This window comes from Pedobacter nutrimenti, assembly GCF_003208655.1.
GTDB lineage: Bacteria > Bacteroidota > Bacteroidia > Sphingobacteriales > Sphingobacteriaceae > Pedobacter > Pedobacter nutrimenti.
In genome coordinates this window covers 57672-115342 of record NZ_QKLU01000011.1, presented here as the reverse complement: position 1 = coordinate 115342, position 57671 = coordinate 57672, and the positions used below count along the sequence as shown (strand labels likewise).

Below are 57671 nucleotides of genomic sequence, written 5' to 3'. Positions count from 1 at the left end.
TTTTTCTAGAGGTGCAAGATGTGTGGACAGCTGTTTGGCAGCATTGTCCAAAGTTAAAGGGCTAATCTCTTCAAATTTAAAATAGTCACCCCTTTTTATATAAATGCCATCCATATAAAAACTTCTGATGGCCTGATAAACATTTTTGGTCCCGGTATGGACGAAACGGGAATGGTCAGAAAGTTCTTTTCTGTCAATCTGGGCATACACCTGTATCACTTTTCCACTGCGGATTTGCAGGCTCCACGAAAATACAGGAAGGGCAACATCCAATGGCAGGATGTAATTTTTAAGGTAATTCAGGTATTTGGCAGCATCTGCAGCATTATAAATAGAATTTGGAGCCTTCAAATCGGGCAGGATCTTTCCCATATTATAAAACATCAGCAAACCTCTATCTACCGGAGGGACACCCGTACGTGCAAAATACTTGACCTGGTGCAGACGGATGGTTGCTTCCAGCTTTTTACCACTGTACTTTTTAAACGCCTTCAAAAAACTAAAATAACTTTCCTTCGTACCCAGGCTCCAGTCACAGTCCAGCTGTACATTTTCATAACTGATCTGGTTTGCAGCTGCAAGTTTACGAACCAGTTCATTCACCTTAAAAGCCAGGCTATCCGTCTTTGCAAGGGGTGTATGCTCAAAGGTCTTATTGGTCAGGTAAACCACCGGACAAACCTTTAAGGACTTCATATTTTCCTTTATGCCCACAATGGCATTAGGTACAGCCTGCTGACTTTGTTCATCCCAAACCACATCAAAAAACCGAAGGTATAAACGGTTTCCAGCTACCTTTTTTAGTAGTGTATCTTGCCCTTTATCCAAATGAAAAGTAGTTTTCCAATAATAGAATGCCGCAACGGCTGTACTGGTCCTTGGTCTGTTACATCCCAGGGCACAGCACAGAAGTAAACAGCCTAAACCGAAAATAAGTGCTTTAATTTTGGAATGCATAATAAATCATGAGCCTAATCCGACTTGTAAATTACCTTGTAAAGATATCAAGACGCTCCCTAAATCCAGAATAAAGTTGAACATTCCGGTTCAAAAAACAAAGACGCTTTCGGATTGATCCGAAAGCGTCTTTTTATAAGCTGGTTACAGCGATTACAATTTATCGCTGGCGTCTTTACAATTAAGGTCTTCAAATGCCTGTGTTAAACGTTTAACAAAAGCCTCTTCTCCTTTACGCAACCAAACGCGGGGATCATAATATTTTTTGTTTGGTTTGTCTTCTCCGTCTGGATTTCCAATCTGTCCCTGCAGATAAGCCTCGTTTGCTTTATAATAATCCAGAATACCTTCCCAGAATGCCCATTGCATATCTGTATCAATATTCATTTTTATGGCTCCATAAGAAATCGCTTCCCTGATCTCTTCCTGAGAAGAACCCGAACCACCATGGAATACAAAGTTAATTGGTTTTTCAGCGCTTAAATTATATTTCTCCCTGATGAAATCCTGTGAATTTTTAAGAATAACAGGCTGTAGCTTTACATTACCTGGTTTATATACCCCGTGAACATTACCAAAGGCGGCAGCAACGGTAAATTTATCGCTTACTTTACTCAACTCTTCGTAAGCGTATGCCACTTCTGAAGGTTGGGTATACAATTTAGAACTGTCTACATCACTGTTGTCCACACCATCTTCCTCGCCCCCGGTTACCCCCAGTTCAATTTCAATGGTCATTCCCATTTTTGCCATACGGGCCAGGTATTTTGCTGAAATTTCCATGTTTTCTTCAATAGGTTCTTCTGAAAGGTCCAGCATATGTGAAGAAAACAGGGGTTTACCATGTTCAGCAAAAAATTGTTCACCGTGATCGAGTAATCCGTCAATCCAAGGGAGCAGTTTTTTTGCAGCATGATCGGTATGCAGCACTACGGCTACTCCATAATGTTCTGCAAGTAAATGAACATGTTTAGCTGCTGAGACAGCGCCCAGTACACATGCTTTAAGGTTATCATTGTTCAATGTTTTACCCGCATAGAACTGGGCGCCTCCATTGGACAATTGAATCATAACAGGTGAATTTACAGCCTTTGCTGTTTCCATTACTGCGTTAATGGTATTGGTACCCGTAACATTTACCGCAGGTAATGCAAACTGATGTTTTTTAGCCTGCTCAAACAACTCCTGAACGGCATCTCCGTAAATTACTCCTTTGTAGCCTTTTAAACTCATTTTTCTAATTTTTGTATATGCCGAAGTTATGAAAAATATAACTTAAGGCAAATCCGGCCCCGTTATAATTTTAATTAAAAAAGAGTTTAAATAGATAATTGTATAAATTTCAAACAGGGTTTAAACTATCGCAAACTGTTAAGATTTTTTTTTGTTTCTTTGTAGTCGCATTTTTCAACTAATAACATGGCTTGGTTTAAGAGAGAAAAAAAGGGTATCAGTACACTCACAGAAGAAAAAAAGGAAGCGCCTGACGGTTTATGGAACAAGTGTCCTAATTGTAAGAAAGCATTGCATAGCGCAGACCTTATCGAAAATAAATATGTTTGTCATTATTGTGACTATCACTTAAGAATAGGTTCAAAGGAGTATTTCCAGGTTTTATTTGACAACAATCAGTTTAAAGAGCTGTTTGAAGGCTTAAGATCAGGAGATCCATTAAACTTCACCGACAGCAAACCTTATACGGAAAGGTTAATCGACAGCATTCATAAAACCGGATTAAATGATGCCATCAGGGCTGCACATGGAAAGATTGAAGGAGAAGATCTGGTTGTGGCTTGCATGGACTTTAATTTTATCGGTGGGTCCATGGGTTCTGTAGTCGGCGAAAAGATAGCCCGCTCCATAGATTACAGCATCAAACATAAAATTCCTTTCCTGATGATTTCCAAATCGGGCGGGGCAAGGATGATGGAAGCAGCCTTTTCTTTAATGCAAATGGCTAAAACTTCTGCCAAACTCGCTTTACTGAGCCAGGCCAAAATCCCATATATTTCTTTATTGACCGATCCGACTACCGGTGGCGTTACCGCTTCTTATGCCATGCTGGGTGATATTAATATTGCAGAACCCGGTGCTTTGATCGGATTTGCAGGACCAAGGGTCATAAAGGAAACCATTAAAAAAGACTTACCAAAAGGCTTTCAGACCTCAGAATTTGTACTGGAACATGGCTTTTTAGACTTCATTGTAGACAGAAGAGCCATGAAAGCCAGATTGGCAACTTTTCTGAAAATGATGAAAAACTAATACAGTTTATAAAAAAGGCCCGTTTGATACGGGCCTTTTTTGTTTATTTTATGTATTTTCTTCCTTGTTTACGTTATATCTTTTTCAAGCTGGTATACACATCTGGACCGTTTCTATCGTCTTGATGTTCAACTAGCATTGTACATGGTAAACCTTTGCCTTTACACTTTTTACTAATTTTTCAAAGTCAGGGGTATTCGGATCCAAATCTGTTTTACTGCTCATCAGGCGTAAAGGATAACTTACACCCGCTTCCCTGTAAGAAGGTTGCCTATAGTCATAATCCAGTAACACCATGCCCAGCCTTTGGTAAAACATCACCCTTCTGCGGGCATCTTCATTATCCGGGGGTTCTACTTCCAGGAGCAAATCTGCCTCTGCCGCATTCAGATAATGTTTGATGACCCTGCTGCCATAATTTTTGCCCCTTTCTGTTACAGAAACTGCAAAATGCTCTATAAATGCCCAGTTCCCCATCTTCCACCAGATGATAAAACCAATGGTCTGCCCTTCATCCCTGATGCAGTCCAGGAACATGTCAGGTTCTTTTTCAAGCAAGTAAAGCAGCTGCTGCCATTCCCTACGTTCTTTTACAGGAAAAGCTTGCTGATAAAGCTCCCGGACAAAAAACAATTCCGGGTCCAGCGGATCATAGATTCTGTGATATTCCATTTTGTTTTTTAATAAAAAAGCCCCGAATCCTATCCGGGGCTTCAGTTTTTTATGCACCTTAAAAGTTTAAGCGCTTACATTTTGTTCCACAATATGCTTCACTTTATCTACAACAAAATCCAGCTCCTGTTTGGTGTTCAGTTTACTGAAAGAGAAACGCACTGAAGGCCTGTTGGGGTCGGCAGCTATTCCGGTAAGCACATGTGAACCAATATTTGAACCTGAAGAACATGCACTGCCGCCAGAAGCCGAGATGCCGTTAATATCAAGGTTAAACAACAGCATGTCTCCCATTTCCATTTCAGGAAAAGAGACATTCAATACCGTATAAAGGCTCTTATCTGCATCGGTTTCACCATTGAAAGCAATTCCCGGAACTTCTGCACTCAGCTTTTCTTTCAGATAGGTCTTTAACCCCTGTATGTAATTCTGGTGCTCTTCCATTTCTGCATAAGCCATTTCCAGTGCTTTCGCCAAACCCACAATGCCATATACATTTTCAGTACCACCACGCATATTACGTTCCTGGGCACCACCAAAAATCATCGGACTGATTTTGATGTCATGATTGACATACAAAAAGCCCACCCCTTTGGGGCCATGCAATTTATGTGCTGCACAAACCACAAAATGAGCTTTGATTTTGCGGACATCATGTACATAGTGTCCCATCGTTTGTACGGTATCACAATGATAAATCGCATTATAGCTTTCGCAAAGGTTACCTACCCGTTCAATATCTGTTAAAGTACCCAGTTCGTTATTGGCATGCATCAACGAAACAAAGGAACGTTCATTATCTTTTAGCAATTGCTCCAGGTGATCGTAATCGATATTTCCCTTTGCATCAATGTTCACAAAACTCAGTTTATCGATCACACCCGTTTTCAACAACATATCCAGGGTGTGTTCAACGGCATGATGTTCAATTTTAGAGGTAATGGCATGCTTAAGCCCGAAAGCCTGGATGCCACAACGTATGGCTGTATTATCGGCCTCTGTTCCACCTGAAGTAAAAAAGATCTCAGCAGGTACAGCATTCAGTAAACCGGCTACGGTTTTACGGGCTTTCTCAATCAATGTTCTCACTTCACGGCCCTGTGCATGGATAGAGGAAGGATTTCCATAATAATTATCCATTACATTTACCATTTCCGCCATCACCTGTTTATCCAGGGGTGTGGTTGCGGCATTGTCTAAATAGATTCTGTCCATCTTTTTAGTTCAGTTTTAATATTTCTTTGATATCAGAGATAATTTTTGAAGCCAGGTTTTCTGCAACAGTTTCATTCTGGGCCTCGCTGTAAATCCTGATGATCGGCTCTGTATTAGACCTTCTTAAATGTACCCATTCATGGTCAAATTCAATTTTCAGCCCATCTATTGTACTATGGGGTTGCCCTTTATACTTTTCCTGAACCTTAACCAGCAAGGCATCAATATCCATCTCCGGAGTTAAGGTAATCTTATTTTTTGAAATGTGGTAATTCGGATAACTGCTCCTGAGCAGGGAAACAGATTTTCCAAATTTAGCCAGATGGGTCAAAAACAAAGCAATACCAACAAGGGCATCTCTTCCGTAATGAGATTCCTGATAAATGATCCCTCCGTTACCTTCACCCCCTATAATTGCCCCCGTTTCTTTCATTTTGTTCACCACGTTCACCTCTCCCACCGCTGCTGCGTTATAAGTACCACCGGCTTTTTCGGTGACGTCCCTCAAAGCCCTGGTAGAAGACAGATTGGAAACCGTATTTCCAGGTGTATTTTTAAGAATATAATCCGCTACTGCAACCAGCGTATATTCTTCTCCGAACATACTTCCATCCTCACAAACAAAACATAACCTGTCTACATCCGGATCTACCACAATACCCAGGTCTGCATTTTTTGCCTGTACCACTTTTGCAATTTCTGTCAGGTTTTCCGGAAGCGGTTCCGGATTATGCGGAAAATCCCCATCAGGAGTGCAATACAATTCATGAATCGTTTTCACACCCAGTGCTTTTAAAAGCGCAGGCACAAAAATTCCACCCGTAGAATTTACACAATCTATGGCAATTTTAAAATTGGCTTTTTTAATGGCTTCTACATCCACCAGTGGTAAGGCCAGTACAGCATCGATGTGTTTTTGAAGGTAAGAATCATCTGTCCTTACTTTGCCCAGTTCATTTACATCCGCAAAGCTGAATTCGGCACTTTCTGCCATCTCCAGAATTGCCTTACCTTCGGCATCACTGATAAATTCGCCTTTGGAATTGAGTAATTTCAATGCATTCCATTGTTTTGGATTATGGCTTGCCGTTAAAATAATACCTCCACCCGCGGCTTCCATAGGGACTGCAATTTCAACCGTTGGTGTTGTGGAAAGACCAATATCAACCACTTCAATACCAAGTCCCTGAAGGGTACCCAGCACCAGGTTATTGACCATCTCGCCAGATATACGGGCATCTCTGCCCACCACAATTTTTTTAATATTGGTCTGGGCAACAACCCATGAACCATAGGCCGCTGTGAATTTTACGATATCGATCGGGGTTAAACCGTTTCCGGCAATTCCGCCAATGGTTCCCCTGATTCCGGAAATAGATTTTATTAATGTCAATTTGTTAAATTTTATAGGTTCAAAAATAAGAAAAAATTAAGAAGCCCCGTTAGTAAAAGCAGAAGTGATTGTATCATTTTAAGCATAAAAAGCATTCCGCTGACATAAATAATCCACGGGGTTGCATTTCAAAATACTATATTTGCCTATTCTTTAAAACACTAAATACTGGCTCTATGCAGCGTAAATGGTTTCAATATTGGTTTAACTCCCCTTATTATCACATACTTTACAGTCAGCGCAATGATGAAGAAGCAGAATTTCTGATTGACAATCTTTCTGCCTATCTGAAACCTGCAGCGCATTCCAGGATTTTAGATATTGCCTGTGGAAGGGGCCGTCATGCCATTTACCTGAATAAAAAAGGATATGATGTTACCGGGATAGATCTTTCCGAACAGAGCATTAAATATGCACAGCAATTTGAACAAAAACACCTTCACTTTTTTGTTCATGACATGCGCAAACTTTCCTTCATCAATTATTTTGACCTTTCGCTCAATCTGTTTACAAGTTTTGGCTATTTTGATACAGAAAAAGATCATGTCAATGCGTTGAAAGCATTCCGGAAAGGCCTTAAAGAAGACGGCACCCTGGTTATTGATTACTTCAATACCGGAAAGATCATCCGCAACCTGACCAGCCAGGAAACCAAAACCGTAGAAGGCATAGAATTTCATTTGCATAAATTTGTTTCCGAAGGGAAAATCATCAAACATATTAATTTTGAACATCGTGCGAAGCAATTTGCTTTTGAAGAACGAGTACAGGCCTTTACCCTCGAAGACTTTGAACGGATGTTTCATAAAAGTGGTTTGCAGATCAGTGCAAAATTTGGAGATTATTCCCTTGGTCCTTATGACCAGCAGCAATCAGACCGCTTAATTTTAGTCTGTAAAAAAGCATGATGGATGCCTTACTTCATTTTGACCATGAACTCTTTTTAAAGATACACAGGGGGCTTTCCAACGGTTTCTTTGACTGGCTGATGCCTTTAATGCGCAACCGCTATTTCTGGACCCCACTTTATCTTTTCATTGTGGTGTTCTGTATAAAAGAATATAAGAAAAAAGGATTTTACATCATTGGAATGATCCTGCTCACTTTTGCCATCGGAGATATGTTTTCTTCCAGACTGATTAAACCCTTTGTGGCTAGAATCAGGCCCTGCAACGATCCGGCACTGGTCCATGACATCATTCACCGTGTACCCTGCGGAAGTGGCTATAGCTTTCCTTCGGCGCATGCCACCAACCATTTTGCCATAGCTGTATTTCTTATTGTCCTCTTTTATGAGCGCTGGAAACCTGTTCTTCCCCTTGGGCTTGCCTGGGCATTCATCATCTCCTTTGCACAAATCTATGTAGGTGTCCATTATCCCATTGATACGCTAGCAGGCGCCATTTTAGGCACAACAGTTGGACTACTCACGGCTTTTACCTATAAAAAATTTATACAACACCGCATCTAATGGAAATCTGGAAATTATTGGTTTTATTCTTTTGTGCATTTTTTGGCGGGACTGCAATATTCCTGGTCAAAAGTGATAAATCGCAATTATTGAAGCTCATTCTTTCCTTTAGCGGTGCCTATCTTTTTGCGATTACCGTTTTACACCTCATTCCCGATGCCTACAGCGGATCAGATGCCCGTGAAATAGGTGTTTTTATTTTAATCGGCTTTTTATTGCAGGTTTTTCTGGAGCAATTTTCTGAAGGTGTGGAACATGGTCATATCCATAAGCACAATGAAAACCATGTTTTCCCTTATGGAATTATGATCAGCCTTTGCCTGCACGCTTTTCTGGAAGGCATGCCCCTTGCGAAAGAACATCATAATGAGCTGATCTTTGGAATTGCCCTGCATCATATTCCGGCCGCCTTTGCACTGGCCAGCATTCTGTTGCAAAATCATTACAAACCGGCTAAAATCCTTTTTTATATCGCCGTATTTGCTATTATGGCCCCTATAGGTTTTTATGTCAGCACCGGACTCAGCAATGGAAGCATAGGTGGTTTAGAGGCCTATTTCAACAAGATGATGGGCGTGGTTATTGGTATTTTTCTTCACATTTCGACCACCATCCTCTTTGAATCAAGTGTTGACCATAAAGTGAGCAAAAGAAAAATGATAGCCGTTTTATTAGGCGTATGTATTGCGCTGGTTGGTTATTACGGTTCCGGTCACTGATCCCTTAATTTATCCAGCAGGTAATTCAGCTGCGAGGCCTCCTCTTCGGTCAGGTTGGCAGAAGCCATAGCCGAAAGGTCTATTGCCGCATCCATTTGATGGAGCAGCTGCAGCCCTTTTTCGCTGATTAATATATCTACAGCCCGTTTATCGGCGTAATTCACTTTTTTCAGGACCAGTTTTTTTTGCACCAGGCGTTCTACAATCCTGGAAGCATCACACATTTTATCCAGCATCCTGGATTTAATCAGGTTAATGGTAGATGCCCTTGGGTGCTGGCCCCGCAAAATTCTAAGTACGTTAAACTGCTGTGAAGTAATATCAAAGGGGCCAACCGTCTGTTTCATCTGGTCATTGCACCAATTACTGGTGAGCACTATATTGACAACCACCTCCTGAAATACGCTTTCAAATTTTGATGGCCTGGTTTGGTTCTGCAATTGCATATTGATTATATATTCTCTTTTTTATCCCGGGGGGATTTCTTTTTCTGTCCGTATTTCCATGGACAATGGCGGCATTTATTTTTACAGCAGGAACCTCTTTTCAGATGATAGGCTTCTGTAAAAACCATTAAACCGTCCTCATTAAAATAGAAATCAACCCCCTCTTCCATCAATCAAGCAATTTAACGACCAAACTTTCTTTATAATGATCTCTGAGTTGGATACCGCTGCCATGCGTAGTCCAGACTTCAGCCGGTTTCACTTCACTAATGGTCCTGATAATCTCATTCCAGTCCGCATGATCAGAGACATACAACTGCATCTGGTTACTCCGCTGAAGATCCTTCCAACCGGTAGCAAACACCTTTACCACATTCATTACCTTGATGTTACTGTTAAAAACCACAGGAGGAACCAGATACACCAAAGGGCGGGAACTGCTTTTCAAAAACTTTTTATCGAAAAGCTCATAAGCTCCCATAGAGATTCCTTCCTGCTCATAAATGCGGATAAAAGGCAAAAGACTATGGTGGACTACTATCCTTTTTTCTATACAATACCTATTGATCAGACTGATCAGTCTCTGGCTTTTGCCCAGGACATAGGCCCCAAGCATAATGTTCAGTTCTGTAGTATTCAATTTACCGATTTCCTGTTCTGCAGCAGGATGCATTGTTTCAGGGTCAGCGAAAGTTGTTTCGGTGATCAGCACATCTGCCTGCACAAATTCGAAAGCTTCACAGGTCGGATCTTCCTGTAATTTATAATCTCCGGTATACAAATACCGGGTTCCGTTGTAACACATCAAGACCTGGGCAGAGCCCAGCATGTGGCCGGCTGGAAAAAAAAATAGCTCCACCCCATTAATTTCAAAGGCCTGGCCGTACTTTTTGATCAAAAAAGTTCCTGCAGCCTCTTCCTTATACCGGTAGGTTATAAAGAGCGAGGTGGGCTTTGTACAATAAACTTTTGCATTGCCGGCAATGGCATGGTCGGCATGCGCATGGGAAATCACCGCATGCTGCACCGGTTGCTTTGGATCGAGGTAAAAATCACCATAAGAACAGTACAGCCCTTTTGGGGTCTGTACAATGAAATCCGCCAATATCATAACCCGCTTATAAATTGATGATGCAGGTCTAAAACCTGCAGAATAACAGAATGGTCTTGTTGGTTGAGCAGAATATAATCTGTCATTTTCATTTTTTCTTCGTCACTCATCTGCTTATCCATCCTGGCCCTAACCTGCTGCTCGCTTACCCCATCCCGTTCCATGACCCGCTGAATCCGCACCTGGGTTTCCGCAGTGACCAATATGTTCCGGTCACACATTTTATAGGAACCACTTTCAAACAATAAAGCCGCTTCTTTTAAAACATAAGGACAGTCTGCAGGGACTTCAGCAACCCAATGGTCAAAGGCCCGGAATACTGCCGGATGGACCAGTGCATTTAATTTGGCCAGCTCTGCGGCATTATTGAATACGATGCCCGCAATATATTTATTATCCAGGCTTCCATCCTCCCTGTAGCTCTGCGGCCCAAAAGTTTCTTTCAGCCCAGCCACAAGAATTGGATCACTGACCATAATTTGTTTGGCCACATCGTCCGCAAAAAACACAGGAACCCCTAAAGTCTGAAAAACACGGCAAACGGTTGTTTTTCCACTGCCTATCCCTCCTGTTACGCCTATTTTTAACATTATTTTTGTATAATAAAATCAACTTTGACCGGTTCTATTTTAATTACCCTGCAGTAATCCGGAAAGCGTGAAAGTTTAACCATCAACTGATGATGGTGCAATAGTTTCCATTCGTCCAGGTCTACCACAGCATCTATAAAGTCTTCGTTAACCTGCTGATAGCCAGACAAGGCCACCAGAAAGGTAATCCTTACTTTTTTGGGATAAATCTTTACGTTCAGGTATTCTTTATTGTTAATGACCTTTACAGGAACATCGAGCGTCTTTTCTGTAAATTCATCTACAGGAACCTTCACTTCAACACTACCAGGAAAAATACTTACATTTTTATAATTGCTTTGCTTCATCGCAATCCTTGCACTCAGGGGATTTTGTATATTCTTTACAGACAGGGTATCGGTTTTCCAGGATGTAATTTTTTCCAGTTCCTGCTGGGGACCGGAAACCGTAACCTGCTCAGGGCTCAGTTTAATATCTCCGGAAATGCCATACTGCTTAACAAAGTCTAAATTTGACACCAATTGAACCGGAACTTTTTTAACCGTTCTTTTGGAGAAATCAAAGTATAAGGTATCTGGTTTTACAGAAATGATTTTTTGTGAAGTTTCCAGTTGCCGGTTTACATTGTACAACTGCTCAGAAAAAAGAATAAAATTCCTGTTGTTCAGCTTTTCCAGACTAATGGAAATGGATTGGGGATTGATTCTTAAGCGTGCAAAAAGAAGTTGCCAACCTGTACCTTCCACCTGCAGGTCAACAGTATCCGACTGTAAAGGGTGAAAAGCTTTTTTTTGGGGGACATTTGTATACACCAATACTGTTTTAGCTGTATAAATGTATTTTTTATTCAGGGACAGAAAAAGCCAGCCCCCTACTGCAAACAGCAGACAGATCACTAAAGCCAGGAAACGCTTTCGCTCTACTTTTGTTAATTTAATGATCGGCATAAAGCAAATTTAATAAAAAAAGCCGCTCTGTTAAGGTAGCGGCTTTTTTATATTCCTTCAGACTACGCTTTAGGCTGGGCTGCTTTTGTAGCATCAAGTGAAACCGCTGTTTTGTCAAACCTGATTTTGGTACCACCTTCAACTTCAATCAGAAAGGTAGTCTCATTCATATCTGCAATTCTTCCGTGTATACCGGCAGTGGTTACAATTTTATCTCCTTTTTTAAGCTCTTCCACTAATTTTTTATGGTCTTTGGCTTTTTTAAGCTGTGGTCTGATCATAAAGAAGTAAAACACCACCATGATCAACACCATAGGAACCAGTGTACCCAACATTCCATTCCCGCCTGCTTGTAAAATTACTATTGCTGTATTCATATTATTTCTGTTTTGTTATTTTAATACTATGGTTCTGTAACCTCACCTTTTAAATGGACTTCATTGATTTCCGGATTTGCATTCGAGGTAACGGTAATGACTTTATCCTGTATGCCCATTTTACCCGTGCTGTTAAACACCACTTTGATGATCCCCTCATCTCCCGGTTTAACAGGTGCTTTAGGAATCTCGGGAATGGTACATCCACAGGTTGCTGTCGCATTGGAGATGATTAAAGGGGTTTTACCGGTATTGCGGAATTTAAAGTCATAATGAACCTTTTCACCTTGTTTGATTTTTCCAAAATCATAACTTTCCTTTTCAAAAGTTAGGATTGCAGCATCCGGGGCAGCAGGAACTTTTGCTCCTGCAGAAATGCTTTTACCGTCTTTGGCTTTGTCCTGATTTGCAGTGCCCTGCTGACAGGCTGCAAAAATCGTTACAGCCAGAAAACCTGTTAAAATCTGTTTTTTATTCATTACTCATCAATTAATCCTCTTCCAATTTTTTTAATGCTGTTGCTCCGTTTAAGGTCACCTAAAATCTTGTCCAGGATCCCATTGATAAACGAATTGCTTTTTGGCGTGCTGTAATCCTTGGACAGGTCCAGGTACTCATTAATGGTGACCTTTACTGGGATGGATGGAAAATTCAGCAATTCACAAATGGCCATTTTCATTAATATCGTATCCATTAAAGCAATCCGTTCAGACTCCCAGTTTTTGGTGCGTTCTGCAATCAGTTCCTGATACTTGTCGTAATTCTTTAAAGTATAGGTAAACAGGTCCTGAACAAATTTACTGTCTTCGGGCCAATCCAGACTGATCGGTGTCAGCTTATTTTCAAAAGGATCTTCTGAAGTAAAATTTTTCAGCGTCTTGGCCACCATTCCCTGCATCACTTCCTTATCTACCGACCAATTGATAAAGCGGTCTTCAAAGGCCTGGATAATATTCTGGCTTTTCAGAATGATTTTCCTGAAAATAAACTTTATAATTTCTTTAGACTCTTCCAGACCTTCATTATCCCCTGCAAGATAAGCCGCATATTCCGGTGTACTTTTCAGTTTGTTGTAAATGGTTTTGATAAAATCCGGTTCTGCATTCCAGTTGATCTGGTATTTATTTACAGCGGCCTGAAATTCAGGGTTTTTCTGCAACAGGACAATAAATCTATTATGGAGCAGTTTTTGGTTCGGGTTCAGATCTTCCTCAGTTGGAAAATGCTTATTGGATCTTTCAATGGCATCAACAGCAGTATACTCTGTAATTTCAGAGATCAACGCCAGCATCCTGACGTACATCTCATATACGTCATCAATACTTTTCATCAAAGCCTTTTTTGATGAAAGCAGATCTTTCTTATCTGCCATTTGCCAAGCAAAAACATTTTGCAAAGCTTTAATTCTTAAGTGCCTTCTATTTAACATGAATGTAAGAACGAGTGGTAAATTTACCGGTTTATTTATTTTATTTATGGATTAAAACGATGATTTTATTCTTTTAATATCTGCAATTCTCTGTTCGGCGATGGTATTTGCTGCAAGTATGGTCGGGATATTATCTTTTTTAGACATCCTGATCACATTTCTGGTGGCTTCGTAAATATTTTCAGTCAGTTGTATGGTCCGTTTTTTCCCAAAACCAGTCAGTTCAGAATAACAATTAATCAGTCCGCCTGCATTGATCAGGTAATCGGGTGCAAAAAGTATGTTTTTTTCCAGAAGCAAATTGCCATGTTTTTGTTCATCGGCCAATTGGTTATTGGCAGAACCGGCAATGATGGCAAACTTCATTTTAGCAATCGTTTTGTCGTTGACTGTTGCCCCCAGTGCACAAGGCGCATAAATATCTGCATCGAGTGTAAATATTTTATCTGCCTCGACAGGCTTTGCTTTATACTTTCTGGCCACATACTGCAGGCGCTCCTCGTTGATGTCACTGATAAATACCTCCACATTGTCATTGCGCAGCAATTCTACCAGATGTTCCCCGACATTGCCAATACCCTGCACCACAACCGATCTTCCAGCCAGCATGTCTGTTCCAAAAACTTCTTTTACGCAAGCTTTAATTCCCAGATATACACCTTTGGCCGTATAAGGGGAAGGGTCTCCTGCGCCTCCTATAGATTCGGGTACACCGGTCACATGACTGGTTTCCATACGGATGTACTCCATATCCTTTGTGGTGGTACCCACATCTTCAGCGGTAATGAACTCCCCGTTCAGGTTTTTAATATAACGCCCGTAACTCCTCATCATAGCCTCGGATTTTCCTTTTCTGGAATCCCCGATGATCACTGCTTTACCTCCGCCCAGGTTCAGCCCGGTAATGGCCGCTTTATAAGTCATTCCCCTGGACAACCTCAGCACATCTTCGAGTGCTTCAGCTTCAGATTGATAATTCCACATGCGGGTCCCCCCTAGTGCAGGGCCTAATGTGGTGTCATGAACGGCGATAATTGCTTTTAAGCCTGTATCCGGGTCATTACAGAATACAACTTTTTTATGACCCAATGCGCTTAACTGATCTAAGATTGAAGTTACGACGGAGCTATTGTCAGACATAGGTTTATTTTATACAGATACCTCGCAAAACTAGCATAAAAAAACATTATTTTACCTAGTTTTAACGAAAGTGTTAAAAAAAAACAGGGGCATTTGTCTAACTTTACCTCCGCATGAAACACCTTCGTTTTTTAAACAAGTACTTCTATAAATACAAATGGTGGATTATTCCCGGGATCTTCTTTGTCATTATCTCCAATATTTTTGGCGTGGTCCCTGCCCAGGTAATTGGTCATGCCTTTAACCTGATCACTGAAAACATACAGATTTATCATCTTTTTGCTGGTTTCGAGCGTCAATCTATTATATACAGCCTGTTCAGTTACAGCTTGTTTTATTTTGGTGCAATTGTACTGGTCCTCTACCTGATCCGGGGGCTGTTCCTCTTTTTTATGCGCCAAACCATTATCCTGATGTCCAGACATATTGAGTTTGACATGAAAAATGCCATTTATGCCCATTATCAGAAATTAAGCCTTGGTTTTTACCGAAGGAACAACACCGGTGACCTGATGAACAGGGCTACCGAAGATGTCAACCGGGTGAGGATGTATGTCGGCCCGGCCATTATGTATACGATCAATACCGCGGTACTGTTTCTATTGATCATTTCGTCCATGTATTCAGTCAATGCCACCCTGGCCACTTTTTGTCTGCTTCCATTGCCCGTTCTTGTGGTCACCATTTATTTTGTCAATACCCTGATCAATAAAAAAAGTGAAGAGATCCAGCAGCAATTGTCCAGACTTTCCAGTTTTGTACAGGAAAGGTTCTCAGGAATAAGGGTCATCAAATCATATGTCCGGGAGGACCATACCAAAAAAGTATTTGCCGGCGAAAGCGAGGCTTATAAAAAAAACTCGATGGGACTGGTGAAAGTGCAGGCCTTTTTTTATCCGACCATGCTGCTACTAGTGGGTTTAAGCACCATTTTAACCGTGTATATTGGCGGGAAACAGGTCATCAGCGGCTCCATCACAGCAGGAAACATCGCAGAGTTTATTGTTTATGTAAACCAGCTTACTTTCCCCGTGACCATGCTTGGCTGGGTCACCACACTCATTCAAAGGGCTGCTGCCTCACAGAAAAGAATCAATGAATTTTTGGAACTCAAACCAGATATTGTTTCAGGGACAATGGAACTGAAAAGCTTTGAAGGGAATATCCGTTTTGATCAGGTCAGTTTCACCTATCCCGATACAGGCATTACCGCGCTAAAAAATGTCAGCTTCGAGATCAAAAAGGGACAGTTTGCAGCTATTATCGGACGGACCGGTTCAGGCAAGTCCACCCTGGCCAATCTGATGATGCGCATGTACGATGTAGACTCAGGCAACATTACTATAGACCGGCATCCGATCAAAAACCTGCAGCTTGGTCCTTACCGCAACCAGATAGGTTTTGTTCCCCAGGAAGTTTTTCTGTTTTCGGACACCATTAAAAACAACATTGCCTTTGGCCTGGACCAGGTTGAACAACAGGAAGTGGAAATGGCGGCCCGGAATGCAGCCGTTTATCAGAACATCATCAATTTCGATCTCAAATTCGAAACCATGCTGGGTGAAAGGGGAATTACCCTCTCTGGCGGGCAAAAACAGCGTGTTTCGATCGCCAGGGCCTTAATTAAAGAACCGGGGATCCTGATCTTTGACGATTGTCTTTCGGCAGTAGACACCAAAACTGAAGAAGAAATTTTGGGTAACCTGGGCAGGATCATGAAAGGGAAAACCAGTATTTTAATTGCACACCGGATTTCTACCATTAAAAACGCTGATGTGATTATTGTACTGGAAGATGGTCAGATTATTGAGCAAGGCACCCATCAGGAATTACTGGAGCTCAATGGCAGCTATAAAGAAATGTACCAGAATCAACTGTTGGAAGAAGAATCTACAACCGCAACGGAGCTTTAAAAGGAAAATATTCCTGGCTTAAACAAATTCGAAAGGTCTTTTTTGGAAAACTTAAATGGGCAAAACTGAAGGAATTTGAAAAAAAACAAACAATTTTATATTAAATTAAAAATTTCTGTTTAATTTCTATTTTGAAGTTTAATAATTATTGCTTTATATTTACCCGAACCAAAAACCAAGATCAGTACCAACCATGGGAGAATTTGACAACAAAGAGAGAGAAGAGGTTTTTTCTAAGAAAGTAAGAGCAGGTAAAAGAACTTATTTTTTCGATGTAAAAGCAACGCGTTCAGGAGATTATTACCTAACCTTAACTGAAAGTAAAAAAAGACTTGAAGACGGCGTATTTGTAAAGCATAAGATCTTTTTATACAAAGAAGATTTCGAAAAATTCGCGGAAGGTCTAAATGAAACGGTAGACTATATTAAAAGTCATCAGGAAGTTATAGAAAAACGTTACGAATATTCTGAAAATCAGGAAGGAAGCAGCTCTAAAGGAGCAGACGACTTTTCTTTCTAAATTATATGATCAAAAAAAAGCCCCTGCATGCAGGGGCTTTTTTTATGCTTAATTTTAAAAAAATGAAAAGATCAGTCCTGCTGCTGGTCCTGGGCATTTGTTCCACCGGCCTTTTCGCACAAAAAGAAAAAACAGATTTGAAATTATCCGGAATGCTGACTGAACTGACCAGGGGTTTCCAGGGCCAGGTAGGCATTTATGTTAAAAATCTCAAAACAGGTAAATCAGCAGGATTTAATGCCGATAGCATTTTTCCAACAGCAAGTATGGTCAAAGTCCCCATTACTTCGGGTGTTTTCAACAAAATTGTGCACAAAGAGCTAGATTACCGGAGCACATTGATCTATAAAGACAGTTTACTCTATGCCGGTGAAGATATTCTGGGAAGTTTTAAAAACAACGAAAAAATAGCCCTCAGTAAGGTCCTGATGCTCATGATCACTACCAGCGACAATACGGCCAGTTTGTGGTGCCAATCGCTTGCAGGAGGCGGTACAGCAATCAACAAACTGATGGAGGAAAATGGGCTTCAGTTTACACGGGTCAATTCCCGGACCCCGGGAAGAGAAGCCAACCGGAAACAGTATGGCTGGGGCCAAACCACTCCCCGGGAAATGGCCACTTTGCTCAGTCTGATCAGGCAGGGCAAACTGATCAGCCCGGCGGCCTCAGAAAGGATTTACCGGAACCTGATCCGTATTTATTTTGATCAGGTTGCCTTGTCTGAGATTCCACCATATATACAGGTCGCTTCCAAATCCGGTGCGGTCGATGAGGCCAGATCGGAAGTTGCCCTGGTCAATGCCCCCCATGGGGATTATGTGTTTTGTATTACGACCAAAAACCAAAAGGATACTTCCTGGAACAGCAGCAATGAAGGCTGGGCCCTGATCAGAAAATTAAGCAGCATGCTCTGGAACTATTTTGAACCTGGCTCCAAATGGCAGCCCCCTGCCGGGATGGAACAGTTCAATTTAAACCAGCCCTAACCTTGTGTAAACTTCTGCTGCAGGTTTTTCAGCTGCCGGCCAATCTGCCCTGAAATTTCTATCTCTTTATGCCCAGCTGTTAACTTTGCCAGTTCATTCATTACAGATAAGCCCAGTTGTATGTCCGGCACATAGTCCTGCTGAAATTCCGGTTTCAGTGTACTCATATACATCAGTTCCTGCTGGATAAAATCAACCGTCTGCCGCGTCATTTTATTTGCCCTGAGCTGATCTCCTTGGTTGTACAGGTTATTGATGGTATAAAAACGGGTCAGCGTATCACGAATAGAATATTTTTTCAGAGGCAGTTCATTAACGCTTTTCACCATTAAACGATGAGCAGCTTCTTTTTTCCCCTCTTTAAGTAAATTCTCAGCCAGTGTATTGTTCAGTCTCCAGGTTTGTTCAACCACCCTTCTGCTTTCCGGATCCAGGTAAGCGGCTTTTTTGAAGCCACTGAAATCCATTTTATTCATGACATTGGCATACATTACATCAGAATTGCTCCGTTCTTCTTTGGTATCCTTTTCATTGGCTCTTTTATAAGGCAGCAGGCGATAAGCATAACCTTCCAGGTAAAGATAATTGTCCAGTCCCATATAGGTATCCTGGCTTACTGAGGTTTCAAAATATACCGGCCTTTTCCAGTCATTGTGCAACAAGATATCAAGAATAGCCAAATCGGGCTTGGTGAGGTACTTTTTTGTAAAAGCCCATTCCATTACCGGTGCTAGTTTGGCTTCATCTGCCTTTTTAAAAGCACCCGATTTAAGGAGTTTTTCTTTGTCAATACTGAGCTTTAATTTCCGGGCCGGCATAAAATTAGAAAGCGTACCATCATTCATTTCAATTTGATCTTCTTTCTGGTCTGAAGTCAGGACCGCAAAAAGGTCTTTTAACTCCACGCTGTCCTTCAGGCCATAATCCACATAGGGGAGAATGTCCCTTACGCCTTCCTTATAAGTATCCGCTTTCATGCTGATGGGCAGCGCGGCTGCATTCCCCAGGTGCTTTTTCATTTGGCTGATGTAAGACGCATCGGCAAGGTACTGGATGTTGACCACTCTTACATCTGTCCTGAAACCTTCCACCTCCTGGGCATACCACAAAGGAAAAGTATCATTATCGGCCGTCACAAATAAAATCGCATTCTTTTCGCAGGAATTCAGGTAGTTCTTTGCCAAGGTCAGCGCTGTGGTTTTACCGGAGCGGTTATGATCGTCCCAGCCCTGGCTTCCCATCAGAAAAGGGACCAGCAAAGCCACAAGCACGGCCATTGCCAAACTCCATTTAGGCGCTGCCCAGCGCCCGGCCAGTTCTTTTAAACCCAGAACCCCAAGGCCTATCCAGATTGCAAAAGCGTAAAAGGACCCTACATAGGCGTAATCCCTTTCCCTTACCTGTAAAGGGTCCTGGTTGAGATACAGGATAATCGCCAGTCCGGTACAAAAAAACAGTACGGCCAGTACAATACTTACCGCTTTGTTTTTTCTGAAAACATACACCATTCCAATCAGTCCCAGTATCAGCGGCAAAGCATAAAACACATTATGACCTTCATTTTTCAAAACTGATTCTGGAAGCCCTTTCTGGCTGCCCAACCTATGCTGATCGACTGCACTGATGCCTGAAATCCAGTTTCCGTCCTGAACACCACCCTGACTTTGCTGGTCATTCTGTTTCCCGGCAAAATTCCATAAAAAGTAACGCCAGTACATAAAACCCATTTGATAGGAGTTAAAAAAGCCCAGGTTTGTCCAGAAAGTGGGGTGCTCCCCTTCTGCCAGATTTGCCCACTGCTGATAAAACTGCACATGATCTGCCCGGCTGCTGTACATCCGGGGAAAAAGTTCATTTTTATCGTAAATGGTTTTATAGGTTTTCCCGCTTTCCTCATATTTTTCTTTTCCTTTTCTATAAGTAGAACCTGTAACGGTATTGTCAACAACTTTTGAGTCAAAGCTTTGTCCATATAACAATGGGGTGGCCTCATAATTGGTACGCCCCAGATAGTTGTATAATGAAAAAGCGTTGTCCGGATTGCTCAGGTTCAGGTTGGTTTTGGCATTGGCCCTAATCAGAATCAAAAAATAAGAACTAAAACCCATTAAAACGCAAGTCAGACAAAGCAGGCCAAGGTTCAGGTTGTATTTTCTTTTTTTGACGGAAAACACAATTCCGGCAGTTAAGCCTGCAGCCAGCAGCAACATAAAAAAGGCAGCCCCGCTTCCAAAGGCAAAACCCAGGACATTGACAAAAAACAGGTCTGATTTAGCCGCCAGCAATACCAGGTACTGGATCAGGAAAAACTGTACAAAACCTAAAATGGCACAACCCAAAACAAAAGCTTTAAGTACCCCTTTCCAGTTTACACTATTTGCCTTTTTAAAATAATACACCAGTACCACCGCCGGAATAGTGAGCAAACTCAGCAAATGTACCCCTATAGATAAACCAATCATCAATGCAATAAAAACCAGCCAGCGGTCTTCCATTGTTCTTTCCCATTTTAAAATGGCCCAGAAAGCAATAGCTGTAAAAAGCATGGAAAGGGCATACACCTCAGATTCCACTGCCGAAAACCAAAAGGTATCCGAAAAGGTAAAAGCCAAAGCTCCAATCCCTCCGGCAGCCAACCTGGCCCAGACATCAGTTTTCGCTTCACCTGGTTTTATCCTTGCCGCCAGGGCGGTAATGGTCCAGAACAAAAACATAATGGTGGCAGCACTGGCCACAACAGAAACGAAATTTGTCCAGTACGCAACCTTAGCTGTATTTCCTGCAGACAACAAAGAAAAAGCTTTACCAATCATCAGAAATAATGGTGCCCCGGGCTGATGGCCGACCTGCAGCTTATAGGCAGCGGAAATAAACTCCCCGCAATCCCAGAAACTCATGGTGGGTTCCATGGTTAATCCGTATACGATTAAGGCCGTTCCAAAAAAAGTAAAACCCAGGAGATTGTTGATGCGCTGAGCGTTGTTCATAAGCTATAGTTGAGTTGGTTCCCTCAAAAATACCAGAACATCAAGGCTTTAATTGTTAATTTGTGTTAAAGAATGTTAAATTCCGAACATAGCCTACATGTTTAGCCAGGCTTTAAAGGCCTCGGCCCTTTCTTCTGTGACCAATACCTGTACATGGTTTTCAGGTTCCGGGTCCAGGATTACCCTGACCCTGTTTCTGGATACCTTAAACATTTCTTTAATAGAGGAAATATGAATAATAAATTTCCGGTTGATCCTGAAAAAATCAGCAGAAGACAACTGGGGTTCCAGACTGGTAATGGTTTCCTCGATAATATAGCCCTGACCTTCTCTGGTTACTAAAAAAAGGTATTTGTCATCTGCCATAAAATAAGCAATTTCTGCGGCCTGAACCGCCTTTAAACGGGTCCCTGTTTTTACCATAAACCGGGTTCTGGGCGGCCCATGCTGAACAGGAACACCCTGCCGCAGATTTTCCACCTTTTTAATGGCCTGCCGCACATCCTGCAAGTCAAAAGGCTTAAGCAGGTAATCCACGCCCTGATGTTTAAAAGCTTTAAGAGTGTACTGGTCGTAGGCTGTGGTAAAAACCACCGGACTGCTAATCCCCACCTGACGAAAAATATCAAAACTCTCCCCATCCCCTAAGTGGATGTCCATGAATACCAGATCGGCCTGGTGCTGCCGGAACCAGCTTACCGCCGAGGAGACGGTTTCCAGTATGGCCAGTATCTCCACCCCCGGCACGGCTTCCATTAGCATGCTTTTGAGTTCAAGGGCGGCAAGCTCTTCGTCTTCTATGATCAGTACAGTCATGTTAATGGGGAAATAACCTGCTGTAAATTTAAAAAAAAACTCCGGTCTGTTAAAGAAACCGGAGCCAATAGTAATATTCACCTAACCTAATATAACCTATTGTAATAAATTTGGATTGTTTGCAATCGCTTCTTTTGGAAACCTGATGGTATACCTTGGATCATTTTTTTGCAGGATATAGTCTTTACCCTCCATGCTGTGCAGCAGCTGAGGTTGTCCGTAACGCCTTAAGTCATACCACCTGTGCCCTTCCAGGGCAAGCTCTCTTTCCCTTTCAGCCAGAATTTCGGTCATCAGGTCTTGATTGCTTAAAGCAGATATCCTTATTTTTTCAGCAGCAAAGTAAGCTGGTTTTAAGCGTTTTACTTTTAAAGCCAGCAACCTTTGCAGGGCCAGCTCTTTATTGCCTGTCTGTAAAGCAGACTCCGCGGCAATCAGGTACATTTCTCCATTACGGAAAGTGATTTTTAAAGCATTTGAATTTCCTTTGACCGATACATAATTTGCGCCGGATTTACTAAAAAACAGGGCAAAGCGGAGGTCATTGTCCTGATTGTAAACGCCCAGTAAATGATCAGTTATCGTAGCCGATCTCGAAATTTTAGCATCCATTGCATCTTCCAGGGACTGAATGTTCTCCTTAGACTGGTAATTGTTTGGCAACAAACTGCCCGCAACATTCAGGTCTTCGAGTTGGTCGTTGGACTGCAATACATTCTGGGCAGCAGTTAGTGCTTTGTCCCATTCTCCCCTGAACTGAAAAATTCTTGCCGCTAGGGCCCAGCCAGCTCTTTTGCTGAAACGGTAATTTTTACCCGTTTCCCAGGCATCGACATTCAGCAAAGCCTGTCCTGCACTTAGATCAGATAAAATTTGCGTATATACAGCATCTACACTGGAAGGTGCGTATTTTTGCTCCAGATCTATTGTCGTAGAAATAGGAATACCCCGGTCCGTTGCTGCAGTTGCTTTATTGTAAGGTTTTGCATACAAGTTCAACAGTTCAAAATGCGCATAAGCACGTAGCAGGTAAGCTTCTCCTTTCATCTGATTGGTTTCTGCTCCAGGTCCGACCTTTGCTTCCACATCTGCAATCACTTCATTTGCATAAAAAATATTCGTATAAAACTGCAGATAAGGAAAGGATACCGTTTGTCCGCTTGAATTGACGTCGTCCCAGATATAAATACCTTTAATGTCAGTAAAGTCTGCACTATTTTCGTTGGGTTTCATCTCATCGGCACGCAGGGACAATAAGGTTTTATGTTTAGGAAAGTTCGCGTAGGCAGAAGTCAGTAATGCCCTGAAATCTTCTGCTGTATGCGGGATTACCCTTCCCACAGGTTCTATATCTAAATATTTTTTACAACTGCTGAGGCTTACAGTAAGTACAAAAGCACTCAATATCATCATTCTTTTCATCGAAATTTATATTAAAATGTTGCGTTTAAACCAATGGAGATACTTTTTGACAAAGGCTGGGCATAGATATTGCCATAGCTCTCAGGATCAAAATAACCTTTGTAATTTGTTCCGAAAACAAAAAGGTTCCTGCCCTCTACACTAAACCTTAAGCTGTTTGCCTTAATTTTTCCCGCAATTTTAGAAGGCAAAGTATAACCAAGCCTTACACTATTGATGCGGATGTAACTCATTTTACGGGCAAAAATATCCAGGCTGTTATAGGTATTTCCTACATCACCACCGTTGAACCAGGTCGCCGGCATCCACCTGCTGCCATCACCGGTATCCTTGCCAATAATAGCAGGCAGGGTACTTCCGGTATTGGAGGGGCTCCAGGCATTTAATACATCCCTGCTGTAATTTTGTCCGGGATCCACCTGTGCCGGGTTATAAGAAGGATTTGCCAGCATCATCTGGTCCAGGTTAAAAGTCGCAGATACTGCAAGATCAAAATTCCGGTAACGGAACCGGTTAACCAGTCCGCCCGTGTATTTCGGGTCCCTGTCACCGGCATAAGTATATAAACCTTGCTGTTCCTTAACACTTAAAGAAGTTTCTGCCTGCTGACCCGGGAAAAAATCTGCATAAGGATCATACAACTTGTAAAAGTTTTCCAGCGACACTACTTTTCCATCCTTTACAAACTGAGGGATACCATTGGCATCCAGGCCAGCGGTTTTGATCACAAACAGTGCATTGACCGGATAACCCTCTTTGGAAGGCGAAAGTGAATTTAAACGTGCATTCTCTCTGACCACTTTACTTTTGTTATGGGCAATGTTAAAATCGGTCCACCACTGAAAATCTTTGCCGCTGATGTTCCGGGTAGAGATGGTCAGCTCCAGTCCACGGTTGTTTACCTTTGCCCAGTTGGTATTGGTAAACTCAAAACCATTTTCCAATGGCAGTTCCTGCAAACCAATCAGGTCTTTACTGTCCCTGTTGTAATATTCTAAAGTAATCTGCAAAGCATTGTTCCATAACCCAAGGTCCGCTGCCGCATTAAAAGTTGTTGTTTTTTCCCAACGCAGTTTTTGGTTTGGCGGATTAGAAACAATAATGGTGTTTTCGCTCTTTCCTGGAAGGATGGTAGCGCTGTTGTAATTTCCAACAACGAATGGAGAAGTGTTTTTATCCACGTTCCCTTGAATACCATAAGAAGAACGCAGGCGTAGGTTGGAAAGCCAGTTGATTTCTTTAAAGAAGTTTTCTTCTTTTGCATTCCAGGCTGCCGAAACAGAATAAATAGGCAGGTACCTGTATTTAGGATCCACCCCAAAAAGATCTGAACCATCATAACGGATACTGCCATATACAGTATACTTGCGGTCGTAAGTATAAGAAAGTGTTCCGTAAAAAGAGGCATAAGCATTTTCAACAAATCCTTTCTGATATTGCTTGTATAAAGAACTCCCAACGTAATTTGAATTCGGAAAAACAATATTTTGAGTAGTTAGTGTCCGGTCGTTATAACCAAAACCTTTGGTGGTGATGTCCGTATTTCTGGTTTTACGGAATTCCGCACCCGCTAAAGCCTCGATTTCATGTTTTTCATTAATCACGGTTTTGTATTCCAGTATGTTTTTCCAGTTGTACTGGAAAAAAGAAGTGTTCTGGTTTTGGATCACCCCACCACTGGGTAGAAAGTATTCGTATTTGTTTGTTGCAGAACTAAAATACCTGGTCTCTTCACGCATTTTGCGCGTGTAGTAGGTGTCTGCACTGGCATATTTTTCAGCACCGGTTTCTTCAAACTGCAAACCCATTTCCGAACGGAAGTTCAGTTCTTTGCTCAGTTTGTAGTTCACATCAAAAATCCCTTTAAAACTCTTGTTGCTTAATTTGTAGCGGCTGTTTTCCCTTTCTTCTATCACATTAAAAGGTAAAAAGACTTCTGCACCCAATCCGCCTGTAGAACCCAGAATATCCTGGTCATACACATAGGCACCATTTGCATCCCTTACGGTCAGGTAAGGATTCAAAGCACGCATATATCTGGACGGACTGGTCCTTGAACTACCCTCGGTCAGAAAGGTGTTGCGGTTGGTCACCGAGCCAAACAAGGCTGCTCCAAATTTCAGCTTCGGTGAAACGATAAAATCGGTTTTCAGGGTCGTGTTGTAACGCCTCATTCCTGTACCAATGGTACTCCCTTTTTCATCATAGTAACCAGAAGAAAAGTAATAATTTGCCTGATCATTTCCTCCTGACAAACCCAAAGTATATTGCTGGTTCACAGCAGTCTGGTACAATTCCTTTCCCCAGTCAGTATTGTTGTTCCGAAGAGCATTAATTTGCGCCTGTGTGGCAGGACTTAAACCTGCAAAGCCTTTTTGCCTCAGGGTATTCAGTTCACCCGATTTATTCAGGATCCTGGCAATAGCCCCCTGTCCGCTCCTGTAATCCAGGTCGGCCCTGGAAGCCAGTCCAAGTTCGAAATCAACTTTCTCGCTGGCATTCATCAGGTTCAGTTTACTGAAATCGGGCCTTTGCTCTATAAAAGTATTGGCATTAAAAGTCAGGGCCATAGGGCCTTTTTTACCTTTTTTAGTGGTGATTACAATAACCCCGTTTGCTGCCCTGGCCCCATAAATGGCGGTAGCCGCCGCATCTTTTAAAATGGTGATGTCGGCAATATCGTCTGGATTTAAGCCAGAAATGGGCAAATTGCGCAGCTGATCAATGTTTTCTTTATCCTGTAGGTTTTTTGGCAGGTTGGTCCCCTCCAAAGGCAAACCATCCAGTACCCATAAAGGATCCTGGGTTCCGTTTAAGGAAACCGTACCCCTGATCCGGATCACAGGTGCAGAATTGGGCCCTCCTGTTAAATTGGTCACAGACACACCGGCTACCTGTCCCTGCAGCATCTGGTCAATTCCCGATACCCCGCTTTGACGGACCTTGTCATAATCCAGTTTGGCCACTGAGGTGGTATTTTTGCGTTTAGCTATGTCGGTATAACCATTGACAATCACTTCATTCAGTACATTGTTGTCGCTGGCCAGGGACACAGAAATATGATTTTTGTTTTTGATGCTCACCAACACTGAGCTGTAGCCCATATAACTGACCCTTAAGTATTCCACCGAAGCCGGTACTTTCAGCGTGAATTTCCCGTCCACATCTGTCACCGCCCCTATGGCCACATTCTGGATCACTCCAGGACTGCTTTGTTCCCCTATTGTTGCTTTATCTACAAAGACTGAAGCCCCTGGTATGGGCTTCCCATCCTCCTCCGCCAGCACCTGACCCGTAATGGTCCTTTGATCCTGCGCGTAGCTGGTTAAGCCAATGCCGAACAGGAAAAAAATTAGTAAAAGTTTATTCATTTCTGCAAATTTATTGGTTTATTATTTAATTGATTTTTAGGTTTTGTTTAATCCTCAGGATCAGATCGTTATAATGGCTCTGAGTTTCCTGGTCCCCGTTGTTTTTCTTTTTTTGCAGCAGGTTTAAAATTTCCATCAGAGCACCTCTTTTTGCCGGAGCCACATCAGAAGTCCTGGCCATAGAAGTCACGAATACATTCCTCAGTTCTTTTTCCACAGGGGTTTTCTCGTCCCTGAAAGCCCGCGGGGTCAGGTCACAAAGTTCCGGCAGGTTTGCCTGCGGGCCCCGTGCCGGTTGCAGGGTCTTTTTATTGAGTTTTTCCATTAACTTATCCGTTCCAACCAGCAATACATCCACATAGTTCTGTTGGGCCAACCGTTCATCGATGGAAAGGGAAGCTCCTTTCATCGTTGTTTTAAAGATGGTTTTATGAATACCACTCAGCAGGTCAGATACGGTGAATACGGCATCTTTACCATATACAGACTCCATTTCCAACATCCTCAGCAAGCGTTCATCACTCACAAGACTGTACATTAAACCATATTGCTGTTCACGCTTAAGGTTATAAGGCCCATATTCAAAAGGACCAAGTGGTGTATCTTTAACGGCGAAAGTGTGGGCTAAAAGGGCTGGTTTAAACAACCATTCCGGCAGTTGAAACACCTGTTTTTTCAAATAATCCAGCGCCTGTTCCTGCATCTTTTTTGGTACGGGCGTATAGGCATTTTTACCATCACCGGCAACGGGACTTTCCAGGTAATAACCACCAATGTTTGCAATAACGTGGTCGGCATAGGTATTCCATTGCCAAATGGCCGCCATGTATAATTTACCCGCCTGGTAATAGGAATCGCCTGGATCAGCTGCCCAGTTTTCAATCTGAGGGACCATTCTCTGCAGGTTTTTCAAACCATAGGTGCTTGCTTTCATGGCGTTGTCACCAATGTCTTCTGACTGCGCCCTCGGATCTACCACATTTAAGCCGCTTTGTTGCTCTCCGTAGTGGTACAAAGGATCGTTCTGTTTTTGGGTAATCCAGGATTTCTGAACCTCAAGGTCTTTGCGCGGATCTTGTGTATCCAGCCAGCGATATCCCCAGGCAATGGCATATTTATCGTAGACCCCAATTTGTGGAGTAATGTTGGTCACCCCGTCTTCGGGCTGGGCCACATAATTGAAACGGGCATAATCCATTATCGATGGAGCGGTCCCGCCCATTCTGGAGGTATAGCTTTGCGAACGCAGGGAATCTACGGGATAAGCAGCAGAGGCCCCCATATTGTGTTTCAAACCTAGGGTATGTCCAATTTCATGAGAAGAAACAAAACGAATGGCATTGCCCATCTGCGTGGTACTAAACTGGTTTTTTCTTGCCCCGGAATCAATCACTCCGGTTTGCACCCGCATCCAGTATTGCAAAGAGGTCATTACATTATGCCACCAGATCACATCTGATTCCAGGATTTCTCCTGAACGCGGGTCAACCACCGCCGGCCCCATTGCATTCGATTTAGGGGAGGCCGCATAAGTCACCACCGAATACCGCACATCATCGGCGTCAAAATCGGCCGTATCAGTAACCAGTTTTGCCTGAATGGCATTTTTAAAGCCAGCTGATTCAAATGCTTTTTGCCAGTCATGGATCCCATCTATAATATAAGGTCTCCATTGAGGAGGCGTAGAAGGATCTATATAAAATACAATCGGTTTTTCAGGTTCCACCAGCTCTCCGCTGAGGTAACGGGTGCGGTCCTGCACTTTTGGCTCCAGCTTCCAGCGGGTAATGAGCTCCCTGGTTTCCATTTTTTGTTGCGTATCGGAAAAATACCATCTTGGCGTACTGAAATAACCCACCCGGTTATCTGCAAAACGAGGTTTCATTGGGTTTTCCGGAAGCAGCAGCAAATTGGTGGTCACTGCAACACTTACCGGAATACTGCTCTGTCCTTCAGTTACCGAAGTGCTCAGCAATGAGCGCACAACAATGTTTCCCGGAAAACTTTTCATCTGCTCAATGGCAGAGAGGGCACTTTTAGGGCTTGTACCCAAGCCTATATTGGTAAATACATCGTTGAAGCTTTTCTCGGTTCCGTCAAATACTTTATTGACCTTAATCACTACTGCTGAAGAATCCGGGGAATAAGCCTCGATTTTAAAATTTTCAATAACCGAACCTGTAAAATTATCTTTAACCGATTGGGTAATGGCATCCCCCTTGGGTGATTCCACTTGTGGAACAATGGTTTTTACCCATACCGTTTTGGCCAGTTTGTTTGGATAAAAGCGAATGACCTTGTTTTCATAGTTCATGCCTTTATTTAAACCTGCTTCATTAATGGCCAGAGGGACAGAAGAGATTTTATTGACCAGCAAAAAATCTTTGCCCATCAGTTTCAGTGGAATTTCGAAATAATAATCTGTTTCTACCTGGTGCACTTTAAACAAGCCACCAGTTGTTCTGGCTTTTTTCAGTAAAGTACTGTAATTCTTAAGACTGCTCTTTTTTGTACTGTCGGCAGCTGATTTTTTGTTCAGGCTATCCGGACTGTTCTTTTTTGTGATGTTAATCTTTGGGAGCTTCTTTTTTTGTTGCGCAACGGAACTGATTGAAAACAAAACGCCAATCGTTAACGTTGTACACCATAGTAACGGTCTTATCATTCTAAATCTCTGCTTTTTATGAAGCACTAAAAATGACCTATATTTTATGGATAAGAGAAGCCTGCAGAGTGAAGCGGGAAGATTTAGCAGTGAAAGCGCATATCTGCGGAGTGAAGAAATCGTTTCCCCCGGATTAAATTTATATTAAGTCCTTTAAAGCGGACCTGTATTATAAAAGCGGAAAAGCGCAGCGGTACTCCCCCTGGTGCTGGCCATGTTCCAGGCCTGTGACCTCCAGGTAATGGTACACCCCGGCAATATAAGAAAGGCCCTGCTTGCCAGAATCTTCAGTAAAAGCCCGCAACTGAAGGTTATTGACCACCACAATTTTGTCCCCCTGGCTCCGGATGCTGATTTTTAGTGGCTTTTCTTTGGAAAGCATATTGTGTTTTACTGCATTTTCTATAGCGATCTGTATACTTAAAAACGGAAGTTTACGGTCCAGATGTTCCTCCTTTACTTCGACCGACATGGGCAGCATGGCCTCTCCAAAACGGATATGCAATAAAAACCAGTATTGTGCAGCAAAGTCCAGTTCTTCTGCAACACCAGCCAGGCCGTTGGGGTAGCTGTCCAGTAAATAACGGTACACCCTGGATAGTTTAATGACAAATTCCCTGGCCAGTTTGGTATCCCGGTCAATAAGGGCATTCAGCGAGCCCATAGAATTGAACAGGAAATGAGGATTCACCTTATCCTTTAATACCTTCAGCTGCAGCAATGCATTTTCTTTTTCCTGCTTTTCTGTCCGGATCTGCAGCTGTTTACGTTCCAACAGCAACAGTTTGCGGTTGGCATCGAGTTCCAGGCGGAGCATCAGTTCTTTTTGCCAGCGGTGTTGCAGGTAAGCCATTACCCCTACAATGATCAGAATGGAAAACAAGCCAATCACAATAAAATTTTTTCTCAGGCCATTGATCTCTTCATCGACTACAAAAGCTGGAGTATCCACCAGCATGACCCAGTCCATAGCGCCAATATGAAAAACAGAAGCGGTGCGCAAAACGGGTAAGCCCAGGTAACTGGAAAATACGGTTTCTTTAATTACCGCATTGTTTTTCACCAACAGGTCCAGGTAATCCTGCTTCAGCCCCGGGAGCCGTTTTCCAATAAAATTAATATCCGGATGAGAAATACAATAGCCCCTGCCATCCAGAATAATGGCATAGGCAATACTTTTGTCCTGGACATTCCACAAATACTTTTGAAATTTCTGCAGGTTCACTTCCAGGCCAATGAGCACCATGGTCGAATCGGCAAGCCAGAACCGGGAAGCCTGCAGCCAGTAAAGAGAATCGGCCTGGGTAATCAAAGCCCCCTTACTTCCCTGCGGATCATTTTTTTTGGTAAATTCCCTCCGCAGCCAGTTTTTTATTTTTGCCGCTCCAATTTCCGGCACATTAAACAAAGTATCTTTCGGATTAAAACAGGCATACCAGCCCTGGCTGACCTGCGGATCATTCTGTAAAACATTTTTCAGGCCAGCAGCACGCCGGATAAACTGCCCCCGGTCCTGTATCCCCATCATCATCCGTTCTGCAGCAGATAAACCACTAATGAGTTTACTGAATTCATGATTGACATTGCTGGCCTTATGCTGATAATAGATGTCCAGTACTTTATTGTTGCTCAGCAGTTCTGTCCTGGCTTTAAGTTTATTGTTCATAAACAAAGCCATCCCCAAAAAACAAAGAAAAACGACCACACCCAATACGATCAGGTGTTTATGATTTTTGGGGATTAAATTCATTCCCCAAAGATAACCATATTCTTAAAATCCTTTCATCAGTGATTTTTAGCAAAAAAACCGACATCCTGTTTTTGCAGGATATGAATTACGGCCTTTGAATCGGCATCAGGGAATTCCTTTCCGTGAAAAGCCATGAGCATCACATCTTGATATGGGCCAGCCTTTGGCAAATGCGGATCTTGTTTGCTATAACCTCCGGCAGGTATATCGCCTTCGCTTTTGACATTAAACAAAATGTTGCCTTTCCAGTTGGATTGCAATAAAGGCCCCTTGATACTGGCCGCCGCTCCTCCGCCAACAATCACATTGTAAGCTACAGTTACCGCTGTTGCCCCCATTCCTTCTTTACGGGGTGTCATGACAATGTTTTCTGGATTGAGCACCAAAGTATTGAATACAATCTGGATGCGGTCGGGCCGGTCATGGACGGTAAGCTTTGCTCCATCGGCGACTTCCCCATCGCCATTTCCAATGGTAATGGCCGGTTTACAATTTTCAAAACAATTGCTGTAAATCAAATGGTCATCGCCAAAAATACGCAGTCCGGGGGTATTGGTAAAATAGTTTGCATAAACAAAACACTTGTTGCCATGACGAAGGGTAAATTGCGCTGGACAGTCTCTTACCGTATTGTACCGAAGGGTAACGCCTGATGCTTTGACAGAAATGAGTTCATTTTCTCCGGCGCAGCGTTCAAACAAATTATACTCCACCGTACTGTTACTCGAGGAAAGACTGAAACCACTCAGGCCAAACTGCAGGGCCTCGGCCCCGTTACCGGTTTGCGGTAAAAAATCGCTGAAATAATTGTGGTGGATGTACAGCCGCTGGGCAATCTGGCTTCCAGTTCCCCTGACTGCGATAAAACGGCCCATGCTGTTTTTATTTCTGAAGGTATTGTAATCCACTTCCTGATCATTTCCGGCCAGGGTAAGGTCTTCCCCGGCCCCACTGTTTTCAAAAATATTTTCCGTCCAGCGACAAAAAGAAGTTCCTGCCCCAGATCTGGCCTTAGAAGCCTCATGGCTAAATTTAAATCCTTTAATCAGCACATACTTTGCAGGTTTCACCAGGCTAAAGCCCCCTTTCCCTGTTATTTCTGTTTCCCCTGCTTTTTCTGCGCAAATGCTCACCGGCCGGCCTTCTTTTCCCTGACAACTGATCTGAAGATCCGTTTCCAAAGTATAGACGCCTTTGGCCAGCAGGATCACATCTCCGGGGGATGCTTTCTGAATGGCCTTTTCAAGATCAGCAACAGAAGATACCCGGATCACTTCCGCGGAAACAGAAAATCCGGACAGCAGGGCCAGAAAACAAAAAACGGCCATTTGCCGGGCAAAAACAGAACACAGTTGTTTCATCATATCGGGGTTTAAATACAGGTTTCTAAATTAACAGATCCAGGTCTTCACCGGGCGGGCACAGCAGCAATTTATTCAGTATTTTTGTCATCTGCCCGGGGATTTGAATTTATTTTTATCTTTAGCCCTTATGGAAGAAACTAAACCTCTGATGATCCTCAGCGATGTGGAACAGCGTATAATTGGTGTGCTGATCGAGAAAAGCAAGACCACTCCTGACTATTACCCAATGACGATCAATTCGATCACCATTGCCTGCAACCAGAAAACCTCTCGCAACCCTGTAGTCAATTATGATGAGCAGACCGTCACACTGACCCTGAATGCCCTGAAAATAAAGGGCCTTGTGGGCACAGTTACCGGCGCAGGGACCCGCAGCATGAAATATAAGCATAACCTGGCCATTGTATACCCCCTTCTTCCGGCAGAACTGACCATCATTTGTCTTTTATTGCTCAGAGGGCCTTTGACCCCCGGAGAAATTAACACCAATTCGGGAAGAATGTATGAATTTGAAACCATAGAAGCCATCCAGGAAATCCTGAACAAACTGGCTGCCGACCAGCCGCCTTATGTACGTCAGCTTTCGAAAAAACCGGGTCAGAAAGAAGCCCGGTACCAGCAGCTTTTTGGCGGTGAGAAAGAACATGAAGAGCCTGAGCTTGAATCGCTAACCATCGCCTATCCTTCTACTGAGCTGGAAGAGCGGGTCATTAAACTGGAGCAGGAACTGGAAGAATTAAAAGAACTGGTGAACCTGCTGATGGATAAATAATCTCCCCTTTTTAAGGCAAAAAAAACAGGGCTAAATGTTATGCGGTTTTTTGACTAAATACCAGATGAGTCCGATATGAGTCCGGTATGAATCCCTTTTGACCCCGTATTTTTAAATCAAAATCCGGGGTCAGATCAGACTTTCAACGGAAGCATACCGGGCTCATAAACCAGCCTGGTCCAAGACAGGTTTTACCCTGGCCGCTGTTCAGTTAAAAATAAATTAAGAAGGTTCTTTGTCTGCAGGTCCGTTGGCAGGCGGCTGTGGGTAATGCAGGTAAACATCTGTTTGTGGAAAAGGAATAGAAATTCCATGTTCATAAAAGACTTCGTAGATGTTACTCAGTACCTGGCTTTTTAAACTGACCCAGTTGCTGATGTCGTCCACCCAGAACAAAATCCTGAAATCGACAGAACTGTCATTCAAATGATGCACCAGCACCATCGGCTTGGGGTCCTGCATGATGTCTTCGCGGTCTATAATTTCCTTGAGCAGCTTAATCACCAAACCCAGTTCGGTGCCATAAGCCACCCCCACAATCAGCTCTACACGCCGGTGCTTGTTGCTCAGGGTCCAATTGGTCAGGTGTTGGGAAAGCAGGTCCCCGTTGGGTACTATAATTTCTGAGCCATCGGCAGTGGCAATTTTACTGGCCCGGATGCCCATTTCCTTTACAGTTCCGGATTTATTGCCGATTTCAATAACGTCCCCCACCTCTACCGGTTTTTCAACCGCCAGGATAATACCCGACACCAGGTTATTGACAATGGTCTGCAAACCAAAACCGATACCCACACTTAAAGCCCCTAAAATTATGGTAATCTTTTCCATCGGTATGCCTGAGGCGGTAATGGCCAGTAAAAAACCAATGGAAAAAATAGCTAGTTTAATGAGCAATATGGAAGAGCTCAGCTTGTTCTTTTTGCTTTTGGAAGTAGAATGATGGTCTGCAAATTCAAAAAAGTAACTGACCGCTTTACTGACCACTGTCGCTGCCCAGACCACCAGTACAAAAACCACTATGCTTCCATAGGTAAATTCGTTCCCGCCAATTTTACGGCTCTGGGTCAGTACCCCTGCAGCAAAATCATAAACGGCATCCAGGATGTTCAGGTTTCCGGCCAGCAGGATCAGCCATAGGATAATGGCAATAATATTCAGTATACTTTTAAAGCGCTGCTGGAGCAGGGCAAAATCGAAATAGGTAGGCGTTTCTGAATTTTCTTTACTTGCCTCCAGCTGCAGGAATATGGCTTCCATCACCACCCTTACAAAAATAACCAGGCTCATAGACTGCCAGATCCCAAACAATGAAGTTACCAGAAAGATCTTGGAGAGACTGAAGCGGCCAAAAATATTGCAAAACACCGAAATCAGCTGCACGGCAATAAAAACCCTTAAAAACAAAACTGTTCTTTCCGGATAAAAATCACGAGAAGCCTGTACCCTTTTCAAAAAGGCAAAACCTGCAGCCGCACCTGCGGCACCCAGCAGGAAAACCGCAATGCGGTCGGTAAAGGAAACCAACAAAAAAAGATTGCTGATCCCGGTAAATATGGTGAGCAGCAATACAATAATCCAGAATTTAAAGAGCAGCTCTGGCCATACTTTACGGACCAGAAAGCCCGTACACAGCACCAGCATGAGCATAAAAAGCTCCATAAAGATCACCGGCGGATGATCGTAAAAAAAGAAGGTGATAAAACCCGTAACCAGTAAAGAAGCCAGAACAGGAATCCGTGGCAGGTAATGTGCCTGGTTTAATATGCCTGTATAATCTGCTTTGAGCAGTTTAATCCGGCGTATGGTAATGCTGATCCAGCTGTAAAAGGCAATAAAAATGATCAGACCAAAAAGATGTATGGTCCAGTTGGTATAAAAATAATAATTTAAAAGCTGCAGGTTGGCCGTAATGGTCCTGTCCCAGGCCGTTTTGAAGGTTTCGGCATAATCTTTTTCACCCGATTGCCACAAATAAGGATATTCTTTGGAAAAGGCCCTGGCCCCAAATTTACGCAACTCGGTGTTGATGCGTTCTTTATAATTGGTCACCTGGATATAACTTTGGACAACCATACTTTGCAATACCCCGATCTGGCGCATACTTTGCTTATTGGCCCCGTCAATTTTCCGCCATTTGGCATCCAGCCTTTTTATTTGTTCCTGGTATTCTTCATTCAGAATACTGTCTGTAGGCGCATTTTTCAGAGAGGGGTCCTGTTTCATCTGGATCAGGCCGTTCTGGATCTGTACCAGTTTATCGTTATAGCCGCTTAAGGTTTTCTGATAGACATTCAGTTTGTCTTCGATCTGGGTAAGAATATCCCTGAGCGAGTACAAATACCTGAGAGTATTGGAACGGTCTTCTACCGAAGTTCCTTTCTGTATATATTTAAGGCTGCTTTCAATTTTGGGAAGGTCTGTGCTTACTGTAGTGGTGTCAAAACCCCTGGACAAAACCGAATTCATCTGGTTAAAGGTATTGGCATAAAACTCTACCCTGTCCATAAAGGTATTCAGAGAGGTATCCCCTTTTGCGGCAGCAACCGAATCTTTTAAGTTTTTTTGTTTTTTAGAAGATTGCGCGAGGGCATTGCCGCCAATTACAAAACAGGCTATAAACAGGACCGGATAAAAAACCGTTCTTAACATATATTCCGATTGATTTATGAAGATAGCTATTTTAAATCTTCATTCTTTCTTTTGCACGGTCAAAAAAACTTTTCTCCCTCAGCTTTGCTTCCACTTCTTCAATGGCCTTCATCAGGTGGTTTTGGGTATCAATCATTTCGGCCGTGGCCAGCCTCAGCACCTCCCATACCGGATGCATTTTTTCGACCAGCTCCCGGCCTTTATCGGTCAGCTGCAGCAGCCTTTTGCGTTCATCGTCTTTGTCTTTTCTGGAACGGATCAGTTTTTCTTTTTCCAGCTCTTTGAGCAGGCTTATGGTCGAAGGATGGGTATAACCGATTTCACCGGCCAACTCTACCACACTCAATACCGGTTTGTGGTACAAGGTATAGATGACCGGGAACCATTTGGGTTCAAAGTCAATGCCATGCGCTTTGTAAACCTGGAAACCATCTTTGCGGATCTGGTCACTGAGCCTTTGCAGCCTTGTGGCAATGGCCAGTATACCAGATTCATCAATAACATTCATAAGCTCTGTTGTTTGTACCGGCCCAAATATAAGCGGCAGATTAAAATATAGCTAATTAATTTTAAATCACCTTTAAATGATAAAAGACATTGTCGGCCTTCATTCTGGGAAAGTAAGCAGGAAGTGCTTCTGCTGCGATCTTTTCAAAACCATTGCGCTCATAAAAACGCTGGGCAGCTTTGAGCACATCCACTGTGCCCAGATAAATATCCTTTAGTTTTTTGTCCCTGCAATACCGGATTAAAATTTCCAGAAGGTCCTGTGCAATATTCAGCTCCCTGCCCCTGAATTCCTTTTTCACGAACATTTTCCGCAGGGCAGCGGTCTGGTGCCCTACTGACAGCAGGGCAATGGAGCCGACCAGTTCATTTTCTGCATGGAGCGCCCCCCAGAAATTTCCGCCATCTTTAAAATAATTGCTTTCTATATCTAAAAGGTCGGGCTGCCCTTCCAGGGTAATGGGCACGTTAAATTCTATTTGCTGTATGGGCAGGATCAGGTCCTGGATCTGTTTGCAATAACTGTTGTCCAGTGATTTTAGTGTGATAGAAGGTTTCATATTTCTTTACTTACATCCAAATATATGTAGCAGACTACATATATTATAAATAAATTTATTTTTCCTATAAATCCATGACAAAAAGACAAACAAAAAAGACTAAATGACAAACAAATAAATCAAAATGTAAAATATATTTGACATTTAAATTTATTTGTCCTAGCTTTAAATCATGAACAACAAACTCCTTCTTCCAAACAAATACAAGGTAATTGGTTGGATCGTCTTTTTAGTTTTTGCAGTGATGGGCATTGCTACACTGTATTTTGAGTTTAGCATTCCTGGTTTTGTTCTTCCCATACCCGTAAATGAAAGTAAATTTATTTTTGAAGACTCTTATAACCTCACCAATGAAACCGCCCTGGCCGGAACCGTTGTTGGTTTGCTGATGATCTGTTTTGCCCGGGAACCGAAAGAGGATGAATACATTTCACTCATTCGCCTGCGCTGCTGGCAATGGTCTGTTCTGGCCAGTTATATTGTACTGCTGGTTTTAAATTTCAGCCTATACGGCATGAGTTTTTTCGTTGGAATGGTCTACAATCTATTTACAGTATTGGTTATATTCATTGCCAGGTTTTACTACAGCATTTATAAACTGAATAAAGAGCAGCAAGATGAAGAATAGCATTAAGGTACAAAGGGCCATTAAAAACCTTACGCAAGCCGAACTGGCCAGCCTAATGCAGGTGTCCAGACAAACCATTAATTCTATGGAGCTCGGCAAATATGTTCCTTCAACCATTTTGACCTTAAAACTGGCCAGGATTTTTGAAAAACCCGTTGAGGAGATTTTTGAGCTGGAAGAAGGAGATTAAAAAATACGTTTTACGGACAGAAATAAAATGAACTGAACAAAGCGGCCTTTCCATTTGTATTTATATTTGTGAGAACACTAAATAATTGAAAAACGATGAATGCAGTCAAATCCTATGCAGCTAAAAGCGCGGATAAACCTCTTGAACCCTATCAGCTGGACCGCCGGGAGCCCGGGGCAGATGATGTGGAGATCAAAATCCTGTACTGTGGCGTATGCCACTCCGACATTCATACGGCCAGAAATGAATGGGCCGGAACCATGTACCCTGTAGTTCCGGGACATGAAATTGTGGGCAAGGTTACCCGCGTGGGCGACAAAGTCAGCCGCTTTAAAGTTGGGGACACGGTGGGCGTGGGTTGTTTTGTAGATTCCTGCGGACATTGCAGGAATTGTGCGCAAGACAATGAACAGTATTGCGAAAACGGACATTCCCAAACTTACAATTCCCTTTTACAGGATAAAAAAACCATTACTTATGGTGGTTATTCCAGCCATATCGTGGTGACCCAAAAATTTGTCCTGAGTGTTTCAGATAAACTTCCGCTGGAAAAGGTAGCCCCTTTACTTTGTGCAGGCATCACCACCTATTCTCCTTTAAAACACTGGAATGTTCAAAAAGGCGATACACTTGCCGTGGTTGGTCTGGGCGGACTGGGTCATATGGCAGTTAAACTGGCCGCTTCCATGGGCGCAGAAGTGACGGTATTGAGCCGTTCCAAAAGCAAGGAAAAAGATGCTGCAGAACTGGGTGCCCATCATTTTGAGCTGACCACGGATCCTGAAAACATGAAAAGACTGCGCAATACTTTTGATTACATTATTGATACCGTCTCTGCGGAACATGATTATAATGAGTACCTGTCCCTGCTCCGGACAAATGGGGTCATGATCTTACTGGGTGTTCCGCCAAAACCATCGGACGTTGCCGCTTTCCATTTGATTGGCGGCCGCCGGAGTTTAGTGGGATCACTGGTGGGTGGTATTAAAGAAACCCAGGAAATGCTGGATTATTGTGCCCAGCACAACATCACTTCCGATGTGGAAATGATCAATATGGACCAGATCAATGAAGCCTATGAACGGACCCTTGCAGGTGATGTGCATTACCGCTTTGTGATTGATATGGCTTCACTTAATTAAAAGCCAATTTGATTAAAATATAAAGCAGCTGCCTGCCAGGCAGGTCCAGCTGCTTTTATTTTTTGCGCAGATAGTAGTAACTGTTTACATAAAGCAGCAAAGAACCCAATAAGATCCCTCCCAGTACATCTGTAAACCAGTGTGCACCTAAATAAATTCTGGAGTAGGGCACCAGTAAAATCATCCCGGCAGAAAAGCCGCCTACCACCATACGCACCAGTTTTGGTATGCTGTTCATATGGAACATCAGGACCAGGATAAAGCCAAAAAACAGCACATAGAAATTTACATGTCCGCTGGGAAAGCTTTGCTGTCTGGTTTTTTCCATAACCTGTACAAAGGGGGCAGCCGGCCTGGGCCTGTCCACAAGATATTTAATCAGGGTACTGGCCACACCGCAAAAAAGAGTAAACAAAACAAAAAGGGCCTCTCTTTTATATTTAAAAAGAAAAAACACCAGCGCAGTGATCAGCACCATCAGCACAGAAAACGGCATGACTCCAAAATCACTCACCAGGCGCATCACCTTGTACAAGGCCGGGCTTTGAAAGGACTGCACCGCTTTGGAAACGTTTTTATCCAGGTCCGGTAAGGGCATCAGTACAATGGCCAGGGTGAGTGCCACAAAGGCCATGGCGATAAGCACCATAAGATAAGCCAAGGCAGATTTTCCTTTTTTATGCATGTATTTTTTTGCTTAATAAACGCACGAACTTAAACATTTTGACAACTAAAAAGTGATTTCTATCACTTTTTAAGGAAAGGCCTGTCATTTTAACCCTTAGGCCTTTGCAGCAATTTTGTAATCAAATGCAAAGCCCATGTCCGCCACAAAAACTTTAGAGATCAGTAGTTCCTGTTACCACTGCGGGGAAGACCTGCCAGCAAGTCCTTATACCGCAGATCAGAAAAACTTTTGCTGTTTGGGCTGCAAAGGGGTTTACCAGGTACTCCAGGGACATCACATGGGCGATTATTATGCCTATAATACCGTTCCCGGAAAACGCCAGTCTGGTACGGCCCAGCGTCTGGATTACCTGGATGAAGAGCTCATTGCAGCTGGCTTGCTCGATTATCAGGACGAGCAAATGGCCATAGTTACTTTTTACGTTCCGGCCATACATTGCAGTTCCTGCATCTGGCTGTTGGAAAATCTGTATAAATTTCATTCCAGTATCCGCCTGTCCAGGACCGATTTTTTAAAAAAACAGGTTTGTATTACCTATAAAAAAGCAGAACTATCGCTCCGGCAGCTGGCCGAATTGCTGGTCCGCATTGGTTATGAACCCCTGATCAGCCTGCAGGATGTAGTTAAAAAACAACAGAACCCTTCCTCACAAGATAAAACATTGCTGACCAAAATAGCCGTTGCTGGCTTTTGTTTTGGGAACAGCATGCTCCTGAGTTTTCCCGAGTACTTTGGGCTTTCGGGACTGGAAAAACAGTTTTCGGATTTTTTTGGCTGGCTTAACCTGGCCTTTGCCCTGCCCGTGGTTTTCTACAGTGGCCGTGATTACTTCAGTTCGGCCTGGCACAACTTAAAAAATGGCGTACTGAACCTCGATTTTCCGCTTGCCCTGGGCATTGCGGTGATGTTCGGGCGTTCTGCAGCAGAAATACTGAGCCATACCGGGGCCGGTTTTGTAGACACCCTGTGCGGCCTGGTGTTTTTTCTGCTCATTGGCCGCTGGATGCAGCAGCACACTTACCATCACCTTTCTTTTGAAAGGGATTACCGCTCTTATTTTCCCGTTGCAGTAACCTGCATCAACGCTGAAGGCGAAAAAGCCATTCCCCTGGAAGGCTTAAAAAAAGGAGACCGGATCCTGATCCGCAACAATGAGATCATACCGGCAGATGCCATATTACTCAAAGGCCGGGCAACGCTGGATTTTAGTTTTGTGACCGGTGAATCCAGGCCTGTGGAAAAAGTACTGGGTGAGGTGGTCTACGCCGGAGGAAGACAACTGGAAGGGGCCATTGAACTGGAAGTGGTCAAGCCGGTTTCCCAAAGCTACCTGACCCGGCTATGGAACAACGAAAGCTTTAAGCACAGCAAAAACCACATTAAAACTTTTAGTGCGATGGCCAGTAAATATTTTAGCCTGATGCTTCTGCTGCTCGCCTTTTGCACGGCTTTGTTCTGGATTTTTAAAGGAGATGTTTCCCGGGCGATGGCTTCCTTTACCGCTGTGCTGATCATCGCCTGCCCCTGTGCCCTTGCCCTGAGTTCGCCATTTACCCTGGCCGCGGTATTGAGCATTTTTGACCGGAACAAATTCTATCTTAAAAGTACTGCTGTTATTGAGGAGCTTGCCCGGATAGACACTTTTATTTTCGATAAAACCGGCACCATCAGTCATCCCGAATCTGCAGGACTTGTTTTCAGCGGGACTTTGTCTACAGAACAGGCCCAGCTGATCAATGACCTGGCCCGAAACTCGGGACATCCTTTAAGCCGTGAGCTGGTCCGCTGGGCCGGCCTGCCTGCAAAACACCTGGTTTCCCATTACCAGGAAAAAGTTGGCAGGGGCATCAGGGGCACCCTGAACGGACAGCAGGTACAACTGGGCAGTGCCAGCTTTCTTGGGCTTGACCCCCTTTCTTTTCCACAAGGCAGCCAGGTACATGTACTGATCGATGGGCTGCACCTGGGCTACTTTTTATCCAGCCAACGCTGGAGGCCCGGCTTTAAAGAGCTGGCCTTAAAACTTGGCCAGTCGGCCGGGCTGCATTTGCTTTCAGGTGACCAGGACCACGATCTTAAGGAGCTCCTGCCCTTTTTCCCAAGTCTGCAACACCTCCATTTTAAACAATCCCCCCAGGACAAACTTGATTATGTGTCCGTGCTTCAAAAAAAGGGCGCCAAAGTACTTATGTTCGGAGATGGACTGAACGACGCGGGCGCTTTAAAACAAAGTGACCTGGGTGTGGCTGTTACCGACAACATCAACAATTTCAGCCCCGGCTGTGATGCCATTCTGGACGGCAGCAGCTTTTCAAAAATCCCGCAGTTTATCCGGCAGGCAAAAGATGCCGTTAAAGTGATCCATATGAGTTTTGGAATTTCTCTGTTGTACAATATGCTGGGACTCTTTTTTGCGGTACAGGGCTTACTTTCCCCGCTGATCGCGGCCATACTGATGCCCCTGAGCACCGTTACCATTATTCTGTTTACCAGCATCAGCGCCCGGCTGTATGCACGTAAAAATCAATTGTTATGAACATGATCTTTATCCTGATCGGCATCAGTATTTTACTGGCCCTGATCTTTTTAGCTGCGTTTTTCTGGGCCTTTAAAACAGGCCAGCATGAAGACACCTATACCCCATCGGTCCGGATCCTTTTTGAAGAGGAACTTTCCACTGCCGAAGAGAAAAAAAGTGACCAAGATCAGTTTTAGCCACAACTGTAATCATTCTCCGGGAAGACCATGCCCTGTACTTTTACCCCCATAAACAACCATTCGTTATTTTAATATGATTGAGAAATTTTACTACGACAACAAGATCGTCAGGAACTTTGCCATCGCCACCATTGTATGGGGCATCATCGGCATGACCGTTGGTCTGCTGGTTGCCATGCAGCTCTTTAAACCTGCATTAAATATGGGCAGCCAATACACCACATTTGGCCGCATCAGGCCCCTGCATACCAATGCAGTAATTTTTGCTTTTGTTGGGAATGCCATTTTTATGGGCGTATATTATTCCCTGCAGCGTCTGCTCAAAGCAAGAATGTTTAGTGATGTCCTGAGCAGGATTCATTTCTGGGGCTGGCAGCTGATCATTGTCTCGGCGGTCATTACCCTGCCCCTGGGTTTAAGTACTTCTCATGAATATGCAGAGCTGGAATGGCCCATAGATATAGCCATTACTGTTATCTGGGTTGTTTTTGGGATCAACATGTTTGGGACCATTATCAGGCGCCGCGAAAAACACATGTATGTGGCCATCTGGTTTTACATTGCAACCTTTGTGACCATTGCCGTTCTCCATATTGTCAATTCTTTTGAATTACCGGTTTCTGCTTTTAAAAGTTATTACCTCTATGCAGGTGTTCAGGATGCTTTGGTGCAATGGTGGTACGGGCATAATGCCGTGGCTTTCTTTTTGACCACCCCTTACCTGGGCATGATGTATTACTTTTTGCCTAAAATGGCACAACGACCAGTATACTCCTATAAACTGAGTATACTCCATTTCTGGTCGCTGATTTTCATTTACATCTGGGCAGGCCCGCACCACCTTTTGTACACTTCCCTTCCTGGCTGGGCACAGTCGCTTGGGGTTGCCTTTTCTATTATGCTTATTGCACCAAGCTGGGGCGGAATGATCAATGGCTTACTGACCCTTAGGGGCGCCTGGGATAAGGTCAGGGAAGATCCAACCTTAAAATTTATGGTAGTGGGCATTACCGCTTACGGTATGGCCACTTTTGAAGGCCCTATGCTGGCCCTGAAACAAATCAATGCCATTGCCCATTACACCGACTGGATCGTTGCACACGTTCATGTGGGTGCCCTTGGATGGAACGGTTTCTTAACTTTTGGTATCCTTTACTGGCTGATCCCAAGAATTTACAGGACCCAGCTGTACTCCAAAAAACTGGCCGCTTTCCATTTCTGGATCGGGACCCTGGGCATTATTTTTTATGCGGTCCCATTGTATTTTGCCGGTTTTACCCAAGGTTTAATGTGGAAAGAATTTACCGAAGAAGGGCTTTTAAAATATCCCAACTTTCTGGAAACCGTTATTCAGATTATCCCTATGTATATGTTAAGGGCCCTGGGTGGCGCCATGTACCTCTGCGGGGTGATTGTAATGACTTATAATCTAATTAAAACTACAAGGGCAGGTCAATTGCTGGCCAATGAACCTGCCGAGGCACAACCTTTACCGGCAGTGTATGTGGCCCAAGGTTCTGATAAAAAGCTGCACCGCATACTGGAGCGCAAACCCATGATTTTTATGGTGCTTTCCCTGATCGTGATCCTGATTGGAGGGATGATTGAAATGATGCCCACTTTTACCATCAAATCCAATATCCCAACCATCAGCAGTGTTAAACCTTACAGTCCGCTGGAATTGCAGGGCAGGGACATCTATATCCGGGAAGGCTGTGTGAATTGCCATTCGCAAATGATCCGCCCTTTCCGTTCGGAAACAGAACGTTACGGAGAATACAGCAAGGCCGGAGAATTTGTCTATGACCATCCATTTCTATGGGGTTCTAAACGCACCGGTCCGGACTTGCAGCGTGTGGGTGGTAAATATTCCGATTCCTGGCATTACAACCACCTGCTGGATCCTCAGACCATGTCTCCGGGCAGCATTATGCCACCTTATGAATGGCTGACCACGCAAAAACTGGATACCACCAGCACTGTGGCCAAAATTAAGGCCATGCGTACACTGGGGGTACCCTATGAGGCCGGATATGAGCACCAGGCCAACAAGGACCTGGACAAACAGGCGCAGGCCATTGCCGCTGACCTTAAAAAGAACAATGTAAAAGTAAAAAGTGATAAAGAGATCATTGCCATTATTGCGTACCTGCAGCGCTTGGGAATGGACATTAAGGCAAAATAAACCAGACAGATATGTTCAAACAGTTTTTACATCAGGTAGATGACAAGCAAGTGTATTTAATCAGTTCACTAGGAATATTTGTACTCTTTTTCATTATCGTGGGGCTGGTGCTTTGGATGATGAAAAAAGAGGAAGTGAAATACATGAGTGAACTCCCTTTAAACGAAGAAGAATTATAAAAAGATGAGTTATTCCGATATACTGGTGATCGCCATGGGCCTCACCGCAGTGATGATACTGGGTGTATCCATCCTGATGCTCAAAGTGATTAAGTTTTATGTCAAAGAGTCCGTCCATCCGACACCTTTCCCAAGCCCTGAGGAAAAAGCCCGGCAGGAAATAGCCCTGGAGCAAGCTTTGGCCCTGAAAAGGCTAAAACCATCCATATGGAGCAAAATTATGGGCTTAAAACCCATTTCAGAAGAAAAAGACCTGGTGATGGAGCATGAGTTTGACGGCATTGCCGAACTCAATAACCCTACCCCTGCCTGGTTTATGGTGCTCTTTTATGGAACCATATTTTTTGCCCTGGTGTATATGTTCAATTACGAGGTGCTTGGCTGGGGGCAAAATCAGGAACAGGAATATGATACAGAAATCGAGCAGGCTGCCCTGGCCAAAGAAGCCTTTTTACTTAAACCCGGAAATGCAAAAAATGCAGTGAATGAAAACAACATCGAACAGAGCAAAGATGAAGCAGTGATTAAAAATGGTGCCGCCCTGTTTCAAAACAGGTGTACACCCTGCCATGGGGAGCACGGACAGGGCATCGTGGGCCCTAACCTGACCGATGCGTACTGGCTGCACGGGGGAACCGTAAAAGACATTTTTAAAACCATTAAATATGGTGTTCCCGAAAAAGGCATGATTGCCTGGGAAAAATCACTCAGTGCCCAGCAGATCGCAGATCTGACCAATTATATATTATCCCTTCAGGGAAGTAATCCTGCTGGTGCAAAAGCACCTCAGGGAGAAAAACAACCATAAAATGTCACAACAGCCCGATCAGTTCAGAGACCAGATTTCCACTTTAACCGATGATGGAAAAAAACGCAAATGGATCTATCCCAGGATCGTTAAAGGAACTTTATACAGGTACCGTTCTGCCCTGAGTTATTTTTTCCTGGTGCTGCTGTTTTCGGCGCCATTTATCCGCCTGAACGGTGAACAACTGATCCTGCTTGGGGTACTGGAAAGAAAATTTGTTTTTTTCGGGCTCATTTTCTGGCCCCAGGATTTTTACCTTTTCGTGCTGGGCCTGCTGATCTTTATGGTATTCATTGTACTGTTTACCGTGGTTTTCGGGCGCGTCTTTTGTGGCTGGGCCTGTCCGCAAACCATTTTTATGGAAATGGTTTTCCGCAAAATAGAAAACTGGATCGAGGGCGATCACATCAAACAGAAAAAGCTTAATGAAGGTCCGCTGACTACAGAAAAAGTGCTAAAAAAAGGACTTAAACACAGTGTGTTTTTACTGGTTTCCTTTTTTATTGCCAATATTTTTCTGGCTTATCTGATTGGCACCCCAGTCCTGATCCGCATCATTACTGAGCCCATCTCTTCCCATCTGAGCGGCTTTATTTCCATCTGGGTGTTCACCTTTGTGTTTTACCTGGTTTTTTCCCGGATGCGGGAACTGGTTTGCACGGTCGCTTGTCCCTATGGCCGGCTCCAGGGGGTCTTGCTGGACAACCAAAGCATTATTGTGGCTTATGATTATGAGCGGGGCGAGCCAAGGGGCAAACGCAACAAAGAAAGGCCTGATGTAAAAGGAGATTGCATAGACTGTAAACTCTGTGTACAGGTTTGCCCGACCGGGATAGACATCCGTAACGGCACGCAACTGGAGTGCATCAATTGCACGGCCTGTATAGATGCCTGCGACATGGTGATGCAAAAAATAGACAGGCCTTTAAGACTTATTGGCTTCAAATCTGAAGAGGAGATTAAGCTCAAACGGCCCTTTAAACTGAGTAAAAGGATGTATGGCTATGCTGCTGTACTCTTGGCGCTGATTGCCCTGCTCAGTTACCTGCTGATCAGCAGAAGTGCGGTAAAAACCACCATGCTCCGGGCCAGCGGAACTTTGTACCAGATCAGGGAAAAGGATAAAACCGTCAGCAATCTGTACAATGCAGAGCTGGTCAACAAGACCAGCAAAGCCATTCATTTTGAAATTCGGCCAGAAAACCCCGATGCAAAAATCCAGTACATCCAGAAAGAACAGGAGCTGAAATATGGTGGCAATGTAAAACTAACTTTTTTTGTCATTCTGCCTCAAAACAGCATTAAACAATATAAAACAGAGATCGGCTTTAAACTGATTTCGGAAGGAAAAGTAATTGACCGCTTTACCAGCACTTTTATCGCACCACCAAATGAATAGACACATGAACTGGGGAACAAAATTAGTGATCGGCATGCTGGCCTTTATGACCTTTATCGTGGCCCTGGGCGTGCTGATGATCAGGAGTAAAAACGATGCACTTGTAGACAATGACTATTACGAAAAAGGCATCCGTTACAATGAGGACTATGATAAAAAAGAACGGGTCAAAAAAGACCAGGCCGAGCCGCTGATCCAGCTCAGGGAAAACACCCTGCTGCTTGGCTTTAAGGCCCCAGCACAGGGAACCTTAAAACTGATCCGCAGCGCGGATAAAAAACTGGACCGGACGCTGCCCCTAGAAACAAGGGAAGGAAACCATTTTGAAGTTCCACTGGACCACCTGGCCCGAGGCTTATGGAAAATACAGCTGGAATGGAAAAGTGCTGAAAAATCATATTTATATGAAAAGGAGCTGGTACTGCGATGAGTGACGGGCACCTGGCTTTTATGATCGGATTACTGGGCAGTGTGCATTGCATAGGCATGTGCGGCCCACTTGCTTTTGCTGTTCCTTCTGTAAAGACTGGCCGTGTTTACCTGTTTACAGACAAAGTGCTTTACCAGCTTGGACGGATGATTTCCTACAGTGTACTGGGCGCTTGCATTGGAGGGATTGGACGTCAGCTCTGGTTATCGGGCCTGCAGCAGGGCATCAGTGTGGCCAGCGGGCTGCTGATCCTTGCTGCGGCCTGTTCCAGGATCTTTAAATTATCAGGTGTAAACCGCACACCCGCCTTTTTACTGCAACCTTTTCACCGGCTGCTTGGGGCGGCCCTCAAACACAAAGCCAATCATTTGATTATTGGTATAATCAATGGCCTGCTGCCCTGTGGATTTGTATACCTGGCCCTGGCCGGGGCAGTGAATACCGGAAGTATTCCTGCAGCCAGTGCTTATATGTTCTGGTTCGGTGCAGGAACAGCACCGCTGATGCTTTTGGCAACTATAGGTGTTGGTTTTAGCGGAAAGGTATTGCGGGGCAGGATCAACCGCATGGTCCCCTATCTGATGCTTTTTCTGGGTATTTGGTTTATTTTAAGGGGAATGGACTTAAATATTCCTTACTTAAGTCCTTCAAAACCTTCAAGCGGTGTAGCCGAGTGCCGTTAAGCACCAGCTTAACCCGCCAGGCTGAACAACTGGGTCTGTGGTTGGTTTTCCCATAGCCTGGCATCGAGCGCCATACAAATGTTTCTCAAAAATCTTTTACCAGATACAGTGACCTGTATTTCATTTTCCCTGATTTCAACCAGGCCGTCCTGCTGGAGTTCTTTCATCCGCTGAATGCCTGCAAAAAGTGCTTCATTCTGCAGACCAGGATCTGACCAACTGGTTTTTCCATGGCACATCAGGTTTAAAATATGCTGACGCAAGACCAGGTCTGTAGCACTGAGTAAATGTCCTTTGACCACCGGGATTTGTCCACTTGCAGTCATTTCCACATAGTCTTCTACTTTTTTGACATTCTGGGCAAAACCGGTCCAGCTGTCGCTGATGGAGGAAACCCCAAGGCCAATCATCAGCCGGCTGTACTGCTCGGTATAGCCCATAAAATTCCGGTGCAGTTTCCCTTGCTTTTCTGCTTCAAAAAGGGCATCATGTTCGAGCGCAAAATGGTCCATTCCAACTTCGCTATAACCTCCGTTTTTAAGCATCCGGCGACCCGCCTCATAAAGCTGCTGCTTCAGCTCAGCAGAGGGCAGGTCCTGCTGGCTGTACCTTCTTTGTCCGGGTTTAACCCAGGGAACATGGGCATAACTGTAAAAAGCAATACGGTCTGGCTTTAAACGCAGTACGGTATTGACCGTATCCATTAAACCCTCCAGGCGCTGATGCGGCAAACCGTAAATAAGGTCGTAATTTACCGAAAGATAGCCCCGCTCCCTGGCCTGAAGGGTAACCCTTTCCACTTCCTGCGGGCTCTGGATCCGGTTGATCATAAACTGCACCACAGGATCGAAGTCCTGTACCCCCAGGCTCAGTCTTTTGAAGCCCAGCTGATGTAAAACATCCAGATGTGCGGTACTGGTATTGCCCGGGTGGGCCTCAAAACTGAAAGCGGCCTGGGGATGAAGATCTGCTTTTTTAAAAATACCCCGGATGAGTGTTTCCAGGTTCTCCGGGCTGAAAAATGTAGGCGTCCCACCGCCCAGGTGCAATTCCTTGATCCTGGGGTTTTCATCAAACAATTCCCTGTACAGGGACCATTCCTGCAGTACCGCAGCAATGTAGGGTTCCTCTACCTTATGATTTTTGGTAATACGGGTATTACAACCGCAATAGGTACAAAGGCTTTCACAGAAAGGCAGGTGAATGTATATACTAATGCCATCCGCTGCATTACTTGCCTGAAAGGAAGCAGTGACCGCCCCTTTCCATTTTTCCTGATCAAAACTACTGGCGTCCCAATAGGGCACTGTAGGATAACTGGTATAACGGGGTGCGGCAACATGATATTTATCAAGTAATTCTTTAATGCTCATGTTCACCTCCCTGCCCCTGTGAATTTTTCTGATCACAGGACCTGGAACAAACACAGGCTATTCCCAAACAACGGTTGCTTTGCCATTTGTCGAGGTTCAGGATCGTTTCTTCGGCCAGGGCCATAGACAATTCTTCAGTACTTCGCTGGTCCAGCGCGGCCGCAGGAACATTGGCAATGCGGATCATTCTTCTGGCCGCAGCCTGCTGATCTATATGATCGGTGGAGATGGAACGGGTTGCGATATAGCGGATGCCAAATCCGGCCAGTTTATCAATCACTTCTGCAGAAACCTCGTCATCGCTGAAAACGATCACGGCTTCTTTTCCTTCGGCATACACGGCAGTTTCCGCTGTCAGCGCATTGGAAATCAGGGTGATTTCATGTTTTTTATGATTGGCAATAGCCAGGGGTTCTTTTTCAAAGGACCTTATACTGTATGCGACGACTCTCATGCTACTAAATTTTAAAGCAAAAATAACCCCCTGACAGTGCAGAGGGTATGAGTTTAGTCAGCCAGAAATATGATCCTGATCAGTTTTTCATGTTCCGGAGCCGCTGCAGGTCAAGCACCTGGATCTGGCTGCCTTTTCGTTCAATGAGTTGTTCTTCTTTAAAATCGCTTAGTATCCGGCTCACCGTTTCGGTAGCCATTCCGGCCAGGGCTGCCAAATTGTCTCTGGAGACCCTTAAAACCAGGCCTCCCTCAACCTGCTCCTGTGCACACAGGCGGATCAGGACTTCAGCGAGTCTTTTGCGTACAGAATGGTAGGCCAGCTGCAACAACTGCTGCTCTTTATCCAAAACATTATCGGAAAGAATTTTGATAAACTGTCTGGAAATGTCCGGGTATTTATTCAGCAGCTCTTCCATCAGGTCTTTTGGCAACAGGCAGATCACCGCATCTTCCAAAGCTTCGGCAGTTTCGGTATAAGGTTCATTCATGAGCAGGGAGGCCAGTCCAAAATACTGCTCCTGCCCATAAATTCCGGTCATGAGCTGTCTGCCGTCTTCCGACAGGCGCAGGGTTTTGACCTTACCGCTCATCACCAGGTATATCCCGTTTACCGTATCTCCTTCGTAGTAAATGATCTGTTTCTTTTTAATGTGTCTTAATTTCCGCTGCGCGATAAGTTTGCTCAGTTCGTTTAAACCCGAGGTATGACTGATCAGTCCGCTGATCTGGTCCAGTGATTTGCTGTAAAAGCTTTTCTGGATGTTCTTTTTGTTCAAACGGCTTTCGATCGCATTGAGCAGTTCTACATCGTCAAAAGGTTTGGTCAGGTAATCATCGGCCCCCATTTCCATCCCTTTTCGCATGTCTATCCGCTCTGCTTTTGCCGTTAAAAAAATAAAAGGTATGGCTGAAGTCTGCGGGTTTTTATGCAACAGGTACAAAACCCCATAACCATCGAGTTCGGGCATCATGATGTCACACAGGATCAGCTCTGGCAATTCCTGTAGCGCCAGGTCTACCCCTGCCTTCCCATTTAGGGCCTGAAAAACAGTATAACCTGCCAATTCCAGGATTTCGGCTGTGCTTTCCCTGATGTCATCATTGTCTTCTATAATCAGTATCCTCGTCTTGTTCATTATTTGTTAAAAGAAAGTACAAATGTAGTTCCGCTGTTGATGTTGCTTTCAAAATGGACCGTTCCGTTCATTAAAGTGGCGTAACGCAATACGATGTTTAGCCCCAAACCTGTTCCGGGAATATTGCCCGTATTGTGGGCCCTGAAAAAGGGCTGGAACAAATGGACCTGGTCGGCATCTGGGATCCCTATTCCATTGTCTTTAATGGTCACCACACATTGCTCATCACTGATTTCCGTATTGAATTCGATAAAGGTATGTTCACCGGAATATTTAATAGCATTCCCGATCAGGTTGATCATACAGTTTTTAAGCAGGTTCAGGTCCAGGTATACCGTGCTTTCCAGTCCCGTGTGCTGGTAAATGATGTTCTGGTCCTGTTTGGCAATCATCTGCATTTCTTCGGTGATCTCTTCGGCCAGTTTGACCAGGTCAAAAGAACTGAAATTGGGTTCCACCCTTCCGGCTTCCAGGCGTTCCAGGGATAGAAAATCATTTAAGATGGTGGTCAGGTTGCCTACCGCGTTTTTGATTTTACTGACATGCTTTTCAATATGTTTGTTTTCAAAGGGTTGGGCGTATTTTTCGATGAGTGAGGCCGAAAGCTGTATAGAACTTAAAGGGGTACGGAATTCATGCGAAGCCATAGAAACAAAACGGCTTTTCATCTGGTTGAGTTCTTTTTCCTTTTCCAGGGAAAGGCTCACTTCTTCTTTGGCCTCCCTTAAGGCCACCACCGTTTTTTTTAAGGATTTAGTCCTTTCTTCCACCAACTCTTCCAGTTCTGCAGCATATTCCCTCAAACGCTCTTCTGCTTCTTTTTCCCTGGATAGGTCATGGATAAAACCGGTAAAAATTTTTCTCTCCTGGTACTGTACTTCACTTACCGCCAAACGGAAAGGAAAAGTGGAACCATCTTTCCGAAGCCCCCGTACCTCACGTCCTTTGCCGATAATACGTTTTTCGCCCGTGCTTTGGTAACGGTGAATGTAACCATCATGGGCCCCTTTATCGGGTTCAGGCATCAGTACCTTAATGTTTTTTCCAATCACTTCCTCGAGTTGGTAACCGAATAACCTAAGGGCTGCAGGATTAAGGCTTTCAATGATGCCACGCTCATCAATGGTAATGATCCCATCAATTGCCGTTTCAATAATCGCATTCAGTAACCTTGCTTTTTCCATAAACCCTTTTTTACAAATATAGCGTTTTTATCCCCGCTGATGTTGATCAGCATCAGGACTTAAATGTGACACCCGTCATATTTTAAGCAAAAAAATGTCGTCTATTTTGTGCCATATCCGAACAAATTCAATTATGTCACATACTTTTCATATACCGGTCCTGGGCCTGGGCTATTCCATCGATACGCCATTAAAAGTGGCCAGATATGGCATTTCTTCTGTAGTTTCTATTGTTGATGATGAATTAACAGAGCGCATGAGGGCTTATCATTGCGCTACCCGGCAGCTTCCCTATACCCTTATCAGAGCAGCAGAACAGGACAGCAGGGCCAGAAGGATCACTGCTTACCTGGACCTATTGGACCAGCTGGTGGAGCAGCAGTTTGAAGCCATGCGGAAAGAAGATTTTACCCAGGGCACAGAGCTGAGCCGTTATTTCGAGCTGCTTCCGGCCCTGTCTCCTTTAAAAATAAAATACAAGGCCCTCATGCAGCTGGAAAATCAGCAGCTGAAAGAACGTCTGCTGGAAGAACTGAAACAGGAGATCATGCCCGGCTCGATAGATGTTAACATTATGTCCAAGGTCGATAAAGCCAATTACACTGCCGGAAACGAATATGCAGGAGATGATTTCACCGATGCTATTGCTGCCATGCGAGGTTTCTCCAAAAGCCGTTTACATGCCTCGGTGATTATTTCTGCGGGCCTGAATCCGCGTTTATATGCGTATATGGAGCAATGTACCGATTTTTATCCTCAGAACGGACTGGTCCGCAAAAAGATCATTCTTAAGGTAAGTGATTACCGTTCGGCCCTGATCCAGGCAAAAATGCTGGCTAAAAGGGGGCTTTGGGTAGCCGAGTTCAGGGTAGAATCGGGCCTCAACTGCGGTGGCCATGCCTTTGCAACCGATGGCCTGCTGATGGGGCCTATCCTGGAGGAATTTAAACAAAAAAGATCGTCTCTTTTTGAAGAACTTCTGGAAATTTATCAGCAGGCCCTGATGGACAGGGGCTTCGCCCCGGTACCAGAGCCCACACAACGCTTGAGCGTTCAGGGCGGTATTGGAACTGCCGATGAACATGACTTTTTAATTGCCCATTATGAGCTGGATGCTGCTGGATGGGGAAGTCCTTTTTTGCTGGTTCCTGAGGCCACTAATGTAGATGAACAAACCCTAAAGGCCCTGGGTCAGGCTACTGAAGAAGATTTTTACCTGAGCAATTCTTCGCCTCTGGGCGTATTGTTTAACAACTTCAAAAAAAGTACTGCCGAAATACTCCGGCTGGAACGCATTGCAAAAGGAAGGCCCGGCAGTCCCTGTAAAAAGAAATTTCTTTGTACCAATACCGAGTTCACCGAGCAGCCCATCTGCACCGCTTCCAGGGAATACCAGCACCTGAAATTACAGCAACTTGCACAAACAGGCTTGTCCGATACCAGCTACCGGCAGCAGGAGGCAGCCATAATCGAAAAGGTATGTCTTTGCGAAGGCTTGTGTGCTTCTGTTTATTTGAAAAATGATCTGCTCAAACCAAGAGAAAACCCGGCCGTGAGCATTTGTCCGGGGCCTAACCTGGCTTATTTTTCAGGAACCTATTCTCTTTCACAGATGATCGGTCATATTTACGGGCGTGAAAACCTCCTGGGGCAGATAGAACGTCCCAACCTGTTTGTGAAAGAGCTTCAGCTCTATGTAGAATACCTCAAAAAAGATATGGAAATCCACCTGCACAGCATCAATGAAAAAAAGAATAAATATTTTCAAAAATTTTCTGCCCAGTTGCAGCAAGGAATCAATTATTATAAAGAACTGATCCCTAGTCTGGGTTCCAGGGCTTTTGCTGCAGCCGGAGATATACAAAAACAACTGGAAGATGCTGAAAAAGCCCTGCTGAAACTTATACCTGCCTGATTTTAAATGCTCATTACAATTTTCTTCCCCCTGACCTGGTTATTTTCCATCAGTTCATGAGCCTTTTGTACGCTGCTCACACTTAGCCCGCCGATCAGATGAATTTCCGGCGGGCTGATCCATCCCGATTCTATCATTTGCCTGATTTCTTCCAATGCTAAGCCGTAGCTTTCTATTTTACCTTCCAGTACATAAGCGTAATTGGAAATGTTCAAAATCAGATCCCCATGGTCAAAAAGGATTTCCCTGGTTTTTTCGGTCCCCAAAAAAGTAATGTCCACATAGGTTCCGTTTACTTTTAACACTTCAGCCGCAGTTTCGCTCATGCTTCCTCCCGCCAGGTCCACCACAAAATCAAAGGGCCTGCCAGTCAGTTCCAGCAGTTTCTGCACCAGTCCGCTTTCCCGGTAGTCCAGGACCTGTTCTTTTAAAAGACCGCTGCTTTCCAGTATGTTGCGGCTTTGTTCATTTCCCGCCGTACTGAAAATGGTCCTCACGCCGCTTCTTTTCAGCAGCCGGATCAAAAACCGGCCAACAGCTCCAGAACCACCGCCGATAAAAACCAGGTCATGGACTTTTACGTTCATTCTTTTAAAAGCCTGCAACGCGGTCAAACCAGAGGAAGGTATGGCGGCGGCCTGTTCAAAACTAATGCCTGCCGGCTTAGGTGCCAGCATTTTGTAATGGATGGCAATGTACTGGGCATAAGTCCCGTTGGAGCCCCTGCTGCCGGAAGCAGCCATGACTTCTTCTCCCAGGGAAAAACCTTGTACCTGTGCGCCCAGGGCGACAATGACCCCCGAAAACTCTCTTCCCAGTACAGGGGAGGTCATTAATCTGCTTTCTCTTAAGCCCAGACGCATTTGGTAATCTATAGGATTAAAAGCCGAGGCCCTGATCCGCACCAGGACTTCATCGGCCTTTACGGCAGGTTTTTCTATTTCTCCGAGACTGAAATTTTTGCTGTCCCCAAAGCCGTTCAATACAATTGCTTTCATTTTTAGCCTGTTTTTTTACATTCATTGTACCTGCACCTGAAGTGCTTCAGGCATATTTTACGTAGGTTTGGCAAAGGTATTTGTCCTTTTAAAAAAGATCAATAACTCCTGTTTTAAGGAGTTACTCTTAAAAAAATGAGTATGCAAAAAGAAACCTCCAATTTCCTGAACAAAACCTTTTTACTGCATTCCTGCAGAATCAATGGCGCCTTGGCGGTTATTTCGGGCAGGTGGAAAGCCCTGATCCTGATCCATATTTCCGAAGGGGTAAACCGTTTCAGCCTGCTGAAAACCGTATTGCCCGGCATCTCAGATCAAAGCCTGGGCAAGCAATTAAAGGAACTGGAAACTGATCAGCTGGTGTATAAAGAAATTATTGCAGAGGTCCCTGTACGGGTAGATTATCATTTAACAGACAAAGGCCTGGCCCTGCTTCCTATTCTGGCTGAGTTGTCGGAATGGTATGATCCTTCTGGTCCCAGCCCATCAGGGTCATCACCCGTTTAAATTCATCCTGAAGCTCTGCTTTGAGCTGAATCTTTTCTCCACTGACGGGGTGCTTAAAAACAAGTTCAGAGGCATGCAGGAGCATGGTGGTCATATCCCAGGTTTCTTTAAAAAAGCGGTTCTGTTTATTGCATCCATGCTTACGGTCACCGATAATCGGATAAAAAATATGTGCAAAATGTTTGCGCAGCTGGTGCATTCTGCCCGTGGTCGGTGTCGCCTCCGCCAGGGAATACCGGGAAGTCGCATGTTTTCCAAAAGGCACCTGGAGCTCTGCCCTTTTTAAAGTGATAAAAGAAGTAAATGCATCCTGCACCACACCATCATCTTTGGTTAAAGGGTAATCGATGTCCATTTGGTCCGGGGCATAGCCCCTAAGTACGGCAAGGTACTTTTTCAGCACTTCCCCTTCTTGAAATTGTTTATGCATGGCAATTTCCACCTCCTTTTCAAAAGCAAAAAGCAAAATCCCGCCAGTTTTTCTGTCCAGACGGTGCACCGGACTGACACGTCTGCCAATTTGGTCCCTTAACATCTGCAAGGCAAATTCTTTGGCATCACCGGCTATGGAACTGCGATGCACCAATAAACCATGCGGTTTATTAATGGCAATAAGGTCCTGGTCCTGATAAATAATTTCAAGCATAGATTTTTTTGCGAAGATAGCATTAATAGAAAATTTATGGCTGAGAATTTGTAAGGCCTAAGACAATAAGTACGAATTAAGAACGATTTCCCTTGATCATTACAATACAGACCACCCGGGTAAAAGAAAATGAAGAGAACAGATCTGTGGTAAAGATCTTTAATCAGAAGCTGCTTGAAAAAGCCGCCGAATTGCAGCACTTCAGCTTGAGGCACCTGGAATATGTAGACCCCATATTTGAAGATGTAGTCATTTATCTGGTTTACAACCCCAAAAACCAAATCAGGTGGTATATCGCCAACGACGTTAGCGCGGAGATCTCGGCCCTGATCCTTAAAGAGATGAATAAACTGGGTATGCAGGCACTGGAGCAAACCTGAGCATTTCTTCAGATTCACGGTCCTGCTGCAGGTCTATGGTGAGCCGGTCAAAAGCTTCCTGTTTTTCTGAAAGCCCGCTTTGCTGGTTTATGGTGTAGTAATCGCAGGTTAGCCTAAATTTTCCCTGGCCCTTTTCAATATCCACTTTCAGAAAACCATGCTGATTTTCACAATATTTTTCCAAACGGACCCCTTGCAATAAAGGACTGTGATCTGTAAAAAGTGGGTCATCGGTACGGGCAATGGTGTGCAGTTCGTCAAAGCCCCCTGCTCCTGCGACAATAAAAGCAACCTCTTTTCCATTTCCATATATTTTCGAGAAACGCTGGTAATTGTGCACGTGACCGCTAAAAACCACATCCGGATACACGCCGGCCTCTTCAAAAGCCATATTCAGAAAACGGATCATCGGCAAACTGGAAGCATGGTTGGTGTCGGCAGAATAAGGTGCATGGTGCAGACAAACGATAATGGCTTTTTCCTGTTTCAATGTCCCTGCCCTTTTCAGTTCTTCTATGAACCAGCTTCGCTGTGCAGCACCTATACTTCCATATTTGGGTACATTGCTGTACAAGCCAATAATGGTGGCCAATTCGGTGTTTAATGTCCAGTACACATTGGGCTGCTGCTGGCTTTTTCGGGAATGTGCTCCTGCAAAATAGACCGTCCTGGAACTGGTATTGCAAAAAACATTATAAAAAGCGTCCAGACTTTCATAAGGTTCAGGATTGTCGGGATTTACATCGGCATCGTGGTTTCCGGCAATGGCATAAATAGGCCCCGGATAATTTTCATAAGGCTCGAAGAATTGTTTTTGGTACTGTTCCTTTTCCCCGAAATGATAAACAATATCACCCAGATGATATAAAAACTGCGGACGGCTTTCGGGGCTGAGGTATTGTTGCGCCATTTGCAAGGCAACCTCCTTTTGAAAAGCCGGCGCTTTTACCCCCCCTGTATCTCCTGTCAAATTAAAGACCAGGCGTTTTCCTGTGGTATTCCGGCA

At 43.9% G+C, this 57671-nt stretch carries 54 protein-coding genes (2 of these 54 cut by a window edge); 22 read left to right on the top strand and 32 right to left on the bottom strand.

Going from position 1 to position 57671, the window contains the following annotated elements; genetic code table 11:
- On the bottom strand, positions 1–957 hold the 5' portion of the coding sequence (locus B0O44_RS23750; RefSeq protein ID WP_245943785.1) for a hypothetical protein. 87 nt of this gene lie to the left of the window's left edge; the window shows 957 of its 1044 coding nt (coding positions 1–957); it begins with the start codon at positions 955–957; its stop codon lies beyond the left edge, outside the window.
- A 153-nt stretch (positions 958–1110) separates the two neighbouring features.
- Positions 1111–2190: a class II fructose-bisphosphate aldolase gene (gene fbaA, locus B0O44_RS23745; protein ID WP_110834592.1), complete on the bottom strand. Its 1080-nt coding sequence runs from the start codon at positions 2188–2190 to the stop codon at positions 1111–1113.
- 186 nt (positions 2191–2376) lie between these two features.
- Here fbaA and accD point away from each other — a divergent pair, with 186 nt between their 5' ends.
- Positions 2377–3222 (top strand): acetyl-CoA carboxylase, carboxyltransferase subunit beta, encoded by an 846-nt coding sequence (gene accD / locus B0O44_RS23740; RefSeq protein WP_110834591.1) that lies wholly within the window; start codon positions 2377–2379, stop codon positions 3220–3222.
- A 132-nt stretch (positions 3223–3354) separates the two neighbouring features.
- Here accD and B0O44_RS23735 read toward each other — a convergent pair whose 3' ends face one another.
- The 3 genes from B0O44_RS23735 to glmM all read right to left on the bottom strand — a co-directional run bounded on the left by B0O44_RS23735 (position 3355) and on the right by glmM (position 6502).
- Positions 3355–3894: a GNAT family N-acetyltransferase gene (locus B0O44_RS23735; RefSeq protein ID WP_146229895.1), complete on the bottom strand. Its 540-nt coding sequence runs from the start codon at positions 3892–3894 to the stop codon at positions 3355–3357.
- A 66-nt stretch (positions 3895–3960) separates the two neighbouring features.
- The gene (locus B0O44_RS23730) at positions 3961–5109 is read right to left on the bottom strand and encodes a cysteine desulfurase family protein (protein WP_110834589.1); all 1149 of its coding nucleotides are present in this window, start codon (positions 5107–5109) and stop codon (positions 3961–3963) included.
- A gap of 4 nt (positions 5110–5113) precedes the next feature.
- Positions 5114–6502 (bottom strand): phosphoglucosamine mutase, encoded by a 1389-nt coding sequence (glmM, locus tag B0O44_RS23725; RefSeq protein WP_110834588.1) that lies wholly within the window; start codon positions 6500–6502, stop codon positions 5114–5116.
- 176 nt (positions 6503–6678) lie between these two features.
- Here glmM and B0O44_RS23720 point away from each other — a divergent pair, with 176 nt between their 5' ends.
- Genes B0O44_RS23720 through B0O44_RS23710 form a run of 3 tightly spaced genes read left to right on the top strand, consistent with a single transcriptional unit; the run spans position 6679 to position 8692 of the window.
- On the top strand, positions 6679–7410 hold the full coding sequence (locus B0O44_RS23720) for a class I SAM-dependent methyltransferase (protein ID WP_110834587.1): 732 nt from the start codon (positions 6679–6681) through the stop codon (positions 7408–7410).
- A complete protein-coding gene (locus B0O44_RS23715) occupies positions 7407–7973 on the top strand; it encodes a phosphatase PAP2 family protein (protein ID WP_110834586.1) in 567 nt (188 codons plus the stop codon). The genes B0O44_RS23720 and B0O44_RS23715 overlap by 4 nt, the downstream gene beginning before the upstream one ends.
- Positions 7973–8692, top strand: a complete 720-nt coding sequence (locus tag B0O44_RS23710) for a ZIP family metal transporter (protein ID WP_110834585.1) — start codon at positions 7973–7975, stop codon at positions 8690–8692. Before B0O44_RS23715 ends, B0O44_RS23710 begins: the two co-directional genes overlap by 1 nt.
- Here B0O44_RS23710 and B0O44_RS23705 read toward each other — a convergent pair.
- From B0O44_RS23705 to B0O44_RS23670, 9 genes are all read right to left on the bottom strand, one after another.
- Positions 8686–9138: a MarR family winged helix-turn-helix transcriptional regulator gene (locus B0O44_RS23705; RefSeq protein WP_110834584.1), complete on the bottom strand. Its 453-nt coding sequence runs from the start codon at positions 9136–9138 to the stop codon at positions 8686–8688. The genes B0O44_RS23710 and B0O44_RS23705 overlap by 7 nt on opposite strands.
- Before the next feature lie 5 nt (positions 9139–9143).
- Positions 9144–9308 (bottom strand): DUF5522 domain-containing protein, encoded by a 165-nt coding sequence (locus B0O44_RS25040; RefSeq protein ID WP_170123400.1) that lies wholly within the window; start codon positions 9306–9308, stop codon positions 9144–9146.
- On the bottom strand, positions 9308–10249 hold the full coding sequence (locus tag B0O44_RS23700; RefSeq protein WP_110834583.1) for an MBL fold metallo-hydrolase: 942 nt from the start codon (positions 10247–10249) through the stop codon (positions 9308–9310). Before B0O44_RS23700 ends, B0O44_RS25040 begins: the two co-directional genes overlap by 1 nt.
- Positions 10246–10839 carry a dephospho-CoA kinase gene (gene coaE / locus B0O44_RS23695; RefSeq protein WP_110834582.1) on the bottom strand — a complete coding sequence of 198 codons (594 nt, stop codon included), beginning with the start codon at positions 10837–10839 and terminating at the stop codon, positions 10246–10248. Before coaE ends, B0O44_RS23700 begins: the two co-directional genes overlap by 4 nt.
- Entirely contained in the window at positions 10839–11786 is a 948-nt protein-coding gene (locus tag B0O44_RS23690) for a CdaR family protein (RefSeq protein WP_110834581.1), read from the bottom strand. Before B0O44_RS23690 ends, coaE begins: the two co-directional genes overlap by 1 nt.
- Positions 11787–11848: 62 nt before the next feature.
- Positions 11849–12163, bottom strand: a complete 315-nt coding sequence (gene yajC / locus B0O44_RS23685; protein ID WP_110834580.1) for a preprotein translocase subunit YajC — start codon at positions 12161–12163, stop codon at positions 11849–11851.
- A gap of 26 nt (positions 12164–12189) precedes the next feature.
- On the bottom strand, positions 12190–12642 hold the full coding sequence (locus B0O44_RS23680; protein ID WP_110834579.1) for a DUF1573 domain-containing protein: 453 nt from the start codon (positions 12640–12642) through the stop codon (positions 12190–12192).
- Positions 12642–13592 carry a transcription antitermination factor NusB gene (nusB, locus tag B0O44_RS23675; RefSeq protein ID WP_110834578.1) on the bottom strand — a complete coding sequence of 317 codons (951 nt, stop codon included), beginning with the start codon at positions 13590–13592 and terminating at the stop codon, positions 12642–12644. The genes B0O44_RS23680 and nusB overlap by 1 nt, the downstream gene beginning before the upstream one ends.
- Before the next feature lie 51 nt (positions 13593–13643).
- Positions 13644–14732, bottom strand: a complete 1089-nt coding sequence (locus B0O44_RS23670; protein ID WP_110834577.1) for a Glu/Leu/Phe/Val family dehydrogenase — start codon at positions 14730–14732, stop codon at positions 13644–13646.
- Between the two features lie 113 nt (positions 14733–14845).
- On the opposite strand from B0O44_RS23670, the gene B0O44_RS23665 reads away from it, so the two are divergent.
- From B0O44_RS23665 to B0O44_RS23655, 3 genes are all read left to right on the top strand, one after another.
- Complete coding sequence (locus tag B0O44_RS23665) at positions 14846–16645, top strand: ABC transporter ATP-binding protein (protein WP_110834576.1); 1800 nt, start codon at positions 14846–14848, stop codon at positions 16643–16645.
- Between the two features lie 193 nt (positions 16646–16838).
- Positions 16839–17165 carry a DUF3276 family protein gene (locus B0O44_RS23660; RefSeq protein WP_110834575.1) on the top strand — a complete coding sequence of 109 codons (327 nt, stop codon included), beginning with the start codon at positions 16839–16841 and terminating at the stop codon, positions 17163–17165.
- Positions 17166–17227: 62 nt separating this feature from the next.
- Complete coding sequence (locus B0O44_RS23655) at positions 17228–18154, top strand: serine hydrolase (RefSeq protein WP_110834670.1); 927 nt, start codon at positions 17228–17230, stop codon at positions 18152–18154.
- Here B0O44_RS23655 and B0O44_RS23650 read toward each other — a convergent pair.
- From B0O44_RS23650 to B0O44_RS23620, 7 genes are all read right to left on the bottom strand, one after another.
- Entirely contained in the window at positions 18151–21141 is a 2991-nt protein-coding gene (locus B0O44_RS23650) for a glycosyltransferase family 117 protein (RefSeq protein ID WP_110834574.1), read from the bottom strand. The two genes, B0O44_RS23655 and B0O44_RS23650, sit on opposite strands and share 4 nt — an antisense overlap.
- A 93-nt stretch (positions 21142–21234) precedes the next feature.
- Entirely contained in the window at positions 21235–21957 is a 723-nt protein-coding gene (locus B0O44_RS23645; protein ID WP_110834669.1) for a LytR/AlgR family response regulator transcription factor, read from the bottom strand.
- A 96-nt stretch (positions 21958–22053) separates the two neighbouring features.
- Positions 22054–23379, bottom strand: a complete 1326-nt coding sequence (locus B0O44_RS23640) for a RagB/SusD family nutrient uptake outer membrane protein (RefSeq protein WP_110834573.1) — start codon at positions 23377–23379, stop codon at positions 22054–22056.
- Between the two features lie 11 nt (positions 23380–23390).
- Positions 23391–26750 carry a SusC/RagA family TonB-linked outer membrane protein gene (locus B0O44_RS23635; protein ID WP_110834572.1) on the bottom strand — a complete coding sequence of 1120 codons (3360 nt, stop codon included), beginning with the start codon at positions 26748–26750 and terminating at the stop codon, positions 23391–23393.
- A 25-nt stretch (positions 26751–26775) separates the two neighbouring features.
- A complete protein-coding gene (locus B0O44_RS23630; RefSeq protein ID WP_110834571.1) occupies positions 26776–29415 on the bottom strand; it encodes a zinc-dependent metalloprotease in 2640 nt (879 codons plus the stop codon).
- Positions 29416–29584: 169 nt separating this feature from the next.
- On the bottom strand, positions 29585–31165 hold the full coding sequence (locus B0O44_RS23625; RefSeq protein WP_110834570.1) for a sensor histidine kinase: 1581 nt from the start codon (positions 31163–31165) through the stop codon (positions 29585–29587).
- A 35-nt stretch (positions 31166–31200) separates the two neighbouring features.
- On the bottom strand, positions 31201–32529 hold the full coding sequence (locus B0O44_RS23620) for a polysaccharide lyase 6 family protein (RefSeq protein ID WP_211321445.1): 1329 nt from the start codon (positions 32527–32529) through the stop codon (positions 31201–31203).
- Positions 32530–32656: 127 nt separating this feature from the next.
- Between B0O44_RS23620 and B0O44_RS23615 the strand changes: the two genes are divergently transcribed.
- Positions 32657–33301, top strand: a complete 645-nt coding sequence (locus B0O44_RS23615) for a YceH family protein (protein WP_110834569.1) — start codon at positions 32657–32659, stop codon at positions 33299–33301.
- A gap of 222 nt (positions 33302–33523) precedes the next feature.
- On the opposite strand, the gene B0O44_RS23610 is transcribed toward B0O44_RS23615, so the two are convergent.
- From B0O44_RS23610 to B0O44_RS23600, 3 genes are all read right to left on the bottom strand, one after another.
- Positions 33524–35953, bottom strand: coding sequence for a mechanosensitive ion channel family protein (locus B0O44_RS23610; protein ID WP_110834568.1), 2430 nt, complete (start codon positions 35951–35953; stop codon positions 33524–33526).
- A 31-nt stretch (positions 35954–35984) separates the two neighbouring features.
- A complete protein-coding gene (locus tag B0O44_RS23605; RefSeq protein ID WP_110834567.1) occupies positions 35985–36461 on the bottom strand; it encodes a MarR family winged helix-turn-helix transcriptional regulator in 477 nt (158 codons plus the stop codon).
- Between the two features lie 61 nt (positions 36462–36522).
- The gene (locus B0O44_RS23600; RefSeq protein WP_110834566.1) at positions 36523–37020 is read right to left on the bottom strand and encodes a GNAT family N-acetyltransferase; all 498 of its coding nucleotides are present in this window, start codon (positions 37018–37020) and stop codon (positions 36523–36525) included.
- 172 nt (positions 37021–37192) lie between these two features.
- On the opposite strand from B0O44_RS23600, the gene B0O44_RS23595 reads away from it, so the two are divergent.
- From B0O44_RS23595 to B0O44_RS23585, 3 genes are all read left to right on the top strand, one after another.
- Entirely contained in the window at positions 37193–37648 is a 456-nt protein-coding gene (locus B0O44_RS23595) for a hypothetical protein (protein ID WP_110834565.1), read from the top strand.
- Positions 37638–37838 (top strand): helix-turn-helix transcriptional regulator, encoded by a 201-nt coding sequence (locus tag B0O44_RS23590; protein ID WP_110834564.1) that lies wholly within the window; start codon positions 37638–37640, stop codon positions 37836–37838. The genes B0O44_RS23595 and B0O44_RS23590 overlap by 11 nt, the downstream gene beginning before the upstream one ends.
- A gap of 95 nt (positions 37839–37933) precedes the next feature.
- Positions 37934–38980: an NAD(P)-dependent alcohol dehydrogenase gene (locus tag B0O44_RS23585; protein ID WP_110834563.1), complete on the top strand. Its 1047-nt coding sequence runs from the start codon at positions 37934–37936 to the stop codon at positions 38978–38980.
- Positions 38981–39035: 55 nt separating this feature from the next.
- Here B0O44_RS23585 and B0O44_RS23580 read toward each other — a convergent pair whose 3' ends face one another.
- On the bottom strand, positions 39036–39665 hold the full coding sequence (locus B0O44_RS23580; RefSeq protein ID WP_110834562.1) for a phosphatase PAP2 family protein: 630 nt from the start codon (positions 39663–39665) through the stop codon (positions 39036–39038).
- 136 nt (positions 39666–39801) lie between these two features.
- Here B0O44_RS23580 and B0O44_RS23575 point away from each other — a divergent pair, with 136 nt between their 5' ends.
- The 8 genes from B0O44_RS23575 (at position 39802) to B0O44_RS23545 (ending at position 48070) form a co-directional block, all read left to right on the top strand.
- The gene (locus tag B0O44_RS23575; RefSeq protein ID WP_110834561.1) at positions 39802–42204 is read left to right on the top strand and encodes a heavy metal translocating P-type ATPase; all 2403 of its coding nucleotides are present in this window, start codon (positions 39802–39804) and stop codon (positions 42202–42204) included.
- Entirely contained in the window at positions 42201–42383 is a 183-nt protein-coding gene (ccoS, locus tag B0O44_RS23570) for a cbb3-type cytochrome oxidase assembly protein CcoS (RefSeq protein WP_110834560.1), read from the top strand. The genes B0O44_RS23575 and ccoS overlap by 4 nt, the downstream gene beginning before the upstream one ends.
- A gap of 76 nt (positions 42384–42459) precedes the next feature.
- Positions 42460–44571, top strand: a complete 2112-nt coding sequence (gene ccoN / locus B0O44_RS23565; protein ID WP_110834559.1) for a cytochrome-c oxidase, cbb3-type subunit I — start codon at positions 42460–42462, stop codon at positions 44569–44571.
- 11 nt (positions 44572–44582) lie between these two features.
- Positions 44583–44750 carry a hypothetical protein gene (locus B0O44_RS25035; protein WP_170123399.1) on the top strand — a complete coding sequence of 56 codons (168 nt, stop codon included), beginning with the start codon at positions 44583–44585 and terminating at the stop codon, positions 44748–44750.
- Between the two features lie 4 nt (positions 44751–44754).
- Positions 44755–45558 (top strand): cbb3-type cytochrome c oxidase N-terminal domain-containing protein, encoded by an 804-nt coding sequence (locus B0O44_RS23560; protein ID WP_110834558.1) that lies wholly within the window; start codon positions 44755–44757, stop codon positions 45556–45558.
- Between the two features lies 1 nt (position 45559).
- Positions 45560–46957, top strand: a complete 1398-nt coding sequence (ccoG, locus tag B0O44_RS23555) for a cytochrome c oxidase accessory protein CcoG (protein ID WP_110834667.1) — start codon at positions 45560–45562, stop codon at positions 46955–46957.
- Positions 46950–47387, top strand: coding sequence for a FixH family protein (locus B0O44_RS23550; RefSeq protein WP_245943784.1), 438 nt, complete (start codon positions 46950–46952; stop codon positions 47385–47387). The genes ccoG and B0O44_RS23550 overlap by 8 nt, the downstream gene beginning before the upstream one ends.
- On the top strand, positions 47384–48070 hold the full coding sequence (locus B0O44_RS23545) for a sulfite exporter TauE/SafE family protein (protein ID WP_110834556.1): 687 nt from the start codon (positions 47384–47386) through the stop codon (positions 48068–48070). Before B0O44_RS23550 ends, B0O44_RS23545 begins: the two co-directional genes overlap by 4 nt.
- A gap of 8 nt (positions 48071–48078) precedes the next feature.
- Here the strand turns inward: B0O44_RS23545 and hemN are convergent, their stop codons facing one another.
- The 4 genes from hemN to B0O44_RS23525 all read right to left on the bottom strand — a co-directional run bounded on the left by hemN (position 48079) and on the right by B0O44_RS23525 (position 52219).
- The gene (gene hemN, locus B0O44_RS23540) at positions 48079–49443 is read right to left on the bottom strand and encodes an oxygen-independent coproporphyrinogen III oxidase (protein ID WP_110834555.1); all 1365 of its coding nucleotides are present in this window, start codon (positions 49441–49443) and stop codon (positions 48079–48081) included.
- Complete coding sequence (locus tag B0O44_RS23535; protein WP_110834554.1) at positions 49433–49897, bottom strand: Rossmann-fold NAD(P)-binding domain-containing protein; 465 nt, start codon at positions 49895–49897, stop codon at positions 49433–49435. The genes hemN and B0O44_RS23535 overlap by 11 nt, the downstream gene beginning before the upstream one ends.
- Positions 49898–49976: 79 nt before the next feature.
- Positions 49977–51035 (bottom strand): response regulator, encoded by a 1059-nt coding sequence (locus B0O44_RS23530; protein WP_110834553.1) that lies wholly within the window; start codon positions 51033–51035, stop codon positions 49977–49979.
- Positions 51035–52219, bottom strand: coding sequence for a PAS domain-containing sensor histidine kinase (locus B0O44_RS23525; protein ID WP_110834552.1), 1185 nt, complete (start codon positions 52217–52219; stop codon positions 51035–51037). Before B0O44_RS23525 ends, B0O44_RS23530 begins: the two co-directional genes overlap by 1 nt.
- Before the next feature lie 133 nt (positions 52220–52352).
- Here B0O44_RS23525 and B0O44_RS23520 point away from each other — a divergent pair, with 133 nt between their 5' ends.
- Complete coding sequence (locus tag B0O44_RS23520) at positions 52353–54134, top strand: hypothetical protein (RefSeq protein ID WP_110834551.1); 1782 nt, start codon at positions 52353–52355, stop codon at positions 54132–54134.
- A 2-nt stretch (positions 54135–54136) separates the two neighbouring features.
- Here the strand turns inward: B0O44_RS23520 and B0O44_RS23515 are convergent, their stop codons facing one another.
- A complete protein-coding gene (locus B0O44_RS23515; protein WP_110834550.1) occupies positions 54137–55132 on the bottom strand; it encodes a quinone oxidoreductase family protein in 996 nt (331 codons plus the stop codon).
- Positions 55133–55273: 141 nt separating this feature from the next.
- On the opposite strand from B0O44_RS23515, the gene B0O44_RS23510 reads away from it, so the two are divergent.
- Positions 55274–55639 (top strand): winged helix-turn-helix transcriptional regulator, encoded by a 366-nt coding sequence (locus B0O44_RS23510; RefSeq protein ID WP_110834549.1) that lies wholly within the window; start codon positions 55274–55276, stop codon positions 55637–55639.
- On the opposite strand, the gene B0O44_RS23505 is transcribed toward B0O44_RS23510, so the two are convergent.
- Complete coding sequence (locus B0O44_RS23505; RefSeq protein ID WP_110834548.1) at positions 55569–56285, bottom strand: pseudouridine synthase; 717 nt, start codon at positions 56283–56285, stop codon at positions 55569–55571. The genes B0O44_RS23510 and B0O44_RS23505 overlap by 71 nt on opposite strands.
- Before the next feature lie 92 nt (positions 56286–56377).
- Between B0O44_RS23505 and B0O44_RS23500 the strand changes: the two genes are divergently transcribed.
- Entirely contained in the window at positions 56378–56665 is a 288-nt protein-coding gene (locus B0O44_RS23500; protein ID WP_110834547.1) for a hypothetical protein, read from the top strand.
- Here the strand turns inward: B0O44_RS23500 and B0O44_RS23495 are convergent.
- Positions 56619–57671, bottom strand: the 3' portion of a protein-coding gene (locus B0O44_RS23495) for a metallophosphoesterase family protein (protein ID WP_110834546.1). It continues 126 nt past the right edge of the window; only the last 1053 of its 1179 coding nucleotides appear in the window; the start codon falls outside the window, past its right edge — the gene reads right to left on this strand; its stop codon occupies positions 56619–56621. The genes B0O44_RS23500 and B0O44_RS23495 overlap by 47 nt on opposite strands.

What these genes read in the sequence shown, in the direction of transcription:
- B0O44_RS23670 (WP_110834577.1), bottom strand. Translation starts at nt 14,732, where the DNA reads ATGTCTGACAATAGCTCCGTCGTAACTTCAATCTTAGATCAGTTAAGC.
- B0O44_RS23515 (WP_110834550.1), bottom strand. Translation starts at nt 55,132, where the DNA reads ATGAAAGCAATTGTATTGAACGGCTTTGGGGACAGCAAAAATTTCAGT.
- B0O44_RS23620 (WP_211321445.1), bottom strand. Translation starts at nt 32,529, where the DNA reads ATGATGAAACAACTGTGTTCTGTTTTTGCCCGGCAAATGGCCGTTTTT.
- B0O44_RS23680 (WP_110834579.1), bottom strand. Translation starts at nt 12,642, where the DNA reads ATGAATAAAAAACAGATTTTAACAGGTTTTCTGGCTGTAACGATTTTT.
- B0O44_RS23610 (WP_110834568.1), bottom strand. Translation starts at nt 35,953, where the DNA reads ATGTTAAGAACGGTTTTTTATCCGGTCCTGTTTATAGCCTGTTTTGTA.
- B0O44_RS23580 (WP_110834562.1), bottom strand. Translation starts at nt 39,665, where the DNA reads ATGCATAAAAAAGGAAAATCTGCCTTGGCTTATCTTATGGTGCTTATC.
- B0O44_RS23700 (WP_110834583.1), bottom strand. Translation starts at nt 10,249, where the DNA reads ATGATATTGGCGGATTTCATTGTACAGACCCCAAAAGGGCTGTACTGT.
- B0O44_RS23640 (WP_110834573.1), bottom strand. Translation starts at nt 23,379, where the DNA reads ATGAAAAGAATGATGATATTGAGTGCTTTTGTACTTACTGTAAGCCTC.
- B0O44_RS23645 (WP_110834669.1), bottom strand. Translation starts at nt 21,957, where the DNA reads ATGACTGTACTGATCATAGAAGACGAAGAGCTTGCCGCCCTTGAACTC.
- B0O44_RS23505 (WP_110834548.1), bottom strand. Translation starts at nt 56,285, where the DNA reads ATGCTTGAAATTATTTATCAGGACCAGGACCTTATTGCCATTAATAAA.
- B0O44_RS23710 (WP_110834585.1), top strand. Translation starts at nt 7,973, where the DNA reads ATGGAAATCTGGAAATTATTGGTTTTATTCTTTTGTGCATTTTTTGGC.
- B0O44_RS23690 (WP_110834581.1), bottom strand. Translation starts at nt 11,786, where the DNA reads ATGCCGATCATTAAATTAACAAAAGTAGAGCGAAAGCGTTTCCTGGCT.
- B0O44_RS23575 (WP_110834561.1), top strand. Translation starts at nt 39,802, where the DNA reads ATGTCCGCCACAAAAACTTTAGAGATCAGTAGTTCCTGTTACCACTGC.
- hemN (WP_110834555.1), bottom strand. Translation starts at nt 49,443, where the DNA reads ATGAGCATTAAAGAATTACTTGATAAATATCATGTTGCCGCACCCCGT.
- B0O44_RS25035 (WP_170123399.1), top strand. Translation starts at nt 44,583, where the DNA reads ATGTTCAAACAGTTTTTACATCAGGTAGATGACAAGCAAGTGTATTTA.
- B0O44_RS23520 (WP_110834551.1), top strand. Translation starts at nt 52,353, where the DNA reads ATGTCACATACTTTTCATATACCGGTCCTGGGCCTGGGCTATTCCATC.
- B0O44_RS23715 (WP_110834586.1), top strand. Translation starts at nt 7,407, where the DNA reads ATGATGGATGCCTTACTTCATTTTGACCATGAACTCTTTTTAAAGATA.
- B0O44_RS23510 (WP_110834549.1), top strand. Translation starts at nt 55,274, where the DNA reads ATGCAAAAAGAAACCTCCAATTTCCTGAACAAAACCTTTTTACTGCAT.
- B0O44_RS23585 (WP_110834563.1), top strand. Translation starts at nt 37,934, where the DNA reads ATGAATGCAGTCAAATCCTATGCAGCTAAAAGCGCGGATAAACCTCTT.
- nusB (WP_110834578.1), bottom strand. Translation starts at nt 13,592, where the DNA reads ATGTTAAATAGAAGGCACTTAAGAATTAAAGCTTTGCAAAATGTTTTT.
- B0O44_RS23535 (WP_110834554.1), bottom strand. Translation starts at nt 49,897, where the DNA reads ATGAGAGTCGTCGCATACAGTATAAGGTCCTTTGAAAAAGAACCCCTG.
- B0O44_RS23560 (WP_110834558.1), top strand. Translation starts at nt 44,755, where the DNA reads ATGAGTTATTCCGATATACTGGTGATCGCCATGGGCCTCACCGCAGTG.
- B0O44_RS23530 (WP_110834553.1), bottom strand. Translation starts at nt 51,035, where the DNA reads ATGAACAAGACGAGGATACTGATTATAGAAGACAATGATGACATCAGG.
- fbaA (WP_110834592.1), bottom strand. Translation starts at nt 2,190, where the DNA reads ATGAGTTTAAAAGGCTACAAAGGAGTAATTTACGGAGATGCCGTTCAG.
- B0O44_RS23660 (WP_110834575.1), top strand. Translation starts at nt 16,839, where the DNA reads ATGGGAGAATTTGACAACAAAGAGAGAGAAGAGGTTTTTTCTAAGAAA.
- ccoG (WP_110834667.1), top strand. Translation starts at nt 45,560, where the DNA reads ATGTCACAACAGCCCGATCAGTTCAGAGACCAGATTTCCACTTTAACC.
- B0O44_RS23595 (WP_110834565.1), top strand. Translation starts at nt 37,193, where the DNA reads ATGAACAACAAACTCCTTCTTCCAAACAAATACAAGGTAATTGGTTGG.
- B0O44_RS23720 (WP_110834587.1), top strand. Translation starts at nt 6,679, where the DNA reads ATGCAGCGTAAATGGTTTCAATATTGGTTTAACTCCCCTTATTATCAC.
- B0O44_RS23705 (WP_110834584.1), bottom strand. Translation starts at nt 9,138, where the DNA reads ATGCAATTGCAGAACCAAACCAGGCCATCAAAATTTGAAAGCGTATTT.
- ccoN (WP_110834559.1), top strand. Translation starts at nt 42,460, where the DNA reads ATGATTGAGAAATTTTACTACGACAACAAGATCGTCAGGAACTTTGCC.
- B0O44_RS23525 (WP_110834552.1), bottom strand. Translation starts at nt 52,219, where the DNA reads ATGGAAAAAGCAAGGTTACTGAATGCGATTATTGAAACGGCAATTGAT.
- B0O44_RS23605 (WP_110834567.1), bottom strand. Translation starts at nt 36,461, where the DNA reads ATGAATGTTATTGATGAATCTGGTATACTGGCCATTGCCACAAGGCTG.
- B0O44_RS23600 (WP_110834566.1), bottom strand. Translation starts at nt 37,020, where the DNA reads ATGAAACCTTCTATCACACTAAAATCACTGGACAACAGTTATTGCAAA.
- B0O44_RS23655 (WP_110834670.1), top strand. Translation starts at nt 17,228, where the DNA reads ATGAAAAGATCAGTCCTGCTGCTGGTCCTGGGCATTTGTTCCACCGGC.
- B0O44_RS23590 (WP_110834564.1), top strand. Translation starts at nt 37,638, where the DNA reads ATGAAGAATAGCATTAAGGTACAAAGGGCCATTAAAAACCTTACGCAA.
- accD (WP_110834591.1), top strand. Translation starts at nt 2,377, where the DNA reads ATGGCTTGGTTTAAGAGAGAAAAAAAGGGTATCAGTACACTCACAGAA.
- yajC (WP_110834580.1), bottom strand. Translation starts at nt 12,163, where the DNA reads ATGAATACAGCAATAGTAATTTTACAAGCAGGCGGGAATGGAATGTTG.
- B0O44_RS23650 (WP_110834574.1), bottom strand. Translation starts at nt 21,141, where the DNA reads ATGAACAACGCTCAGCGCATCAACAATCTCCTGGGTTTTACTTTTTTT.
- coaE (WP_110834582.1), bottom strand. Translation starts at nt 10,839, where the DNA reads ATGTTAAAAATAGGCGTAACAGGAGGGATAGGCAGTGGAAAAACAACC.
- B0O44_RS23630 (WP_110834571.1), bottom strand. Translation starts at nt 29,415, where the DNA reads ATGATAAGACCGTTACTATGGTGTACAACGTTAACGATTGGCGTTTTG.
- B0O44_RS23665 (WP_110834576.1), top strand. Translation starts at nt 14,846, where the DNA reads ATGAAACACCTTCGTTTTTTAAACAAGTACTTCTATAAATACAAATGG.
- B0O44_RS25040 (WP_170123400.1), bottom strand. Translation starts at nt 9,308, where the DNA reads ATGGAAGAGGGGGTTGATTTCTATTTTAATGAGGACGGTTTAATGGTT.
- B0O44_RS23625 (WP_110834570.1), bottom strand. Translation starts at nt 31,165, where the DNA reads ATGAATTTAATCCCCAAAAATCATAAACACCTGATCGTATTGGGTGTG.
- B0O44_RS23545 (WP_110834556.1), top strand. Translation starts at nt 47,384, where the DNA reads ATGAGTGACGGGCACCTGGCTTTTATGATCGGATTACTGGGCAGTGTG.
- ccoS (WP_110834560.1), top strand. Translation starts at nt 42,201, where the DNA reads ATGAACATGATCTTTATCCTGATCGGCATCAGTATTTTACTGGCCCTG.
- B0O44_RS23735 (WP_146229895.1), bottom strand. Translation starts at nt 3,894, where the DNA reads ATGGAATATCACAGAATCTATGATCCGCTGGACCCGGAATTGTTTTTT.
- B0O44_RS23550 (WP_245943784.1), top strand. Translation starts at nt 46,950, where the DNA reads ATGAATAGACACATGAACTGGGGAACAAAATTAGTGATCGGCATGCTG.
- B0O44_RS23615 (WP_110834569.1), top strand. Translation starts at nt 32,657, where the DNA reads ATGGAAGAAACTAAACCTCTGATGATCCTCAGCGATGTGGAACAGCGT.
- B0O44_RS23635 (WP_110834572.1), bottom strand. Translation starts at nt 26,750, where the DNA reads ATGAATAAACTTTTACTAATTTTTTTCCTGTTCGGCATTGGCTTAACC.
- B0O44_RS23730 (WP_110834589.1), bottom strand. Translation starts at nt 5,109, where the DNA reads ATGGACAGAATCTATTTAGACAATGCCGCAACCACACCCCTGGATAAA.